Raw genomic sequence first — 57,671 nt, 5'->3', positions numbered from 1 at the left:
CGAGTCAAATGATTGCATCGACTGCTAATCAATATGTAAACGTGAACGCAAAAAGCTTCTAAACCGGAAGCTTTTTTTCTATGAAAACAGTGAACCACAGGTAGTCAAAACGCATAAATTAATAGAAGCAGTACATGCTTTACACCTGCTGAGAAAGCGAGATGAGTTTAATGGAAAACTGCAGTGAAGAAAGAATAGTAGACGCCGCTTGTTTTGGCGTGAAAAGAGACGGCGTGACGGATGATGCCCCTGCGATACAGCAAGCAATTGATTACGCAGCTAGCAACAATTTATCACGCGTACTACTAACAGGAAACTATACGTACGCCATCGCATCACCCATTGTGATTAAACCGTCTATTTCGTTTGAAATGGACAGCGGAACCAAACTTAAAGTAACGGGAAACTATCATGTATTTACGCTGCAAAAAGATGCGTCGATTTCAGGTGGAACAGTTGAAGTGACCGACCCATCATTTACCTCTTCGGTCATTTACCTTCACGGATCGCAGCAATTAGAAACAGGAAACAAAACGACGATAAGCAACATCAGCATGATCAATACGTCAGGCGCTTATAACGGAAAAGGCATTTATTTTTACTGCCAAAAGGCATGGGATTTTATTAGCTTTGTGAACGTATCATTTGTACACCTTCGCAACTTTGAAAGGGGTGTGCTGCTGCAAACCGAAAAAATCACCAACATCAATACGCCTGCATGGATTAACGCGAATAACTTTAGCTATTTATCAATTGACGGCTGTCAGTATGGAATTGACGTAGCTGGCATTAGCGACGTGCCGTATGAAACGTCAGGAAACAGCTTTAGTCATTTTCAAATGCAGTGCCGCAGCCAAACGAAACGAGCAATTAAATGTTCAGGCGCTTACAACACCTTTGAAGGTCATATTTGGGATACGTATTTGATGAATGGCGGCCAACCACCCGTAGAATTCACGAGTATCTCACATCGAAATCAGCTTGCCTCTAATCTTTTATCCACAGTTATTTTAAACAACGGACAGTATAATGATATTACTTCTCCTTTTGAACAAACCCGGAATATATTTGCTCCCGGCCTTCCAGGAAAACCAGATATAATCGGCAATCAAGACGATATTTTCGTACAAGCTGATAAAAAATATACCGTCAAACAAATCGCTGGAAAAGCTCCCTACGGAGGAAGCATCAGCAACTGCTTCAGCTTAGTTGATGAACAAAGCATGAATTACCTTGACGTGCCGGCTTCAGCTCCCGTTGTGATTGAAATGGACTTTACTGCAAATCCAATTAAAATGCTGAATATGGCCGGCGTTTCATTTGGATGGGGTGAGTCACCTAAAAATATTAAATTTGAATATCTAACAGCACTAGACGGGGCATGGACAACAGCCAAAGACGTAAAAAACAACTTAGGAAACACCGTAACGGCAGAAGTGCGAGCCAATACGCTGTATAAAATGAGGCTTACGCTAAGCGAATATACAAAAGACCACAAGCGTTTTCGAATTAACCGCATATTCGGTACGTCTTCTATGATGCCAGGTTCCTCTTGGGTTGCAACGTCTGGAAGCAAAATGTATGGAAACCTCGAGTTTCAGCAAGGAAACAGCCTGATCCTTAAATCTCCTGACGGACAGAGCTGGAAGCTAAGCGTCGATAACACTGGGAAAGTCTCCGGGACAAAAATCTAAGTAGAGAAATTACTTTTAAACCAGCTTCTTTTTATGAGAAGCTATTTTTTATGTCGATAAAAAGTCACGAGCGTACTATGGATAGAACAAGCCTCAAAACCGTAAGTTATCTGGTTTATTTGTTGCCTAGTCTCAAATAAAGAAATATTTTAATTAAACTTAGCTAAAAAGGTTGGAAATTGTCGAAAGTCTGCCGATATAACGAAGGAAAACAGAAAAATAGACAAGGAGACAAGTAGACAGAATGAGAAAGATTTTACCCGTTTTATTCATGCTAAGTTTACTGGTTACGTTTAGCTATAGTGCTGCAATTAAGCCTGTACAGGCAGCCGAAACAGAGCCGACGGTATCCGTAAAATTAAAAAATTATTTAGGCAATCAATCCAGTATTAAAATTAAGCCATCGCAGTCCTATACGATTGCAGACAGCAAAGTAACGCTTCAAGCTAATACAGAGTACGAAGTAAAAGTAGCGGGGAGCAAAGTCAAACTCCTGCATAACCAAGAAGTCCTTGGTGAATTCGATAGCTTCACTGCTAAACCATCTACATACGAAGCCTTCCTTTCTATTAATAACCGAAACTACTTAGGAAACGTACAGTTTACCAACGAAAGCAGCAAATATGTCAGACCCATCAATACAATTCCAATGGAAGATTATTTAAAAGGCGTTGTTCCAAAAGAAGTGTATACGTCTTGGCATGCTGACGCATTAAAATCTCAGGCTGTTGCTGCGAGAACATACGCATTAAGCTATGCAAGTAAAATCATTGATGATACAACAAGTTTTCAAGTATACGGAGGATATGAATGGTACAACAGTACCAACAGCGCAGTTGATGAAACGTTTGGAAAAGTATTAAAGTACAACGGTGCGTTAATTAACTCTGTGTTTTCTTCAAGCAACGGCGGAATCATTGAATCTGATTATAATGCGTGGGGAAAGGCTTCTCATCCTTACTTTCAAGTGAAAACTGATCCGTATGATCCTCAAACAAAATGGTCATTAACAGTTCAAAAACAGCAAATTGACCTATCTACAAAAGATTTGAAAAACCCAGACGCGTGGTGGAGTCAAACAAAAGAAGCGGATGAAAAAATCGCAGGCAAAATTAAAGCACAAATGCAAACAGCGACTCAATTTAAAGGAAAAGACATTAAAATTGTAGGCATTTCTAAAATTAGCCTTTATCAGCCAACGTCAGGTCAGCGTATGAGCAAAGGAGATATCAGCGTAACCTACCTAATGAAAGGCGAAGTAGATCAAGACAACAAGCTTGCGGTTGAGACATGGAGTCGAACCGGAGATAAAGCAGATAACATTCGATTTATGCTTGATGGCGTCCGTTTTAAAAGTTTGATGGTCACTAATCAAAAGGCAGATACTCAAACGATTACTATTGAAGGAAAAGGAAACGGGCATGGAGTCGGTTTAAGTCAATTCGGAGCAAATGCGATGGCTGCTCAAGGAAAATCATATACGGATATACTAAACTTTTACTATCCAGGCGTAAGCTTAGTCTCTCATTACGCGGACAAATATCCTAGAGTTACTATTCCAGATCCAGCTCAAGTAGATCCAATCAAGGCTGGCGATAGCAAACTATCAGGAACAGCAGAACCTAATTCGACCATTTACGTAAAAGTGTGGCCGGATACGGTTGCCACAGGAAAAACAGACGCTACAGGAAATTTTTCGTTTGACGTGCCAAAACAACAAGCGGGAACGATGCTTCACGTACTGGTGAAAGGCCAAGGCGGCTACAGTACGTACACAAAAATTTATGTACAGTCTGATGCAGCCCCTGAAGCAGCAAAAGTAAATGAGCTAAATGAAGGCGATACAAACCTAACGGGAACAGCGGAGCCAAATTCGACTATTTACGTAAAAGTATGGCCGGATACGATTGCCACAGGAAAAACAGATAATGCAGGAAACTTTTCGATTACAATTCCAGAGCAGCCGGCGGGCAGACAGCTTCACGTCTTAGTGAAAGGTCAAGGTGGATACAGCAAATATACAAAACTATTTGTGAAAACAGATCAGGCGCCGGCAGCAGCAAAAGTTAACGTTGTTTCAAGTCAAGATACCAAACTTACAGGAAGTGCAGAGCCAAACTCGACCATCTATGTAAAAGTGTGGCCAGATATCATTGCGACGGGAAAAACCGATAATACAGGAAACTTTTCTATCACCGTGCCAAAGCAAAAATCTGGGACACTTCTGCACGTGTTAGTGAAAGGTCAAGGGGGCTACAGCACGTATACGAAAGTGACGGTAAAATAAAAGAATACGAGATTTACAGCATAAAAAAAAGCATGCCAGCGGCATGCTTTTTCTTACTTTGGTACTCTTACATTCGTTCTTCTCGCCCGATATAACAAATATAAAGCAATGGCTGCACCTAGTGAATCAACAGCTACATCTATAATCCGTCCATCTCGGCCGATAATAAACGCCTGATGCACTTCATCTATAAATGCAAACGCAGCTACACACAGCCATGCTTTTATATAACGATAGCTCTGCTTTTTTAAATTCCAGTAAAAAAGTAAGCCTAGCATGCCGAAAAAAGAAAGGTGGGCAATTTTTCGTACAATGAACTCAACGTTAAAGCCGTAGCTGTAAGCAGTGAAAAATTCACTGCCAGGGTGCAGTACAGACCAAAGCGTAGCGTTATGATCCCAAGCGGATGGATTTGTCCAGCTGGAGGGATCCGTTACTTCTAAATGGGGAGTGTGGGAGAACTTTGAAATGGATAATAGCAAAAGAACTAATAACACACGTTTTAAAATCATAAAAAAACTCTTTTCTCTACAAAATTTTCACTTAATGATAAAAAAAGATGGTGAAAAATGCAAGGAATTAGTTAGAGTATATAACTTCAATAAGTCTTATTGACTATATTTTAATTAGATAAAATTTACTACTTTCTGGGATTTTTTTTCGATAAAAAAGCAATAAAGAAGGCAATGGTTGCGTTTTCAATATAACAAACAAAAATTCTTATTTTTATCAGAAATTTAAAAATAAATAATTCTCTAGGCTCAATAAATACAAGGGTTTCACTGATAAAATAGGTTTTGCAGAGTTAATTGGAATAAAATTCTTTTAAATGAAAATAGATCTAATTATTATAAAAAAATAGTATACAGTTATAACGTTTATCATGATAAGAAAAGACTATTTCAGATACAAAAAACGTCATAATAAGAAGAAATTGAGTCATTTGATAATTTTCGACAAAATAAGACGTTGAAGGGTTAATATGCCTATGGTAGTATTTCATAAGTATAAACTAGTTCATATAGCTTATTTGGAGGAGAAGGAGGGTATAAAAATGATTGATCTTCACTGTCATATTTTGCACGGTGTTGACGACGGTGCTAAAACCATAGAAGACAGCTTACAAATGGCAAAGCAAGCAGTAAGTGAAGGGATTCATACGATTGTTGCAACTCCTCACCACCAAAATGGCCAATACATAAATGAAAAAAATGAAATTATACAGCGAGTGGAACGATTAAATACTCATCTGCATCAAGAAAATATCCCTCTTACAATATTACCGGGTCAAGAGTCTCGTATATATGGAGAAATTATTGAAGACTATCAAGATGGTAAAATACTCACCTTAAATCAAACAGATAAATACCTGTTTTTAGAACTGCCGTCCAGCCAAGTGCCGAAATTCACAGAAAAATTAGTCTACAATATCCAGTCGGAAGGGATAACACCTATTATTGTTCATCCTGAGCGAAACAGCCGGCTTATAGAAAATCCAGATATTTTGTACAACCTGGTGAACAAAGGAGTTCTCACTCAAGTTACAGCATCCAGCTTAACAGGAAGATTCGGTAAAAAAATCCAGAAATTTTCTATGGATTTAATCAAAGCAAACTTAACTCATATGATTGCTTCTGACGCACACAATCTATCAGGAAGAAACTTCTACATGCAAGAAGCAAGCGAGTTGATTTCATCTGAATACGGAATTGACACATTATATATGTTTCATGAAAATGCAGAAGCTGTTATAAAAGGCTATGTTTGTTTTCAAGATACGCCTCAGCAAGTGAAGAAGAAAAAGTTTTTAGGAATTTTTTAAAAGACAGAATTCCTGACAACTTTCTTCTTTTTTTAGTGAGGATGGATTAATATTCAATAAAAGTTACAAATATTAAAAAATGGTGATATCTCCTAACCACTATCAAAGGAGATACTCGGCTGTACTGTGGGTGCTCAAACACCTTAGACACGATTGTTGTCAAGAGTATGGTGTGAGGACGGGTTAGATGCCCAAAATTTAATTGTGTAAATACTTATGAAAGAACTGTATATGTACAGCGTTTCCATAAGTATTTACATCTTGTACATACCTAAATCAGTAAAAAAAGAGAGAATGAGGGATGATGAATTGATGAAAAAAGTAAAAAAAGCAATTATTCCAGCAGCAGGACTTGGAACACGCTTCCTGCCAGCTACAAAAGCAATGCCAAAAGAAATGCTTCCAATTGTTGATAAACCGACGATTCAATACATTGTTGAAGAAGCAATTGCTTCAGGAATCGAAGACATTATTATTGTAACAGGTAAAGGCAAAAGAGCGATTGAAGATCATTTCGACTTTGCACCTGAGCTGGAGAATAATCTAGTTTCAAAAGAGAAGTTTGATATTTTAGAAAAAGTACAGCAATCATCGAACGTAGAAATTCATTACATTCGTCAAAAAGAACCAAAAGGGTTAGGGCATGCAGTATGGTGTGCACGTAAGTTTATTGGAGACGAACCTTTTGCTGTCTTACTTGGTGATGACATTGTACAAGCGGAAACGCCATGTCTTCGTCAGCTGATGAATGAATATGAACAAACATTATCTTCAGTAATCGGCGTTCAAACGGTACCTGATAACCAAACACATCGATATGGAATTATTGATCCGGTTTCAAACGACGGCCGTCGCCATCAAGTGAACACGTTTGTTGAAAAACCAGCAGCCGGCACGGCTCCTTCAAATCTAGCAATCATGGGACGTTACGTATTTACACCTGAAATCTTTAAGTTTTTAGAAGAACAAGAAGTAGGAGCCGGCGGTGAAATTCAATTAACGGATGCCATTCAAAAATTGAATGAAATTCAACGCGTATTTGCTTATGACTTCGAAGGAAGACGCCATGATGTGGGTGAAAAATTAGGCTTTATTGAGACTACCATAGAGTTTGCTTTACAACATAAGGATTTAAGGGAAGATTTGTTAAATATTATGAACGAAATAGTAAAAAAAGAATTAAATACGTTCGTTGAATTAAAATGAAGTATGAGGGGAGTAACGTATGACACAAATTGCCAAAAAAAAAGCAACCCTCAAGACGCATGCATCCCAGAATTTTGATGAACTTATCGGTAATGAAAGCTTAGTTTACTTAGTACCTAAGAGAACATTAGATATTATAGGTTCTTTAATAGGTATAATTTTATTATCTATTGTATTTATATTGGTAGCATTGGCTATAAAAATAGAGGATCCAAAAGGACCGGTATTTTTTTCTCAAGAGAGAATAGGGAAAAAAGGTAAAATTTTTAAAATGTACAAATTTAGGTCTATGGTTACTGATGCTGAAACGAAGTTAGCAGAACTTCTTCAGTTAAATGAGACCACAGGAGCTATGTTTAAAATGAAAAATGACCCCAGAGTTACAAGGATAGGAAGATTAATTCGTAAAACTAGTGTTGATGAATTACCGCAGTTATTTAATGTATTAAAGGGAGAGATGAGTCTAGTTGGACCACGTCCTCCTCTTCCGAGAGAAGTAGCAGAGTATACGAATTATGACAAAAAACGGTTAATTGTAACGCCTGGGTGTACAGGTATTTGGCAAGTAAGTGGAAGAAGCAATATAGGATTCAAAGAAATGGTTGAATTGGATTTGTACTATATCAAAAATCAATCCATTTTTATGGATGTTAAAATAATCTTTAAAACAATCGTACTTTTATTTGGGTCTAAAAATGCATTTTAAGGAGTATTTTTTGCATTAAATTATAAATTTTACAATGGAGGTATTTATGAAGATTTCAGTGATTGGAACAGGGTATGTAGGTTTAGTTACTGGTGTTTGCTTATCAGAAATTGGACATTTTGTTACTTGTATTGATATAGATCATAAGAAAGTAAACATGATGAAACAAGGGATTTCACCGATATATGAGCCAGGTCTAGAAGATTTAATGAAAAAAAATATTAAAGATGGCCGTCTTAAATTTTCAAGTAATCACAAAAGTAGTTTTATGAATAGTGACGTTATTTACATCGCAGTGGGGACTCCTCAAAAAGCAAATGGAGAAGCTGATCTAACTTATATAGAAGAGGCTGCTAAAAGCATAGCATATTATATTAATAGTGACACAGTAGTTATTACAAAAAGTACTGTGCCAGTTGGGACTAATGATTATATTAGAAATATAATTATTAAAAATTTATCTAATGATGTGAAAGTAAGTGTAGTTTCTAATCCAGAATTCTTGAGGGAAGGTTCAGCAGTAAAAGATACATTCAATGGTGATCGGATTGTCATTGGTGCCGATAATAAAGAAGCAGCTGACTTTGTAGAGGGAATCTATAAAAATCTTGATATACCAGTGTTTAAAACAGATATTAGAAGCGCAGAAATGATTAAGTATGCTTCAAATGCTTTTCTTGCTACAAAAATTAGCTTCATTAACGAAATTGCTAATATTTGTGAGAAAGTAGGAGCTGATATTGAAGATATCGCGATAGGGATGGGTCAAGATAAACGTATTGGAACAGATTTTTTGAAAGCAGGTATTGGTTATGGAGGGTCATGCTTTCCTAAAGATACAAATGCTTTAGTACAAATTGCAGGAAACAATGAACATAACTTTGAACTTTTAAAATCGGTTATTAAAGTAAATAATAATCAGCAAAAAACTTTGGTTGATAGATTAGTAAATCGTTTCGATGAACTTGAAGGTAAACGTATTGCTATACTAGGCATTGCTTTTAAACCTAATACAGATGATATTAGAGAGGCTGCCTCTATAGTGATAATCAATGAACTTGCCAAGCTAGGAGCAGACATAATTGCTTATGATCCTATTGCAATTGGAAATGCTAAAAAGATATTACCAAAAGAAATAAGCTATGCTTCTTGTGTAAATGATGCTTTATCTGATGCTGATGCTGCTTTAATCTTAACTGAATGGGAAGAAATCAAAGAGATCAATCTTTCAAAACTTTCAAATACTATGAAAGAGCCAATTTTATTTGATGGACGAAATTGCTTTTCTTTAGAAGAGGTTAGAGTAAGTAACGTTGAGTATCATTCTATTGGACGTCCATCCTTAGAAAGAAAACTAGCTGCCCTTTAAAAAAATTTTTCTAATAAAAATAAGTGAGGCTTTCAAGCATGGAAAGAGAAAAGATTGATATTTTCGGCGTGAATTTTGATAATTTAGATATGGATAATGCGGTACAAGCTATTAATAGTTTAATTACTAGAAATAAAAAGGAAAACTCTACGAGTTTCGTTGTAACTCCCAACGTAGACCATTTAGTTAATATCAATAAAAATAAAGACTTCAAAAAAGTATATGAAAAGGCTAGTCTAAAATTAGTAGACGGCATGCCTATAGTGATTTTGTCAAAACTATTTAAAAAGCCCTTTAAATCAAAAGTTTCTGGTGCGGATTTAACACCGAAACTATTTGAATTAGCACGCATTGAAAATCATAGACTCTTTATTTTTGGTTCACAACCAGGAGTTGCGGACAGAGTTGCAAAAATGTATAAAGAGAAATTTGGAGAAACCTTTTGCATCGATACTTATTCTCCTCCTTTTGGCTTTGAAAAGGATCCTATCGAGCTTAAACGTTGTATAGATAAAATAAATGATTTTGCACCGGATTTGTTACTGGTATCACTTGGATCACCTAAAGGAGAATTCTTTATTCATAACAATTCTCATTTATTAAAAGTTCCTGTGAGCATTCAAGTAGGTGCTGCTATTGATTTTATGGCAGGGACAGTTAAAAGAGCTCCATTATGGATGCAAAAGCTTTCTTTAGAGTGGTTTTATAGATTTATTAAAGAACCAAAAAGAATGTTTAAACGTTATTTTGTAAATGATATGTATTTTATGAAATTAATTGTTGAAGAGATAAGAAAAAAATGATTGAGCTTTTATAATAAAAGATAAGTTATTAAGTAGTTGTAAAAAGCTTTTTCAGGATGAACTCATTTACTAAAAATTATGAAAGTGGCGAAGTAAGGTGAATTCAGAAAAACAAAAAAATATTAAAGTGTTGATGGTAGGTTCGAGCCTGAAAGTTAAAGGCGGAATGACTACGGTAGTAGAATCTTTCTTGCAACACAAGTTTGAAGAAGGTATTACACTAAAATATATTCCAACCCATATAGAAACTAAAAATAATTTGTATAAAAAATTATTTTTTTTGAGAGGGTTAGTTCAGATAATAAATGAATTAACTTTTGGAAAAGTAGAAATAATTCATATGCATATGTCGGAAAGAGGAAGTTTTAGTAGGAAATACATTATCTTCAAATTATCTAAGTTATTTAATAAAAAGGTAATTACTCATACACATGGTGCGGAGTTCGAAGAATTCTACAATCAAAGTGATGAACAATTAAAGGGGAAAATAAATAAATTACTAAAAGAATCTGATACAGTAATTACACTAGGAGAAAGCTGGAATAATATAATTAAAAGAATAGAAAATGAATCAAATACTTTCATATTAAGAAACTCTGTTCCCATTCCAGTCAAACAAAACGAACTTAATGATAAAACAATAAAAATATTATTTTTAGCTGTTTTGATAAAAAGAAAAGGTATTTTAGATCTAATAGAAGCCTCAAAAAAAATAATCAAAGAACTTGAAGCTAAAAATAAACAAGTGGAATTTATTATTGCGGGTGACGGTGAACTTGAAAGTTCCTCAAAGGCATTAGTAGGAAAATTAGGAGTAAGTAAACACTTTAGATTTGTAGGATGGGTTAACAATGAACAAAAGCAGGAACTTTTAAAGGAATCAGATGTATTTGTATTACCATCTTATAACGAGGGCTTACCTCTATCTATATTAGAAGCTATTAGTTATGGAATGCCTGTGATTTCCACAAATGTAGGTAGTATCAATGAAGCCGTTAAAAATGAAGAAAATGGATATCTTATAAATCCTGGTGACAAAGAAAAGTTAGCAGATTCTACAATTAAACTTGTAACTGATTCTAATTTTAAACATATGGGTCAAGCTTCTAGAAAAGTCGCGGTAGATCTGTTTGATATTAATAGTTATTTTAAAACGGTAGAAAATCTCTATTTATCCCTAGATCAAAGAAAGACGTTAGGTAGCTCACATGGGACTAAGTAATTTATTAATGAAATTAAAATTAATAAGATTAAAAAAAAGAGGCTTGAAAATCGGGGAAAATTGTAAAATATATGATGCACATATTGATTATGGCCACTGCTTCTTAATAGAAATAGGTAATGAAGTTACTATTACCAATAGTTCTATTCTTGCTCACGATGCTTCAACAAAACAAAGTTTGGGAAAAACAAAAGTTGGAAGAGTAGTGATAGGGGATAGAGTATTTATAGGATGGGGAAGTACAGTTTTACCAAATGTTAAAATCGGAAAAGATGTTATAGTAGCTGCTGGAAGTATTGTGAATAAAGACATACCTGATGGAGTGATAGTAGCTGGAGTTCCAGCTGAAATAATTGGTAAAACTAGCGATTATATTGAGAAGAATAGATTATTAATGAATGAAGTACCTGTTTTTTCAAAACCTTGGGATAAGAAGACAGAAAATGAAATGACAGAAATGTACGAAAAGTTAGAGAATAATATAGGTTTTGACGAGTAGAAACTATAATATAGATAAAGTTAAATTGATGTAATTTTCTTTCTTTTTAATTATATCAATCTAGTTAAAATAATTAGAACCTTAAATTAGTTGGCGGTGAGATTTTGAAAGAGAATATTGCATTTGTTATACCTGCTTTAACAGGTGGGGGCGCTGAAAGAGTCGTAGCAAATTTAACTAAAGGTATCTCAGACGACTATAAAAAGTATATAGTTATATATCATGATACAGAAAATATGTATGAACACAATGGAAATATAATTAATTTAAATATTGGTTCATCTAGTAATCTAATAGGTAAATTTTTTAATACAATACGTAGAATCATTGCTCTAAAAAAATTTAAAAATAAATACAAAATAGATAAATGTATAAGTTTCTTGGATAATCCTAATACAATTAATGTTTTATCAAGAAGTAATGAAAAGTTATTTGTTTCTATTCGAAACCATCAATCTAAAGAATTTAATGGAATCACAAAAAAATTGCACGCATTAATGGTTAAAAAGATTTATGCAAAAGCTAATAAGGTAGTTGCAATTTCTCAAGGGGTAAAATTAGATTTAATAAACAACTTTCATATAGACCCTAAGAAAATTGAAATTATATATAATCCTGTAGATATAGAAAGAATTTCTAATCTTAAAGAAAAATCAGTGGAAGAAAGATACCAAAATATTTATAAAAACCCTACCGTTATTACAGTAGGTAGGCTTACATATCAAAAAGGACAGTGGCACTTAATCAGATCATTTAAAAAGGTTGTCGAAAAAATTCCTAATGCTCAGCTAGTTATATTAGGAACAGGAAGTTTAGAAAAAGAACTAAAAACTTTAATAAATGATTTGGGTTTGTCTAGGAACATTCATTTAATAGGCTTTCAGGAAAATCCTTTCAAATTTATTTATAATGCAGACTTATTTGTATTACCTTCCTTATTCGAAGGTCTAGGAAATGTTATTTTAGAAGCAATGGCTTGTGGAACACCTATTATTTCGACAGATTGTAAGTCCGGACCAAGAGAGCTATTAGCCCCATCAACGATTTTAAGCACTGAAATAAATAAATTTAAAATTGAAGAATATGGAATTTTAACCCCTGTATTTAAGGGGGGGACCCTAGGTGCAAAAGATCAAGTAGTACCTGAAGAAAATGAGCTAAGTAAAGCCATGGTATTATTACTAGAAGATGATAAACTAAGAGGTGAGTTTAAGAATAAATCACTTAAAAGAGTAAATGATTTTAGTTTTGAAAATATTTCCCAAAAGTGGTTGGATTTATAAACACATTGATAATTTGTGTCTGATCTAGACGAAAGATAAACTCAATTTTAAAAATAGTAATCTTACCGGTGTAAGATTAAATTATACTGTGAGGATTAACAAATGAAGCAAAAAACTTTAGCCTCTGATACTATTATAGAAGATAAGTATTTAAGACTGCAAAATGGTTTTATATATATATTAATTATTTATACTTTTTTGTACTCCAATGTTGTAAGATCAATGCTTACGAATCTGGTTCATGTTAATTTATTGTATTCCTTCTTGCCCACGCTTTTAATAGTCGGATATTATTTGTATTTCTTTAAAAAAGCAAGTAAATTCGTTATCTATATTTTTATATTTATATTTTTACTTAATATGACCAGTGTATTTTATTATCATATTGAAGTATCAAGGTTTTATAGGTTTTTGTATTCAATTTTGATACCGCTTCTTCTAGTGGGGATACATCTAGAAAAGCCAAAGTATACTATAAAAAAGTTTTTATTTTTATATAATATAGTAATAATAATTAATGTGATTTACGGAGTTATGGATTTTGTTTCTGGTAAAAAATTACAAATGATACTAGCTAACTTATTATATAATACTAACTATTACACTAGTATTAATTGGGATATTCAAAGTCAAGTCTATCGGCTTTTTTCTATTCTAGGGCATCCTCTTACTAATATGTTTTTATTAGTTATTTTTATAGGCGTAAACCTTGCTTATAATTATTATTACAAGGAGAAAGCTAGTGTACCTATGTATATTATCTATGGTACCACGATTTTAGGAACACTGGTTTGCAATAGTAAATTTGGTATAATTATTGTCTGTGCTACTCTGGTTTCTATTATAATGGTAGGAAGTAATAAAGGTAGAAATTTATCTCTCTTACTCATAACTTCAATCAGTATACTAAGTATTGGACCAATTAAACAAAATGTCGTCCAACGATTTCTAATGGCTTCTGAAAGTGGAGATCTTAGTAATGGTAGATTATCGGCTTTAGATTATTTATCAGATAGTAAAGTACCACTGCCTCATCTTTTTACTGGAGGGGGAATGGGAGCATCTGATTCTTTGTTACAGTCGGTAAGCGATTTGAATAATATTGAAATGCCTTTTGTAATGTACATGTACGACTATGGAATCTTAGTCACCATATTAATTTATATAATATTCTACCTTTTTCCAATTTTTATCTTTATAAAAAACAAACACTTTTATCTTTGTTATATCTATACGTTAATTTTTGTTTTTGCAAACTCTTATAATGGAATGGCTGTAAGTATCGGTATTACTCAAATTTTAACTTTTGTAGCGATGCTATTAATTAATATGTCTATTAAATTAAAGAAACAAATAGATTAAATCTTCAGTTTATATGTATCTAATCTTTAATTGATTAATTCTAGTTCAGTTTCTTACTATACAAAAATCATAAGTATCAAAAAGCTAATTAAATTAAAATTTAATTAGCTTTTTTTGGAGGGAGAATATATGAGAGATAAGCTTAAGCTTTTTTATTATAAGCTGTATAAATATTTTGGGAATAAACATACTTATTGTAATGATATTGCAATCAGAGAGGCAAAGCTAAGAGGAGTAAAAGTCGGTACAGATTGTAGATTTTTTTGTACTAACTTTTCTTCTGAGGAATATTTAATTGAAATTGGAGATCATGTAACAATTACTAATGGAGTACAATTCATCACCCATGACGGTGGAGCTTGGGTTTTGAGGGGATTGGATGAAAAATATAAATATACCAATATTATTGGAAAAATTAAGGTAGGAAATAACGTATTTATAGGAATGAATGTAATCATATTACCAGGAATAACGATAGGAGATAATTGTATTGTTGCCGCAGGAAGCATAGTAACAAAAAGTATTCCTTCTAATTCTATAGTAGGTGGAAATCCAGCAAAGTTAATTTGTAAATTAGATGATTATATTACAAAAAATAAACATACCCTCATAGATACAAAACAATATACTGAGAGTGAAAAAAAAGAGTTTATATTAAATAACTTAGATGAGCTAGTTCTTAAAGCGAAATAACTTTCTAAAGGTATTTACTCAAGATTTAAACAAGTGAAAAAGGACTGGATTCTATTATGAGAAAAAGTAGTTCAATCTTTTATTTAGTAAGCAGCATAGTATCAGGAATTTCAGGTTTTATACTTATTAGTATGCTTACTAAGAACTTCCTACCTGAAGAGTACGGATATTATTCTCTTATAATTACTACAGTAAGTCTAGCGACGACCGTATTAATTGGGTGGATATCTCAATCTTTAATTAGATTTTATGAAGAATTTGCAAATAAACAAAAGGGAAATTATGTGATTAACACAATAATTTTCACAACATTAATTGTAAACATAATAATGCTATTGATTATTATGTTGGTAGTATTTTTTACAAAGGAAACCAGTATTGGAGATTATATCGGGAATTTTCTGATAATATCATTCTTATTTTTTGTTTCTGAAAGTTTTTATCTTATATTGGGAACTATTCTTAGAGCTAAAAATAATTCTAAATTATACTCAATAAGTGTTATTCTCTATACTATTTTTAAGCTCATTATAACTATAGTTTATATTATGCAACATGGAAAAAATATTAGCAGTATTATTTATTACTATAGTATGTCAGGAGTAATTGTAAGTATTCTAATATTTTTAACACAAATAAAAGATATTAGAATAAATATCAAATATTTTTCAGCTACTATACTTGTTGATTTTTTTAAATATGGTGTGCCCTTAATTGGCCTCTCTGCGATGCAATGGATAATGGCGTCCTCAGATCGTTATATTATTGGTGTATTTCGGAATTCTAAGGAAGTAGGTATATATTCTTTATCGTACTCCTTAGCAAACAATATTTTTAGTATATTAACAACGTTTCTCTTATTGAGTGCTTATCCTAAGATAATATCATCGATGAATAAACATGGTAAAGTAGGAGCTGCAAAGTCTATAAGTGATCAACAAAGATATTATTTTCTTATAATAATACCTCTATTTGCAGGTATTACGGCGTTGTCTAAAGATTTAATTTTATATATTAGTTCTCCTGAATACTTAGAAGGTCAAATGACTTTAATAATTTCTGCACTAGGAATGGTTATATATGGTATAACTTTTTATTATAATAAAACATGGGAACTATCTAAAGATACAAAAAAAATATTTTTACATGCTCTGTATTCTGGAGTAATTAATATATTATTAAATATAATATTGGTTCCAAAATATGGATATGAAGCAGCGGCATATACTACATTATTTGCTTATATTATGTATTTATTTATTACTGTGTATCGCTCAAACAAAGAGATGAAAATACCTTTAAAAATCAGGTCTATTTTTAAAATTATTTTATGTTCTCTTGTTATGTATATATCTGTATACGCGTATTGTGAAAATGTAAATGTTAACATTTTTCATTTAATCATATCTGCAATAATAGGAAGCGTAATTTATGCAGCTTTATTAGCGATTCTGGGTGAAATTTCAAATGAAATCAAAATCATAAAATCTTCTATAAATAAATTAATATACAAATCGAATAGATATTCTAAATAACATTGTGTTTTTAAATAGTAAATCAGGTTATTGTTTCTGTATTTCACCATATTAGTGTTTGCAAACTTTTTATTATTAGAGAACTTTTTTTAGGGTTAATAGAGGAGGATAACATTTGAAGTTTAAGTTAAATGTAATTATATTCTCTCTGACTTTAGCTTTAATCGTGGGGCTTGCAATTAATAGTTTAAGAAGTACTGAATATAATAAAGTTTTTGAAGCAGAGAAAGCTAAAATATCTGGGGTTAAGGTTGATAATAAAATTAAGAACTATTCTGGCGAAGGCTATGTTACTAAATTTAATAAATCAGATGATAATATTGTATTTGACGTAAATGTACCCCGGGAAGGCATATATAATATCAGTATTAGATATTATATCCCCAAAACCTCAGGAGAGAAATATACATTAATTAATGTAAATGGAAATTATTTAAGGAAATTCGCTTTACCCGCACTAAGTACTTTTCAGGAAATTTCAGTGGGGAATTTCTCTCTTAAAAAGGGGGGAAATAATATTATGCTTATTTCGGAATGGGGTTTTTACAATATAGATTATATTAGAGTTCAGGACTTCCCAGTGAAAGGTAAATCAACTATAAGTAATGAACTTGTAAATAAAAAGGCTAGCAATGAAACAAAAAAACTTATGCAGTTTTTAGTTAACATTCAAAAGAGTCATATTCTTTCTGGGCAGCAAGGTTTAAAGGAAGTCGAATGGATGGATGAGCAATTAGGAAAAAAGCCAGCTGTTGTAGGTTTTGACTTTAGGGATTATTCTCTTTCTCGGGTAAGACGAGGAGTAAAGTCAAATGAGACAGAAGAAGCAATAAGATGGCATCAAGAAGGAGGCATAGTAAGCTTTACCTGGCATTGGAATGCTCCTAAAGATTTAATAGATAAGCCAGGAAAGGAATGGAGCGAGGGCTTTCGAACAAAAGCAACCACCTTTGACATTCAATATGCTTTATCACATCCAACCTCGGAAGATTATAAGTTATTATTAAAGGATATAGATGCAATTGCTTTGCAACTAACAAAATTACAACAAGCAAATGTTCCTGTACTATTCCGTCCATTACATGAAGCAGAAGGTGGATGGTTTTGGTGGGGAGCAAAAGGTCCAGAACCAGCTAAAGAGCTTTACCGCCTTATATACGATAGAATTACTAACTATCATAAAATAAATAATGTAATTTGGGTTTGGAATTCCAGTTCTAAAGAATGGTATCCAGGAAACAAATACGTAGATATCGTTAGTTACGATTCGTATCCAGATGCGGGTGATTATAGACCTCAAATTGAAAAATATGCTGAATTAATGTCACTAGTACATGATAAAAAGCTAGTAGCATTATCTGAAAATGGACCTATTCCTGATCCGGATTTGTTAAAAGAATATCAGGTTAATTGGAGTTGGTTTTTAACTTGGCAGGATAAGTTTTTAAAAGATGGCAAGACTAACAGCTTGGAACATTTATCTGACGTTTATAATAATGATTACGTAATAACATTAGATAAGCTTCAAAAATACAAAGTGTATAATTCAAAGTAAGTGAAGTAACGATTAAGGGCTGAGGAGTTAAGTTTAAATAACGAAGGTATATAAAATGAAAAATAGGGGGTAACAATTTGAAATTAATTTTATTGTCTGGTGGTTCAGGTAAGCGTCTGTGGCCTTTATCAAATGATTCTCGATCGAAGCAATTTTTAAAAGTATTAGAAGGCAAAAGTGAAGATAGAAGTTTAGAATCTATGGTTCAACGAGTTTGGAAACAAATCACTAATGTAGGCTTAGCAAATTCAACAGTTATTGCAACAGGAAAATCACAGGAAGATATGATTAAAAGCCAGCTTGATAATCAAGCTGGCTTAATTATTGAGCCTTGTCGGAGAGACACGTTTCCAGCCATTGCATTAGCAGCTACTTATGTATATAGCGTTCAAAAAGCAGAATTAGATGAAGTGGTAGCTATTTTACCAGTGGATCCATATGTGGACGATAAATTTTTTGATAGGGTCAAAGATTTAGAGAAAGTTGTACAGGAAAGTAATGCTCAGCTTGCTCTAATCGGTGTTACTCCTACTTATCCATCATCTAAATATGGGTATATTGTTCCTAACTCTGAAAAAAGTAATAAAGAACATTTTACAGTAAATCGCTTTACTGAAAAGCCGGATGAAGAGCAAGCTATGTGTCTAATTGGAGAAGGAGCTTTGTGGAATTGTGGAGTGTTTGCTTTTAAGCTGGGATATGTAATTTCAATTCTTGAGGAAAAAGGATTCCCCACTGAATATGAAAAATTATTAAGCCAATATGCAACACTTCCTAAGATTAGTTTTGATTATGAGGTAGTAGAAAAAACAGAAAATATTGTTGCGCTTCCTTATAATGGTTATTGGAAAGATCTAGGGACTTGGAACACGTTAACGGAGGAAATGGCAACAACTCAAATTGGTAAGGGTGTTATTAGTAAAGACAGTGAGAACATTCATTTAATTAATGAATTAGATATTCCAGTTACAGTAGTAGGTGCAACAGATTTAATTGTAGCAGCTAGTCCAGATGGAATTTTAGTATCTGACAAAGAAGCTAGTCCTCGAATTAAAGAATTAGTAGGCGAATTTGATAACCGCCCTATGTATGAAGAAAGACGTTGGGGATGGTATAGAGTACTTGACTATACAAAACTAGAGGATGAAAAAGAAGTATTAACAAAAAGAGTTTGCATTACTTCAGGAGAAAATTTAAGTTACCAGCTCCATGATTATAGAAATGAGACATGGACTATTATTAAAGGAAAAGGCGAATTGATTTTAAATGATCGAATGCAGATAGTCAAACCAGGCGATGTTATACAAATCCAAGCTGGAGATAAGCACGCAGTTAAAGCTATTACTGACTTAGAAATTATTGAAGTGCAGATGGGTTCTCAACTAATTGAAGAAGATATTGTAAGGTTGTTTATGACTTGGGAAGAAATTCAAGACTATGTACTTAAAGTTAAAAAAATCTAGGTAACGTGTAAAGTAGAGGAGATGCAAGAAAGTTGAAAAAGCCTATTTTTCTAGAAACATTATTTCAAGAGAGGATTTGGGGGGGAGACAGATTAAGTAAGGTCTATGGCTATCGAACTCCCTCTAATCAAACCGGGGAATGTTGGGCAATTTCAGCTCATCCGAATGGTCCGAGTGTTGTACGGGAAGGGGATTATACGGGCAAAACGATAAGCGAGCTTTGGGATGAGTATCCAGAGATATTTGGACATTTCGATAGCGAAAAATTCCCTCTATTAACTAAAATTTTAGATGCGAACGAAGATTTATCGATTCAGGTTCATCCAAATGATGAATATGCAAATGAATTTGAAAACGGTGAGTTTGGAAAAACAGAGTGCTGGTATATTTTAGATTGCGAAGAAGGTGCCACAATGATTTTGGGGCACCGTGCACAAAGTAAAGAAGAATTTATGAATATGGTCGATGAAGGTCACTGGAATGATTTATTACAGCGTGTAAAAATCAAGCCAGGTGACTTTTTTTATGTTCCTAGCGGTACGATTCACGCCCTGTGTAAAGGTACGCTTGTACTTGAAACGCAGCAAAGCTCAGACACAACCTATCGCGTTTATGACTACGGTCGTCGTGATCACAATGGAAACCTGCGTGAGCTGCACTTGGAAAAGGCAATTGAAGTAATGACTGTTCCCCACATCATATCAAAAGTGGAGCCTGCGTTTATAAAAATGAGCGGTGGATCCATCATTACGTTTGTAGACGAAGATTATTTTACGGTCTATAAATGGGATGTGCAGACGGAAATGGAACTGATGCAAGATGCACATTTTCTATTAGCCAGCGTCATTGAAGGAGAAGGAACGCTTTGCACGGAAGACGGAGAATACGCTTTGCAAAAAGGTGATCACTTTATCCTGCCGAATCACGTAGATTCCTTCACCATAAAAGGAACGCTTCAGCTTATTGTATCTCATCCGAACCATAAAGGAGGTCAACATCGTGAATTGGAAAACACAGCTAGACAAATGGCTAACATTTAATGCGCTTGATGCGGAGTTAAAAGAAGAGCTTCTTATAATGAAAGAAGATAACAAACAAGCAGAAGACGCATTTTATAAAAATCTGGAATTTGGCACGGGAGGAATGCGCGGTGAGCTTGGTCCTGGAACGAACCGTTTGAATGTATATATGGTAAGAAAAGCAACGGAAGGCCTTGCATGTTATATAGAAAAAAGCGGAGAAGAAGCAAAGAAAAAAGGGGTAGTTGTTGCCTATGATTCTCGTCATAAGTCGCCTGAATTTGCTTTAGAAGTCGCAAAAGTGCTCGGGCAGCATAATATCAAAACGTATGTATTTAATGAGCTTCGTCCAACGCCTGAGCTATCTTATGCGGTGCGTTATTTAAATGCATTTGCGGGAATTGTTATTACTGCGAGTCATAACCCTCCTGAGTATAACGGCTATAAAGTGTACGGCGAAGATGGAGGTCAGCTTCCGCCGGCAGCTGCAAATAAGATTATTTCGCATATGAATCGTGTTGAAAATGAGTTATCTATTTCTGTAAAAGAAGAGCAAGGGCTTTTAGCAGAAGGCTTATTAGCGTATATAGGACCGGAAGTGGATGCTGCTTATACAGAGGCTTTAAAAACGATTCAATTAAATCGTAAGCTTGTTGAAGAAGCACGAAGTGAGCTGAAAATTGTTTTTACTCCTTTGCATGGTGCAGGAAATAAGCCGGTTCGTGAAGGACTAAAGGCATTTGGATTTACTAACGTAACGGTGGTAAAAGAGCAAGAGCATCCAGATCCTGATTTTTCGACTGTACAGTCACCGAACCCGGAAGAGCACGCGGCTTTTGAACTCGCAATCCGATATGGAAAAGAAGTAGATGCCGATCTTTTAATGGCAACTGATCCCGATGCGGACCGTCTTGGCGTTGCTGTGAAGGATAGCAGCGGGGAGTATGTCGTTTTAACGGGTAATCAGCTAGGGGCGCTGATGCTTCATTACTTGTTGATTCAAAAGAAAGAACAAGGTCTGCTGCCTGAAAACGGAGCGGTTGTGAAAACAATTGTAACTTCAGAAATTGGTCGTGCGATTGCTTCAAGCTTCGGTGTAAAAACATTTGATACGTTAACAGGCTTCAAATTTATTGGAGAGAAAATTAATGAGTTTGAAAGAAGCGGCGACTATCAATTTCAATTTGGTTATGAAGAAAGCTACGGATATTTAATAGGAGATTTTGTACGTGATAAAGATGCGGTTCAATCTGCTGTGTTTGCAGCCGAAGTCGCGGCTTATTGCAAAGCTCAAGGAAAGTCTCTTTATGACGGCTTGCTTGATATTTTCAGCAAGTACGGATATTACAAAGAATCGCTGCGTTCTATTACGTTAAAAGGAAAAGATGGAGCGGAGCAAATTCAAAAGCTTGTTGATGCGTTTCGAGTGAATCCAGTTAGCGAACTGGGAGAAATAGCCGTTACATGTATCGAAGACTATCAATCAGGTGAGCGCGTGCATGTAAAAGAAGGTAAGACTGAGTCTATGCCGTTTCCTGTCTCCAATGTACTAAAGTATCATTTTGAAGACGGCACGTGGTTCACGATTCGTCCGTCTGGAACAGAGCCGAAAGCAAAGTTCTATTTTGGCGTGAAGAAAGGATCATTGAGTCAAAGTGAGAAGCATTTAAGAGAAATTGAACAATTAGTCATGGAAAGAGTAAAAAAATCGATTGCAGTGTCGATATAAAGACTGAAAGTAAAAGTAAGAAATGTAAGGATTTCATTTAATTTACAGAAGAATATAGTAAATTTAGGTTTTGTCAATTATAATGAATAGTAGATTGAATTTTTTTTGAAGTTACTAAGTTCGGAGGTCAACTATGGAAGAGAATATTAGTTTGCGAGAGTTGTTTGCAGTGCTTCGTAAGCGTCTTTGGCTTATTGTACTCATTACCATTATCGCAGCAACTGTAAGTGCCGTAATTAGCTTTTTTGTTTTAACGCCTGTGTATGAATCAAAAACGCAGATTTTAGTCAATCAAGCAAAAAATGATCAGCAATTATATAGTAATCAAACCGTTCAAACGAACGTGCAGCTTATTAACACGTACAATGATATTATTACAGGTCCGGCCATTTTGGACAAAGTGATTAAAGAATTGAAGCTTGATGAATCTGTTGCAGATTTAAGCAGTAAAATTCAAGTAACAAATGCCAAGGACTCTCAAGTGGCAGAGATTGTCGTACAAGATACAAGTGCGAAGCGTGCAGCTGACATTGCAAATACAACGGCTTCTGTTTTTCAAAAACAAGTGCCTAAGCTTATGAACGTGGACAATGTAAAAGTGCTGTCAAAAGCAGCGCTTGGCGAAAGCCCAAGCCCTGTGAAACCTCAGCCTTTATTAAACGTCGCAATTGCTATCGTTGTTGGTTTGATGGTAGGTGTGGGTCTATCGTTCTTACTGGAATACTTGGACAATACGTTAAAAACAGAGCAGGATATCGAAAATATTTTAGAACTGCCGGTTATGGGAGTTATTACAACGATTAAAGATGTACCAAAAGCAACCAACGTACAGCGTCCGGATTTAACTGCTCGCGTACCGCAAAGAGGTGAGACGTTTGGCTCGTAAAACGAAAGAGCAAAAAAATGATAAAATGCTGACGTTAAAGAGACGTCTGCTCGCCCATAACAGTCCGAAAGATCCGGTAGCTGAGCAGTACCGCACGATTCGTACGAACATTCAGTTTTCAGGAACGGACGAAGAGATTAAATCTCTTTTACTGACTTCGAGCGGACCTTCTGAAGGAAAGTCCACAACAGCTGCTAACTTAGCTGCTGTTTATGCCCAGCAAGGCTTGAACGTGTTGCTTATTGACGGAGATTTACGAAAGCCGACGGCACATTATACGTTCCGTTTGGAAAATCATACGGGTTTTACCAATGTGTTAACGAAACAATCACAGCTTGGACAAGCGGTTCAAAGTACGGAAGTGCCGAATCTTTACGTCTTAACGAGCGGTCCAATCCCTCCAAATCCTTCTGAACTTCTTGCTTCTAAGCAAATGGGAGAGGTGCTTGCTGAGATGAAGGAGCGATTTGATATGGTTATTTTTGATACACCGCCTATTTTAGCCGTAGCGGATGCTCAAATCTTGGCCAATCAAGTAGATGCTTCTCTTCTAATTGTAAGCAGTTCGAAAACGGAAAAAGAGGCAGCGTTAAAAGCAAAAGAATTGCTAACGCAGGCAAAATCAAAATTGCTTGGAGCGGTTCTTAATAATCGTAAAATGGAAGAAGGAAATTATTACTACTATTATGGAAGTAATTAACCTATTTTCTTAAATAACAGGCAAGCTTTCTCATAAGGCGTCGAAACCAAAGCGGTTTCGGCGCCTTATTTTTGTTTGTTGTTTTTCATGCTCTTTTTATGTTCTGAAAAGCTTCTTTTTCGGCTTGGAAGGTGTTCTGTTCCTAATTTCCCCTTAGCAATTTATATAAGGAAAGAAAGTGTTACATTTACCGAGGTGGAAATTTCGACAAAAAAAGACATAGAAATACTTACTGTAATGTGCTAATATGAATATTGCTTTTGTTAGGTCTTAAGGCATACGAAAGAAAGCTGAAAATTTCATTGCTATTTTAATTTGACACCTTTTTCCTATATGCATCCAGACTTATTACTTGATAAGATGGATGAAATTATGCTTAAAACAGCTATGTCAGAAGGTCTGACATAGTGAAATGTATTATTTTACGTGTTAACATGCATAATGGGATACTGAGGAAAAAGATATATTACTATATGTGTAGAAAAAAAGAACGTTTTGTAAAAGAAAAGATAGCTAGTTTGGACGGATATACAAGTGCAAACCAGCCCATCCTTCTTTTTTGTTTTTAGTGCAAAATTTATCTAATGAAGTCAAAATACGGGTAGCGGACGCGGTTTTTAGCGAAAACGCTCGTACAGATACAACTACATAATAAAGGAGAACATAACATGCAAAAAGTAAGAAAAGCGATTATTCCAGCAGCAGGGTTAGGAACACGTTTTTTACCTGCCACAAAAGCAATGCCAAAGGAAATGCTTCCGATTGTAGATAAGCCTACTATTCAATATATTATTGAAGAGGCAATTGAGTCAGGCATTGAAGATATTATTATCGTAACGGGTAAAGGCAAGCGTGCGATTGAAGACCATTTTGACAACGCTCCTGAGCTAGAGCAAAACTTAGCTGAAAAAGGTAAATTTGAGCTGTTGGAGAAAGTTCGCCAGTCTTCAAATGTTGAAATTCATTATATTCGCCAAAAAGAACCAAAAGGATTAGGGCATGCGGTGTGGTGTGCGCGTAATTTTATTGGCAACGAGCCGTTCGCTGTTCTTTTAGGAGACGATATTGTACAGGCAGAAACACCTTGTCTGCGTCAATTAATGAATGAGTATGAGCAAACGTTATCTTCAGTTATTGGTGTTCAGACTGTTCCTGAAAATGAAACGCATCGCTATGGTATCGTAGATCCTTCTTCAAACAAAGGCCGCCGTTACCAAGTAGAATCATTTGTTGAAAAGCCAGCAGCAGGTACAGCACCTTCAAACTTAGCAATTATGGGCCGTTATGTATTCACTCCTGAGATTTTTAAATTTTTAGAAGAGCAAGAAATCGGAGCGGGCGGGGAGATTCAATTAACCGATGCGATTCAAAAGCTAAATGAAATTCAGCGCGTGTTTGCGTATGATTTTGAAGGCAAGCGTTATGACGTAGGAGAAAAATTAGGCTTTATCCAAACATCGCTCGAGTTTGCTCTTCAGCACGAAGATTTGCGTAAAGATCTTCTTGTATTTATGGAGCAGCTGTTGAAAGAGCAGCAAATCAAAGCTTAAACAGAGAAACCTGCCGGTAGCTTGTTTGAGTAGGTTACCGGTTAAGTAGTATTGGGGTGAAGCTTAATGACAAAAAAAGTACTTGTGATTTCTCAGCATTTTTATCCGGAAATCGGAAGCGCCGGAAACCGGATGAAAAATGTATACAAGCTCTTAAAGGAAAATGATTATGATGTAGATGTTTTGACAACTGAACCAACGTATCCCAACAAGAAAATTTATAGCGATGAGCAGTTTTGGGACGATGATTCATTAGATGAAGAAAATGATGTTACACGAGTGAAAGTAGCCAATCGCAAATACTCTAGAAGCATTATTAATCGCTTATGGTACTACTTAGAAATTGCGTTTCGCATGATTTTATTTATTTTACTTGACCGTAAAAAATATGATGTTGTTTTTGTCACGTCGCCGCCTATTTTTATTGCGGTTGTAGGGTTAGTAGCAAAGTATCGGTACCGGACAAAAATGATTCTGGATATAAGAGATTTGTGGCCGGAATCATTAAAGGGAGTTGGGGTTTTTAATTATCGGTTTATTATTTATATCTTCAGCAGGTTAGAAAAACTTCTGTATGTAAAAGCCGATAAAATTATCGTAAACAGTCAGCGCTTCAAAGATTTTATCATCGGTAATTACCATATTCCTCTAAAAAAAATCTCTTTTATGCCAAATGCCGCTCGCCAAGAAGAAATTTCTCCGATTGAATCAGGTGACGGGCCGTTCAAAGTTATGTACGCAGGAAATATTGGCTTGGCCCAAGATGTCACCATCTTAATGGAACTAGCGAAAGAACTAAATGAGTATGATATTCAGCTCACGGTGATGGGCTACGGATTTAAAAAGCGGGAATTTGTGAAGTTTGCAAAAGAACATAATCTTTCTAACGTGAATTTTATGAAGCCTTCTACCCGTAAAGAATGTTTAAAGACAATTTCAACTCATCATATTGGAATTGTTACTCTTAATGGCAAGGAAGTATTTGAAACGGTATTGCCTGGAAAAATTATCGACTATATGACGTGCAGTCTTCCTATTGTTGGAGCCGTATCAGGTTATGCAAAAACGATCATTGAAACGACAGAAGCAGGAATTGTGGCAAAGTCTCATGAGGCAGAAGAAATGCTAAAACATATTTTATACCTGTATCAGCGTCCTTCTCTGCGAAGTGAAATGGCACTAAACAGTCGAAAGTATGTTCAAAAACATTTCCTGTGGGAACGAAATATCAATGTGTTAATCAATCTGATTGAAAACAGAGTACCTGCATATGAAGAGATGGGTCCTGTAGAAACGAGAGAAAAAGCCGAAGTTTTATAATTACATAGAATCTTCACTATGAATATCTTAAAAGTAACGACGGAGGATAAAGATGTCTAAGAACGTATGTATGTTTGTGTGGAATCATTTTACCAATGATGCCCGTGTCTTAAGAGAATGTTCTTCATTAGTAGAAGCCGGCTATAATGTGGATCTCATTGCGATTCATGACCGGAAAAATCCACAGCTTAAAAAGAAAGAAGAGCGTAAGGAAGGTTTTACTGTTATTCGTGTCAACAACCAGTTTCCATTATTACAAATGCTTCTTGGAGCTGCCCGACGTTTGAAAAAAAGTATTCCTTTGCAGCTGCTTGCTTTAGTTATACTTGGCTTAGGATTATGGAAACTGACAGTTATCACGTTACTAGTAGCTGTTCTCCTTGGACTGTTTGTGACGCCAAAAGCTCGAACGTTTATGGTTAGAGGTTATATTGCAAGTCAAATGGTAAAGTATGGGTTAAAAAAGAAATATGATATTTATCATTCGAATGATTTAAACACGCTTCCTCAAGGGATTACGTGTGCAAAAATTTTGCGCCGGAAAAAGCTAGTCTATGATTCTCACGAAGTGCAAACAAGCCGCACTGGGTACAACAGTCCTATTTACGGAATAATGGAAAAACTTTATATTAAGTTTACGGATGTGATGATTGCTGAAAATCATACGCGTGCTAAATATACAGAAGACTTGTACAAGCTGTATCCGCAGGTTGTTCATAATTATCCGTTTGTTGTGAAGCCAGAGCTGAGTCAATCTGTTAATCTTCATGAGAAGCTGGATATTCCTTCTACTGAACCAATCCTTTTATACCAAGGTGGTGTTCAAGTTGGTAGGGGTCTTGATAAGCTGATAGAAGCAGCACCGCTGTTCAAACGAGGCGTGCTTGTATTCATTGGTGACGGTCGTATTAAACCCCAGCTTGAGAAAATGGTGAAAGAGCAAGGACTTGAAGATCGTGTTAAGTTCTTAGCCAAAGTACCGGTGGAAGATCTGATGCATTATACAAAAAATGCGTATCTTGGTTTCCAAGTATTAAATAACATTTGTTTTAACCATTATTCAGCGTCTTCCAATAAATTATTTGAGTATATGATGAGTGCGGTTCCCGTTATTGCCTGCAGCTTCCCTGAAATTCAAAAAGTAGTAGAATCAGAGGAAGTCGGAGTATGCGTTGACTCCCATGATCCAGCGTCGATTGCAGAGGGCGTTAACTACTTGCTTGATCATCCTGAAGAACGTGAACGAATGAGCCGTAATTGCTACCAGGCTCGTGAAAAATACAACTGGAATAATGAAAAAGAAATTTTTATCGACATCTACAAAAAGCTGGCATAACGTGTCAGCTGGAATTTTAAACTTCTAAATGTGTGCAGCATCATCACTAATTTTTACAAGAATAGGAATGAGCAACTTGAGTAAATATAAAGTCACCGTCGTGATTGTAAACTATAATAAAGAACCCTATATTTCTCAATGTATTGAGTCTGTTATCAATCAGTCTCTGCAGCCAATTGAAATCATCATTGTAGACGATGGGTCAACCGATAACAGCGGCATCATTTCGAGTCGATATGCTGTAGCACATCCTCATGTTCGCTATCTCATTCAAGAAAATAAAGGAGTAAGCTCAGCCAGAAACAAAGGCTTATCTTACGCACAAGGTGAGTATGTTGCCTTTTTAGATGCAGATGATTATGTACCCGCTGATGCCTATGAAAGGCTGTATAAAGCCGCAGTGAAATCAGGTGCAGATACTGCTGTAGGGAACTTTGAATGTTTTAACGAGTACCGCACTTGGAACTTGGCTTATATGAAAAAAGTCTTTGCAAAAGGCCTTCCTGCCGTACGGCATATTTCTACCCACAAAGAACTGCACCTCACGCCTTCAGCAAGCAATAAATTATTTAAAAAAGATCTTCTTATTCAGCATAGCATTTCTTTTGATGAAGACTTACATGTTGGTGAAGATTTGTTATTTACTCAAAAAAGCCTCTACTGCTCGCGTAAAACGGTAGTAGAAAATAGTGACGTTTTATATTACCGAGTTAATGACAATGAAATGACACTATCAAAAAATAGTACTCTTTCATTTTTTAAACAGCTAGTAATGGTACAGCAAAAATTAAAGAGTTTATACGGTACTCTCAATGAACGGTCTCTGCTTCACGAAATCGAAAAGAGACAGGCAGAATTTTTCTTTAACTCTCTTTTTACAAAGGGTCCTAAGCTGCCGAAGAATCATTTGAATGAGCTGTTAGATATAAGCAGCAGCTTTTTAGATACGCTTGTTCATCGTGAAGTAACGTCCAGCCTAGACAGCAAAAGTCAGCTGCTCACACAAATGATTGTACAAAGAGATTATGAAGAGTTTATGAACTTAATGTTTTCTTTTTGTAAAGATGAATCTATAAACGAGGTTTTTTTGGAAGAAGGTCTGTTTTACAGCTCTTTGGCCAAAACATTTCCTAGATATAAGCAGTACTTAGAAGTGAAGCACGTAGAAGTTGAACAGCGAATTGAAGTGATCGAATTAAAAGACGGACAGCTAACACTTGGCGGCTATGCGTTTATTAAAGGCTTATCTGCTCAAGGAATGCAAAAGGACTTGCTATTTAAATACCGAGGTAAAGAGAAAGCAGTTTCTTTGCAGCAGGATTTACGAACAGACGTGAGTTATATATTTTCACATAATCAAATTGATTACCAAGACGCTGGCTTTAAAACGATTTCTCTCAACGTACTGGATTTTCTTAAGCAAGGTGAGTGGCAAGTATATATTCGTTTGACTGTGAATGATGTAACAGTGGAAGAACCAATAAAAGTGATGTTAGCGCAGCTGCGAAATCGTACGAAAGCCCATGTGGTGAATAATATTCAAATTAAAACAGCATTTAACACACGCTCGCAAATGACAATCAGCTTAAAAAAAGTTAGCATGCTGGAAAAATTAAAGTCTTTTGCTGTTCAAGTAAAAAGAGATATCCGATATGACGCAAGCTTTTTGAAGGCTAAGGATTACCATACGTTTTTAGCGATTCTATTATATAGAATGTTTCGTTTATTTTATGTTAAAAAACAAATTTGGCTGATTGGTGAGCGAAAAGATACGGCTCAAGATAATTCTTATCATTTATATCACTATATTCGAAAACATCATCCAAACGTTAATATTTATTATGTAATTGATAAGCAATCTCCAGATTATCAATTTATCAAGCATTTAGGAAATATTATTCATTTTAATAGTCTGAAGCATACGTTTTATTTACTCATATCTCATAAAACCATTAACAGCTACGTTGAAACTTCTAACATGCATACGGAATCGTATAAGAAAATTATGAAGTATTATCCAGAGTGGCAGCAAAATGAAAAGATTTTTATTCAGCATGGTGTAATTGGTGTTAGCCGGGTTAATCATGTTCTTCATAAAAATAGAATGAACTATAGTCAGTTTGTCGTTTCTTCACCGTTCGAAAAAAAACACGTCATGAAAGAATTTGGCTATAGCGAAAACGAGGTAATTGAGACGGGGCTTGCACGCTGGGATGCGCTTGAAGATACAAGCACAGGCAAAGAAATTCTCATCATGCCAACATGGAGAAGCTGGATTAAAACAGAGCAGCAGCTGTTTACATCCGATTATTGGAAACGCTATTTGTCTCTGCTTGAAAACGAAGAATTTCACCGTTTTCTTGAACAAAAAAATTTAACAGTTACGTTCTTTCCGCATTATCAAATGCAAAAATTGATTGGAGAATTTCCTGCTTTCCATCCTAGAATCACGGTCGTGAAGCAAGGAGAAGAAACTGTTCAAAACCTATTAAGAAGTCACAGTATGCTGCTTACTGATTATTCGACTGTATCGTTTGATTTTGCTTATATGAATAAACCAGTTTTATTCTATCAGTTCGATTATGATGACTTTTATTCAAAGCATTATAATGAAGGTCCTATTAATCATAAAAAAGATTTATTTGGAGAGAGAGTAGAAACGGAAAAAGAAGTGATTCAGCTATTAAAGCAATTTCCTCACTTCTCTATTCATAAAGCTAATAAAATTCAAAATTATGTTGTAAAAGAACATTCTCATAGCAATTTACTATTCAACCAATTGAGTGGAGGGAATTATGAATGAATAAACCATTAATTACAGTTATTCTACCTATCTACAATGTAGAAAGTTATATCGAAGAGTGCTTAAACTCCTTGTTGAATCAAACAATCGGCCATGAAAAATTGGAAGTCCTTATGGTTAATGATTGTTCTACGGACAACACAGCTGAGATCATGAATCAATATTCTCAGAAATACCCTCATTTTAAATCCATTCACTTGGCGGAAAATACGGGCGCACCCGGAAAGCCAAGGAATATTGGCATTGAAAAAGCAACTGGTGAATATTTAATCTTTTTAGATCCCGATGATTATATTCCAAATGATGCGTACGAGGCTCTTTACAAGGTCGCTAATGAAAATAAATCAGACTTTGTAATGGGGAAAATGGTGAGTTTTGACGATGAAGACGGCAGAGAGTATGAGCATATTACATTTAAAAATTATTTGTTACATAAGCAGTACTTGAATGCAGATATAAAAAGCGTTCCTTTCTTTCTGCAAGTGAAAACAGCCGTTTATTTAAAGCTTGTGAAAACATCATTTATTAAAAAGCATAACATTTCATTTGTAGAAGGCATGAAAAACGGCGAAGACAAATACTATGACATGCAGCTTTTCACTAAAGCAGCTAAATTTAGCTATATCCCGAAGGTTATTTATATGTACCGAGCAAGAAATGATGCAAAAAACTTATCATTAACGCAGCGAGATATCGTGAGTACAGTTGAAAATGATGTGAAAGCAGCAAAGCTTGTAAAACCGATGCTTGGCAGCCAAGAATACACGTATTTTCAAATTAACGCGCTGAGATCCCTATTATGGAAGCTGTGTGATCCAGACTTTAACCGTCTGCAAATGGATACACAACTTTATTTGATTAACTTGGTTAAAGACGTTATTAAAGGTTATGATAAAAAGTTAATTGAAAAATATTTAAAGCTTGAAGGACCTTTTATCAGCTTAATTGATAAAGGATATATAGATGAAGCGCTAGAGTATAATAAAATGCTTGTTTCGAGACGATGGTGGTACAAGCAAGGTATTGAGCTGCAGGCAGAATACAAAAAACACGCCAAAATCAGAAAAAGCTATTCATGGAAGATCACAAAAATCTTACGCAGCCGTAACTTTAAATTGAAACAACTAATTAAGAGGAGATATATAAATGAAAGTCAGCATAGTAGCACTCTTGCAGGAAAGTAATCTTACCAATTTTATTGATACTCTTAATAGATTAAGAGAACAAACGATTGGGTTTGAAAACATTGAATTGATGATTCTTGATCAAGCCGTTGAAAAAACGTCTCAGGAAGTAATTGAGCTTTCTAAATTGTCTCAGGAGGCCAATATACATGTACAAAAAGAAAGCGAGGTAAACTTTGCTTCTTTAAAAGGAAAGTATATCAGCTTCTTTGATTTTAATTATAGTATTTCACCTCATTTGTATAGTGGGCTATACAATACAGCAGAAAAAAAAGGACTGGATTTTGTATCAGCTAATGCAGATTCAACGGTGAAAACAAATATGGATGCATCAGCTGATGTTATAAAAAAAGGAGTTAATGCGTTAACGTCTTTAAAATTAATAAAAAAAGATACGCTGCTTCAGCATCCGCAGCTAGTATCTAAATCTGTCACAAGTACAGCCATTGAAGCTTTTCATTTTCTCGTCTATACAAAAGAGCTTTCTTTTAACTACATTGGTAAATTAAAATACAAAAATGGGTTTACTTTTGATGAAGATTATATCAGCTCATCGATTGGACAGATTGGCGAAGTTAACCGGGCGTTGCAAATGCAGGCACCTAAGGAATTAAACGAAGCCATTAAATTTCAACTTTTAACTCATATGCTTTATTTGATTGATAAAAATACGTTTACAAATAACTTAACAGAAGAAAAGCAAACGATTGCTTATAATGAGCTAAGAAGTCTGTTAGCTTTATTTAGCTCTCAAGAGATCAAAAGCTGCGGTATAGACGGATATATCCCGATTTTTAAGATGCTCGATAAGAACTTGGACGAAGAAGCTACTGAGTATATTAAATTACTAAGAAGTAAGCGTCATTGGTATGAGCAAACAAATAAATATAAGCAGTATTTTAAAAAGAACCCATACAGCTTAGAAGAGTCGCTTTCATGGAAAGTAACAAAGCCTTTTAGAAAAGCCAGCAGCATGCTTCGCAGTTTAAAACAATCTCTATACAAAGGGGTTTTACTAGCTGCCGCTAGTCTGGTTAAGGCATCGTTATTTAACCGTAAAGTATGGCTTGTAGGAGAACGTGAAGATCAAGCAGAAGACAATGGTTATTTTTTCTTTAAGTACTGCCGAGAACATTACCCAAATCAAAAAGTCTATTATATTATTAACGAGGATTCTCCTCATCTTGACAAAGTAAAGAAACATGGAAATGTCATTCATCATTCTTCTTTTAAGCATCAGCTATATATGCTGGTGGCTAGCACTTACATTAGCGCATGGACGTTTGAGGAGTGTTCATATCCAAGGCCGAAAGAAACATTTAAAAAGTTATTTAAAAAGCAGCTGGCTAAAAAATACAATATCTGCTTACAGCATGGTGTTATTATTCATAATATCTCTCCTTATTTACATAAAGAGAGATACAATCAAAACCTTATTATTTCGAGCTCTGAATACGAAAAGAAGATTATTCAAAACACGCTGGGCTACAGCGAGAATGAAGTTGCTGTAACAGGTTTAGCTCGTTTTGATAATCTTCATGAACTGGATGTAAAAAAACAAATTTTAATTATGCCAACATGGAGAAGACATTTATTCAAAATTAATAAAAACAGTTTCTTGAAATCGGATTATTATAAAGCTTACAAAAATCTCATTAGCAATCAAGAATTTTTAGAAATGATTGAGCGTCATAACATTCCTGTGAAGTTTTATATTCACAGCCAAATGCAAAAATTTATGGATCAGTTTATCATTGATCATCCGAACATCGAATTTTTAGTTAAAAGTACAGCTACTGTTTCAGAGCTCTTGAAAGAAAGTTCGCTGTTAATTACCGATTATTCTTCGGTATCAAGCGATTTCTTGTATATGGATAAACCGGTTATTATGTATCAGTTCGATCCGCACAATAACCACCATACACAAGTAAAAGAAATCCAATATAACCATTTGGGAATGATTGTTTCAAATGAAAATCAATTAATGTCAGCTATTGGATCAGTGGTAAACAACGATTTTAAAGCAAACAAGCAATATCTTGAAAATTCACAGCGGATTTTTAAATACAAAGACCAAAATAATTGTCAGCGTATTTATAACGTTATTAAGCAAAAAACGTCTTAATGATTTATAAAAGCAAAAGCTCTGGTCAGGATGAAGAAAATGCAATAGTTATGTTGCATTTTCTTCATATAAGAAGCTCTTTTTATACGAAGAGAAGTCATACTTAATTATAGGTGGGTCATGAATTTACTAGTGGAAAACATTAAATATAGAGATAGTGCTATCGTAGAAATAGCCTTAAACATTCCGAAAGAACTCAAGTCAAAACCAGCTGAACTCTTGCTAACGAGACGTGCTAAACATAAAAACAAAAGCATAACCTATTCGCAGCAAATTTCGCTGGATGATTCAGTCATTATTAACTTGAATGATTTAAAGCACTTAAAAGGAAATTTAGTATCGGTAGAAGAGATTATAGATGTTGCTATTAAAGCAGAAGAGCAATTATACGAGTTGTGTCTAGCTGATTTTAATGTAACTAAAATCAAATATATGACTGAAAAAGTATGGGGAACTCATTGGATCAAACCGTATAGCACAAATAAAAAAACAGTTGCCATTTACACTAAAACAGACTTTGCGGCAAAAGTCATTGAATGCTCTTTAGAAAAATCAGATTTGATTCTTACTGTTGAAATGAATGCAACGATTCTTCCCCAGGATTGCTATGCGACTATAAACGGGAAAAAATATGCCATTGAGAGCAGGCTGAATTTAAATACAATTGTATTTCGTATACCACTTCAAAATAGTGTACACTTGTATAAGACTATATCTAAAGAAGACGTCTCTATGCAGTACATCATGAACGATACGGTAGTGTCAGCACATCTACATGTGGGAAATCCTGCTCAGCTAAATAATGAATTATATACTATTCAGCTGAACAGCAGCGAACCTTATGCAGCCATGTGGATCGAAAGAAAAAAAAATGGCGCAGTAAAAGTAGCAGTATTGGGTTCATGTGTTACACGTGATAATTTTAACAGCAAGTTTAATCCTGACTACAAAAAAAGTTACGAGTGTGTTTCTTTGCAAAATCAATCTTCTATTATCAGTTTAATGGCTTCTCCTTTAGCGTTTCCGAAGGACAAAATTGATAACTTAAATGATTGGGACACATGGAATGTTAAAACAGATTTTCAGAAGCAATTTTTAGAGGATTTAAAAAAGCAGCAGCCTGATTATTTAATCATTGATTTGTTTGGAGACATCTTTTTTGGATGCCTTCGTGTAACGGAGAGTTTTTTAACTAATAATTACTGGAAGTTAGCTAAAACTACTTATTTCAAGGAATTAAAAAATCATAATGCGATTACCCTGCAAAATAACCAGGACGAATATATGGAGCTTTGGAAAAAAGCGATTAATGAACTATTTGCTTTTCTTCAAACAGAATTGCCTAATTGCAAAGTAGTTCTTCATAAAGCGCGCTTTACAGATTCTTACTATGACAATGAAGGCCAGGTCAAAACCATAGCTTCTTCTGTCAATGTTCAGGCATTAAATCAATATTGGGACCTCCTAGATGTTTATATTCAAGAAAACTATCAAGTAGATGCAATCGATTTAACAAAAGAGAAGTATATCTCTTACGAAAGCCATCCTTGGGGAGTCTTTCACGTTCATTTTGAAATGAACTATTATCAGCAGTTTTTAAAGCAATTACATCGTATTGTCGTAAAGAACTACCTTGAAGCAGAAAATATCTTTGCGACAATATATCAAGATTTAGAGCAGGCTTAATCATTGAGAAGCAAAGTCTATTTCTCAATAAATTGTACAAAAGGAATTATGATATGAAATCAATTAAAATCGTAATACAAGAACAAATTCATAATCTCTACATGATTGGTAGACTATCAGCCTATGAGTTGAAAAAATCTTATGCGGACAACCTATTAGGTGGACTTTGGATTATTTTGAATCCTTTATTTCAAATTGGGGTTTATTGGGTTGTGTTCGGTCTAGGAGTACGCGGAGGTCAAGATGTTGACGGAATCCCTTTCTTTGTTTGGTTAATTTGTGGCTTAATCCCTTGGTTTTTTATTAGTGCTGCCATTCTTCAAGGCTCTAACTCAGTCTATGCGAGGTTAAATTCAGTTTCGAAAATGAATTTTCCTCTGAGTGTTATACCTACATATGTAGTGGTTGCACAACTTTACACGCACTTAATACTTGTAGCCATGCTAATGGCTATTGTTATTACATCTCAAGGTATCCACCATATAAACATTATTAGTCTATTGTATTTTATGCTGTCGTCATTTTGCTTTTTGCTTTCTTTATCGTTCGTAACATCTACTTTATCTACAATGGTAAGAGATATTCACTTGCTTATTCAGACAGCTACACGTATGTTGTTTTATGTAACTCCTATTTTATGGTTGCCGAGTGATAACACGCCTCAATTGCTAAAAGAGATTTTTGCGATGAATCCTTTTTATTATATCGTAGACGGTTATCGTGAATCTCTGCTAAAAGGCAGCTGGAATTTTATTCACTCTCCATATACGATTATATTTTGGAGTGTAATTCTGTTGTTGCTTATATTAGGTTCGGCGATTCATGTAAAATTCAGAAAGCAGTTTGTTGACTATTTATAAAAGGTGAATCAGGTATATGAGTTATAAAGTCAAGTTTCAGCAAGTAACAAAAAAATACAAAATGTATAATAAGCAAATAGAGAAAGTAAAAGATTTGTTCTGGAATCGCGGTAAAGGAGAGTATCACTATGCGCTAAATAATATCTCCTTTACCGTAGATGAAGGGGAAATCGTAGGTGTTATAGGATTAAACGGATCGGGAAAAAGTACCTTATCTAATTTAATTGCAGGCGTTACAATGCCAAATGAGGGTACGGTTGATATTAAAGGCAGTGCATCGCTAATTGCTATCGGAGCAGGGTTAAACAACAAGTTAACAGGCCTAGAAAACATTGAACTTAAAGGGTTAATGATGGGGTTGACCAAAAAGCAAATTCAAGAGATTACGCCAAAAGTTATCGAATTTGCTGATATTGGAAAATTTATTAATCAGCCTGTAAAAACCTATTCAAGCGGTATGAAATCCCGCTTAGGCTTTGCAATATCTGTTAATATTGATCCGGATATTCTTGTTATTGACGAAGCGCTGTCTGTTGGAGATCAAACATTTACAAATAAATGCTTAGAAAAAATGAATGAATTTAAGGAAAACGGCAAAACCATTTTCTTTATCAGTCATTCATTGTCTCAAGTGAAAAGTTTTTGTACAAAGGCTCTTTGGATCCATTATGGACATGTCAAAGAGTATGGGGACATTAACGAAGTAGCGGACCAATACGGTCATTTTTTAAAAGAATATAATAAGATGTCTAAAGAAGAGCGTGAACAGTTCCGTGAAAAACAGCTTAATGAATTTTCACATGGATTATTGAATAACGGCACCTCGGTTTCAAAAGATACAGGTGAACATTCAAAAGAACAATCTGCTGAATCACAGAGTCTATCGCGTTCAAAAAGAATAGGAACTAAGCGGAAGAGTTCTTCTAGAAAGAAAAGTTTTACTAAAAAAGTATTGTTGCCAGCAGCAGCCGTTATTTTATTAGGAAGTGCGGGATATGCTGTCTATGCGGCACAAAGTGCCAGCCATGCAGCGAAACAAACAGAGAGTAAAAAACAGTCTTCTGCTAGCAGTACTGCTCAAAAGAAACAACAAGCTGAGAAAGTAGTCATTAATACAAAAACTGCTTTTGTCAGGGAAGAGCCAGATTTAGAGAGCAGCCAGAAAGCAGTTCTATCGTTTGGAGAAATATATAAAGTTCTTGAAGAGAAAAAAGATCCTGCTGAAGATATAAAATGGGTAAAATTGAATGCGGAACAAGGGAAGGAAGGCTGGGTTAGTTCAGCTCTTTTAACACCGTATACTGAACAGCAGTCAACGCTAACAAATAAAAATATTGATTCGCTGAACTCGCTTGTACGGTCAAAATATAATATCAGTATAAGTAAGCTGCTAAGTCCGTTAAGTGAAACTCAGAAGAACTTAATGGAAAATCAAGCTTTGCCTTTAACAAATCAGTATGAATCAAACGATGGAACTTTACTAAATTATGGATCTGTTCAATATGTGGCACTAAATAATATGATCACCGAAGTATCGTTAAGAAATGTAGATGAAGATACAGAAGATATCTTATCATTACTAAAGAAGAAACCGTTGTTTATTAATGACAAAGAAGGTCTGTATTTCTATCAATCCAGGAATTATTATATTAAGGTATATATAAATGTAAAAACGAACAAAATCAAGATTATATCTTTTGTAGAACGAGAGAAAGCAGAAGGTAAACAAATGAAATAAAAGTAAAGCCGTCTTTCTTAAGAAAGACGGCTTTACTTTTATTTTACATTTAAATGATCTTTTAACTTAGTAGATAGCTCTTGACGCGTTGCATCTGAAACTGCGTAGTAGTAAATGCCATTAATTTTCTCACCTTGACCGTCTACTTGCAGCTGCTCTACGTTATGACGAGCATCCTTATAGTTTGATTGAATTTGTTTCATATCGTCGAATGTAAGATTTGTTCTAACATTTGTTCCAATTGCATCTAAGATATTACCGTAGTTTGCCAGTGATTGAACGCTTGCTCCTTCTTCAATAACACCTTCAATAATTTGACGCTGGCGCAGTTGACGTCCAAAATCTCCGCGAGGATCTTCTTTACGCATACGAGAGTAAGCAAGAGCTTCCTTCCCGTCCAGCGTAAGCTTTCCTTTTTTGAAGCTGTACCCGTCATAATTAAAGTCTAAGTCATTGTTCACTGTCACGCCTCCAACTGCGTCCACAATGTCTTTAAAGCTTTCCATATTCACTTGTACATAATAATCAACCGGTACATCTAAGAATTTTTCAACCGTATTTACAGCCATATCGACACCGCCGAATGCATAGGCGTGATTGATTTTATCAGTCGTTCCTTTTCCAACAATCTCTGTGCGTGTATCACGAGGGATGCTGACCATTTTCATCGATTGATCTTTTGGGTTCACCGTCATTAGAATTAATGAGTCAGAACGCCCGCGGTCTCCTGCACGCTGATCCACTCCTAAGAGTAATATTGAAATAGGGTCTTTGTCACTGAATGAAACCTTCTCAGATCTTTTCTCCGATACATCACGTTTTAAAGGCTCATGAGTCTGCGTGAACGTTTTTTCAACAGAATGCCAAACACTGTAGGCATAAGCACCTACACCAAGGATTAATAATACAATAATACCCATAATGATTTTGAATGCGCGTTTTTTCTTCGGCTTTCTCCTTTTACGTTTGCGAGTTTGAGATTCTTCCATATTCATTGTCTCTTCCTTTGCTTAATATATTGATAAAATAAATGAAGTACCTATGTAAGTCATTATTCTTATCTTGAAAAAAATTCTGCATCAAAATTACTGAAAAAATGACAAATTTAATCATTTTTCTGCACTTACTTACAAATTATATTATAATAAGAGCAAAAAAGAAAGATATAGTAAGGGAGACAAATTATGAAAATTTGGATTAATATTCTAGCAGTCATCGTTTTTATTGCCGCAATTTCATTAGGAAAAGTGTATTGGAACAACAAAGTGTCAGAACAATCTGTTTCCAGACCAACAAAAGTAGAGGCTTCTAGTGATGCAAGTAATTCAGAAACTACTTGGAAAGAACACGCTCAAAATCTTCCGGAATCTATTAAAACTAAAATTCAAAAAGCTAAGCAAACCAAAACGCCGTTGAAGCTAGTTATTGTTGGATCAGCACCGCAAGAAGAAGTAAAAGCTACTTGGGCCGAGCTGTTGAGGAAAAAAATTGAAGATACATATGGTTCTCCCTTAATCCAGGTTGAAGTCCGTGAATATAAGGATATGACAACCTTACAATTCATCAAAAGCGATACATATAAAGAAATTGCCAAAGCAAGTCCAGATGTTTTGCTGTTTGAACCGTTTCTTTTAAATGATAACGGCGTAGTAGGTATTGAGAATACGTTAGATAATGTAGATATTATCTTGACGTATTTGAAACGTCAAAATGAACAGCTGGTTACGATTCTTCAGCCGTCAGCTCCCGTTTATAAAGCAAATAATTACCCATCTGATGCTAAGGCGTTAGAAGACTTTGCAAAAGAAAGTGGCTATGAATATATCAATCATTGGAAAGGATGGCCGGACTATCACTCAGAAAAGATTTCAGCTTATTTAACACAAGCGCCTGGTCAGCCTAATGACAAGGGAGAACAGCTGTGGGCACAGTATTTAGCCCACTATTTTACAAATTCTAAATCTAGCCAGTAAACAACAAGCCTAACCATTCGGTTAGGCTTGTTGTTTTAAAAAGAAAAATACTTATAAAATGCATTTCAAGACAAAATGGGAGCTTGTAAGACATAAAATTTATACATAAGAAGCAATTTTCCTTTATATAGAAAAGTCGGTAGGGGTCTATGATATAATATAATTCATGGAATACTATCCATGATCTGAGGCATAGAAAGAGGAGAAAAAGAATGATAGATATATATACCAATATCTTGCCAAATGTGAACAGCGGTCCCAAAAGTGTAGAAGAGTTTTTAGAAATGGCAAATGTATTAGTGAAACAAGGCGTAACAGAAGTCGTAGCAGCGCCTCTTTATGACGGAAAAGATTCCAGCTGTAGAGAAGGTGTCGATCTTGCGAATGAATGGTTAAGAAAATCTTCTATTTCGTTAAGAGTTTTACCAGGCCATAAAATAGTTGCCTCTACCCAGATGATTGTATCAAACGAAGAGTATTATATGATGACAATAAATGAAAATGAAAAATATATGTTTCTAGAGATTCCGCAAGATGTGGAAATTGAAGTGTTAGAAAGTATTGCATACGAGCTTCAGTTAAAAGGAATCGTGCCTGTTTTAAATGAGCCTGAACGTCATTCATTATTTGTAGAGAATCCCGCGCATCTGTACAAGCTCGTAAAAAATGGAGCAGTCGTTCAGCTGTCTGCACAAAGTGTGCTGGGCGGCCATGGCGGTAAAGCTAAAAAAGCAGCTTATCAGTTCATTGATCACGGATTAGCACACGTTATTGCATCTGGCGCGAATCGTGAAAATTACCAGCAGTACGGCCTGCAAAAAGCTTATTCAGCCGTTTCCAAAAAATACGGCAACAGCAAGCTTTATCATTTCATGGAAAATGCAGAGGCTATTGCGAGCGGGAAGGCTGTTTATAAACAAGAGCCTGAACGCATCAAAAAAACAAAATTCCTAGGAATCTTTTAAACTTTCCCTTTGTACCCTGATTAACTTCTGTTTAATCAGGGTATTCGCATACAAAGACCTACTTAAATTCCTTCTTTTATCATCATTATTTGGAGTTATTTTACAAATTTTGTTTGCGTTTTCACAAAGAGTAATAGTAAAATATTGTTAGTTAAGTAGATGACAGAAAAGTACGCGGTTTTCCGGGGTTCGTGGTGGTAAATGTCGAGAAGAATACATAGTTTCACACTAGAAATCGTCGTAGAATAGAGCTATACAAAACGCAGGGAGGGAAATAAAGTGATTGATATTCATACGTACATATTGCCTAATATCGATAGCGGACCTGAGGAAGTAGACGGCTTTTTAAAGATGGCACGCTCCTTAGCGGATCAAGGCGTTCAGTCCGTGGTGGCAACGCCGCTTTATGATAGCGATCAAGAGTTTATGAAACACCATTTATTTCTCTATGTGAACGCAGCTAATGAATGGCTCACGAATTCATGTATTCCTCTGCAAGTATTACCAGGTCAGCTTGTCCCTTTATCGCCTCAACTTCTGCGAAACTATGAGCGAAATCAGCTTCTTACGCTTAATCACACCGATAAATATTTGTTTCTTTCACTGCCTGAATATGATGTCTCACCTTATTTTGAAAAGATACTGTCTGATCTTCTAACAAAAGGTATTGTGCCTATTCTTCGTTCACCAGAATGTCATCCGATTTTCCGAGATCACCCTGAGCGTTTGTATGAGCTTGTTAAAAAAGGCGTACTCGTTCAGCTAAGCGCCGCTAGTATTCTTGGTTTAAACGGAAAAAAAGAAAGAAAAGCGGCGTGTACATTTATTAAATACCGCTTAGCCCACGTGATTGCCTCTGGCGTTCATGCCCGCAATTACCACGACTATTCACTTTCAAAAGCGTATGATTATATTTCCGACATGTACGGTGCTTCAGAACTTTATTTTTTTATTGAAAATGCAGAAGCGATTATCGACGGTCGTCCGGTGCATCAATTAGACCCTGAGCCGATGAAAAAATTTAGTTTATTTAAATTATTTAGCTGAAAACAAGGGACTTTTCCATAAAAACGGGAAAGTTCCTTGTTTTGTCTTTCTTTCATTGTGGTATGGAATAGAAACAACGTTAAAGAAAGGAAGGCTGAATATGATAAAAACTACAGCTGGCAAAGCAGCTATGTCGGTATTAAAAGAATGGAAGATCGATCACATTTTCGGTATGCCAGGAGATTCCATCAATCATTTCATGGATAACTTGCGCAGTGAAAAAGATGAAATTGAATTTATTCAAGTCCGTCACGAGGAAGTAGGCGCACTTGCGGCATCTTCTTATGCTAAAATTACAGGCAAAATCGGTGTGTGTCTGTCGATTGGGGGGCCGGGTGCGATTCATTTGTTAAACGGTTTGTATGATGCCAAGGCAGACGGTGCACCGGTGCTAGTGCTAGCCGGACAGGTGCCTCGCGCGAAGCTTGGCAATGAATCATTTCAAGAAGTGAACTTAGAACGTGTTTTTGACGATGTGTCGGTGTTTAATCACCGCGTAGATTCACCTGAATCGTTTCCGCATCTGCTGCAGCAAGCGATTCGAACGGCTTACGCGAAAAAAGGCGTCGCCGTATTAGTCATTCCCGATGATATTCCGTCTTCAACGATTAAAATTGATGAAAAAACGCCAATTGCCAATGTATCAAAATCGATTTCTCACAGCGACCCAGAAGATGTAGCTAAAGCGCTTCTAGCGATTAAATATGCAAAAAAACCGGTTATTTTAGCTGGAACGGGTGCAAAGCACGCAAAACTTGAGTTAGCGCAGTTCGCAGAAAAAATTGCGGCGCCTATTATCTTTACGCTTCCCGGTAAAGGAATACTGCCAGATCATCATCCTTACAACCTAGGTCAGCTCGGGCAGATTGGGACAAAGCCGGCGTATGAAGCGATGGAAGAAACCGATTTGCTGATTATGATTGGAACTTCGTTTCCATATCGTGAGTTTTTACCAGATGGAGTCGAAGCAATACAGCTGGATTCTGATGCCACACAAATCGGCAGACGTTACCCTGTATCTATCGGATTAGTCGGAGACTCGAAAACGACGCTGTCGCAGCTTGCGCATAATTTAGATTATCAAGAAAACCGCCGTTTTTTAGAAGAGTGTCAAGTTAATATGGAAAACTGGTGGAAGCACGTAGAAAAAGAAGAAAATGAAGTGAGTACGCCAATCAAGCCGCAGCAAGTCATTCCTAAGCTGCAAAAAATCGTTGACGATGATGCGATTGTATCTGTTGATGTAGGGAACGTAACGGTATGGATGGCGAGACATTTCCGCATGACAAATCAAAAATTTGTGATTTCAAGCTGGCTGGCAACGATGGGCTGCGGACTTCCGGCTGCGATTGCAGGGAAGCTTGCTCATCCTGAAAAACAATCGGTAGCCGTGTGCGGTGACGGAGGCTTTACGATGGTCATGCAAGATTTTGTGACGGCTGTGAAGTACAAGCTGCCAATTGTTGTCGTCGTCCTTAATAACAGTGAAATCGGGATGATTAAATATGAACAAGCAATTCAAGGTCACTTGGATTACCAAACGCAGCTTGGTGAAATGAACTTTGCGAAGTTCGCTGAATCATGCGGAGGAATTGGCTACCGCGTTGAAAAACACGAGGAGCTCGAAACAGCGTTTGAAAAAGCAGCGCTTGCGAATGTTCCTGTTGTGATTGATGTTGTTATTGCGGATGAACCGCCGCTTCCAGGCAAAATTTCATTCGGACAAGCAGCCAATTATTCGAAGCACATCATGAAAAAATTCTTTAAAGAACATGAGCTCGAAATGCCGCCACTTCGTAAAGGACTAAGCAGAATGCTTTAATCAGTGACTCTCCGTATAGGAGAGTCTTTTTAGGAGGGATATCATGGGAGTGTTTGAACTTATCTTACTTGTTTTTGGCGTAATTGTGATGCTTGTTATTTTAGTGCCGGTTATTATTGCTATTATTCTTTGGATGAAAGATGAAAAACAAGAAGAGCATTCAGTTTTGAGAAATTATCCGCTGCTCGGAAAAATGCGCTATATTTTTGAGAAAATGGGGCCTGAACTGCGTCAGTATTTATTTTTAAATAATAACGAAGGCAAGCCGTTTTCTAGAAATCAGTATGAACAAACCGTTAAGTCGGGTAAATATCTAAACCGAATGATGGGTTTTGGCTCAGAGCGTGATTTTAGCGAACCGGGCTATTATATTCGAAACGCGGTATTTCCAAAGCAGCGCGACGAAATGAAAGCGGATAATACGCAAAAAATTAAAACGAAAGTATATAAAATGGACGCGGATAACTTATTCAGCCGAAGAGAGCACCGCGAAGAAAAGGAAGCGGATCCGTTTTATTTGCGGGATGAAGATGCGGTCGTCATAGGTCCTTCATGCAAAAAGCCGTTTGTTGTAAAAGGATTAATCGGCCAATCCGGCATGAGCTTTGGAGCGCTTGGTGACCACGCGATTACGGCTTTATCACTAGGATTAGGACGGGCAGGCGGCACGTGGATGAACACGGGAGAAGGCGGACTGTCACCGTATCATTTAAAAGGAAACGTCGATATTATTTTTCAAATTGGTCCCGGGCTTTTTGGCGTTCGTACAAAAGAAGGCGAATTTTCATGGGAAGAATTTAAAAAGAAAAGTGAAATGGAGCAAATCAAAGCGTTTGAAATTAAGCTGGCGCAAGGAGCTAAAACGCGAGGCGGTCACGTAGACGGTTCAAAAGTAACCGAAGAAATCGCCGAAATCCGCAACTTAAAGCCAGGAGAATCTGTAGACAGCCCAAACCGTTTTAAAGAGTTCGCGTCGTATCCTGAAATGTTCCAGTTTATTGAAAAGCTTCGAGATGTGGGCGGCAAGCCAGTAGGCATTAAAATGGTTGTCGGAAACACAAATGATCTTGAAGAAATGGCGGCGTATATGAAAGAGACGGGAATCGGTCCTGACTTTATTACGATCGACGGAGCAGAAGGCGGAACGGGCGCATCGTTTCAAGAATTAGCAGACGGAGCCGGCGTACCTCTGTTTTCAGGACTTCCTTTTGTGGATGAACTGCTTAAAAAGTATGGCGTTCGTGATGAAGTAAAACTTTTTGCATCGGGCAAGCTGTTAACGGCTGATAAAATTGCGACGGCGTTATCGCTGGGTGCTGACTGCGTTAATATTGCCAGAGGCTTTATGTTTTCTGTTGGCTGTATTCAAGCGCAGGTTTGTCACAATAACCGTTGTCCAGTGGGCGTAGCCACAACGGATCCAAAGCTGCAAAAAGCGCTTATTATTGAAGAAAAGTCATACCGCGTGTGCAACTACGTGCTGTCATTACGTGAAGGATTGTTTAATTTAGCCGCAGCAGCCGGTATTGATTCGCCGACGAAGTTTTCAAAGAAACACGTGGTGTTCAAAAACAGCAGCGGACAGTTAGCTGATATTTCTACAAAGGAAAAGATGTACGTATAAAAAGCTGCCGATTGGCAGCTTTTTTATTGTCTTCGCTGAAGCAAGTGCAGGCAAAACTCTAAATCTTTTTGAAGATGCTCTTGCATTAGCGCTTCCGCTTTTTCAGCATTACGTTCTTTAATAGCTTTATAAATGTCTTCATGTTCGTCAATTAAAAACGGGCGGTTGTAAAATACGACGGTATGAATGGATAAGGCTTCATATTCTAAGCGCCTAATGAAATTACGCATTGGTGTTTGGCTGAATACAAGCTTGCTCGCTAATTTTTCTTCAACGATTTTTGTACGGCCTTCAAGCTCACCGTGTGAACTACCCACCACTTACCACCCTTACGGGGTGCTTGGAGTGGGGGCTTCTTGGGTAATCGTCACTCTTGGTAGCTGACGAAATAAACCAAGCTAACCCTCTTGTTCCAAAAGTTAATATTTTTACTAGGCAGTCGTTAATAAGCGAATGCCTTCTTTTTTGATGTTGAGTGCTGAATTATAATCTCTATCGAGGTTTAGTCCACACGAACAGGTGTATGTTCGAATGTGCATCGGCATTGGTTGGATACTCCCACAACTCGAACAAGTCTTAGTAGAAGGAAACCACTTGTTGATTTTAACAAGCTGTTTCCCTTTTTCTTTTAGTTTGTACTGCAAAAAGGACGTGAACATTCCCCATCCATTATCAGCAACACTTTTACCAAACTTTAGAGCTTGTGACATTCCTTTCATATCTAAATCCTCAATTATAACAGCGTCAAAGGAGGATACCAACTCTTTAGATTTATGGTGGAGAAAGTTCTTACGCTGATTTGCCACTTTTTCTTGTATTTCAGCCACTCGAATACGTTGTTTATGCCAATTCGAAGAGCCTTTCTTTTTACGAGAAAGTTTACGTTGTTCTTTTGCTAATTTATCAAGCGATTGTCGATAAAACTTAGGGTAGTTGGCTTTCCTACCCTCGCTATCGACAAATAACCCATCCATCGCAAAATCTAATCCAACAACTTTTTTAAGCTCTTTTCTTTCAATCTCCTTTTCGTACTCAGTCAACACAGAAATGTAGTATTTTCCTGATGCAGTTATAGATATGGTACAAGATTTGATTTTGTACTCTGAAGGAATTACTCGATGTTGCTTAATTTTGACCATTTTTAATTTAGGTAATTTGATATGGCCATCCAGCAATTGAATATTTCCGTTGACAGCATTCGTTGTATAGCTTTGTTTGTGCCGTTTGCTTTTGAATTTCGGAAACCTAGCATTCCCCTTAAAGAACGCTTTATAAGCCTTATCTAAGTTCAGTTGTGCATTTGCCAATGCCAATGAGTCTACTTCTTTTAACCATTTAAACTCCTTTTTATATTTAGCAGGGGTTGGGTGCTTTACTTTTTTTAATGCTTCTTTATCTTCTTTAAGATCTTGGTAAGTTTCGTTTCGTTCTGCTAACATTTTGTTGTAGACGAAACGAACAGAACCAAAGGTTTTCCGTATAAGCAAAGCTTGTTCATCATTTGGATACAAACGAAACTTATAAGCTTTATTTTGTTTAGCCATATCAAATCACCTCACTTTCATCAGTTGATCTTCAATATATTCTTTTGCCACATCAATATGTGAACCGTCAGTGGTCAATAAATAAAAGCTTCGTGACCAAAACTAAATGGTAGTACATCGACAAAACTGAATGTTTATTAATATCTAAATTAATTGTTATATCAAATCTTATTATTTATAAGCTTGATTTTAATATAAAGAAACAGAAAACAAAAGCTTTTAGGCTAACAGTCAACCGAAATTCATCTATGTCCTTAACACGCTTGAAGAAGGAGACTCCGTTCGGAAGTACGTTAAAAACGTGGACAGTGATGGAAACGATTCTATCGTTTGCAATGGTTCTTATTTTAGACATTTTTATTTAAAAGAAAAGCGCTGGTTTCAGCGCCTTTTTCTTTGGATATAAAATAAATTCAAAATATTTCAAATAATGAGAAAAAAAGACTAGATTTTCCCCTTTTTGATAGTATAGAATAGTTATAAAGTAGCAAAAGGGGGTAGATGTATGACAAATGATGAAAACTATCAAATTGGTTTGACGACAAAAGCATTGATTCCAGTGAACGACCCTATACACTGCACAAAGGTGCTGGATACAACAGGAGAATACATGTTAAGCAAGACGTGTAAGCAATTATTAGAAGAAGCGTGCATTCGGGAATTAAGTACGTTTAAGGGGTCCATTGCCGCCGTTCGAAAAATGTTTCCGTACAAACAGCTTACGCCGCTTGTTATTAATCGTTCACAAGCCATCATTGCGTTTCCGACATCTTCGCCAAATGACTATGGCTGCGCCTGGATTTTTGCCTCTCATGTTCATACTTCACACACGCTTGCTTCAGTTCATTCACCCTCTATGCTGATTCACTTCAAAGACGGAACGTTCATTCCAGTGAAGCTTTCTTATTATAGTTTAGAAAAAAAGCTGGCCAGAGCGGCTGTTATTCGCAATTACTGTTTAGAAAGTCCGGTTGTCTTGGCATAATGCGTTCGATTTATTGAACAAACTTGTCTTACATATGAACAATCGTTTGGACTACCCATATGAACGGAAGGAGGAAGCTCATCATAAGCTTCCTCCTTTTCTTACTCCCTAAGAAGTGAGGCCTTTAGCTTTTTGCGGGCTGCTTTTCCCCAGTTTTTAACGGCTCCCGTGGATACTCCGTATTTGTAAGCAATGTCTTTATACGAGTAGCCTTTTAGAAGATGTTCGATTACATAGATTTTTTCTCTTCCCGTTAAGTGTTCAATATGCTGCTTGATAATTTCACTTTCTAGCGGAACGGGAAGAGCGGGATCTTCGTTTAGTGAAAGTAGGTTCTGTTCAGCCGGTGTTTCGCGTTCTTCGTATAAAATGGTGCCTTTTAAATGAGAAAGGATCGTACCACGAACGGTTGTGTAAGCATAAGCAGAAAAAGATCCTTTGTTTTCATCAAATTTTTGATACGCTCTCCATAGACCAATCAATGCAATTTGATAATATTCGTCGTAGTCTTTGTAAATATGAAATTTTTTAATCATCGACACAATTAATGGATGAAAAGATGAAGCGATTTGATCAAACGAGCTTTTTTGCATGCAGCATTCCTTTTTCAAAAACGCGTTTTTGCTGTATTCCGCCGGTATCTCTACTGTACAAGGGGAAGATCACATGTGCGAATGAACGTACATTATGTTTTCTTTTTAAGAAACGTGACGTAATTTCCCCGGAAACTTCACGTTTCGCTAGGAAATATGCGAAGTATACGTGTATTTGTAGAGATTTTACGTACGAAAGGTCCCCCATTCCAAATTCTACTAATCTATAATTATTTTTATATCGATGCAGCAACTCTACCATCAAGGAAGAGCGGTGATGATAGAGTTGCTAGACCTATCCGGATGAGTCCTTTGAGGGGATATTCGCAGGAGCTACTAATTTTGAGTTCTTCTTTATGAAAGCAATTTGCTGAGATTGTAAGAAGAACTTGTAAAGGGGAGATTGAATGAAGGCGATGGTTGGGGTAAATGTGGCGGCGGCTGTTTTGTGCGGGGCGGTGATGTATGCGGGGACGCAGCACTGGCAGGAGCAAACGGAAGCACAGGCAAGTGAAGTAAAAACTGCTGTTGTACATAAAGAAAAACAGTTTTCCGATGTATCTGCTTATACAAAAAATCTTCCGGACTTTATCACAAAGCAAATCCAGTCATCTATTGCAAATAAAAAGCCTCTGACTCTTGTGGTTGCCACATCTGCAAAGGAAGCAGGGTGGCCTCAGCAGTTAAAAAAAGAGCTAGCAGCTACATATGGAAGTGATGTATTTACGGTTAAAATACTTTCATACGGCAGTCAAACAACGGATGAGCTTTTATCCTCACATATTGCCGATCAAATTAATCAGCTTCAGCCAAACATTATTTTGTTTGAAGCACCTCTTAAAAATGACTATCAGCACCTCACGCTAGATGAGACGCTTGAAAATACAGACAAGCTGATTCATCAGCTCAAAGACTTGAAAAAAACCCTTATGATTCAGCCGTCACAGCCATATATTTCACAAACCGAGTCCTATGAAGAAGGGGTAGAAGCGATCAGGGGAGTCTCTGAAGCAAACTGGGTATATTATATGAATCACTCGCTTATTTGGCCCTTTCATTTAGGAGAGTATATAAATAAAGACAGCGGTAATTTAACGAAAAAAGGAAATGAGGTGTGGGGAGAGTACGTTGTGAATTGGTTTACGGGAAAATAAAAAAACAAGCCCTATTTGAAAAGGAATAGGGCTTGTTTTTTATAATTTTATTAGATTATAACTTTTCCTTGTTTTATAGTAGTAGCTTTTTGTATCTCTACACTTATAAAGTTTAAAGCCAAAGATTTCTAAAGGAGTCCAAAGTTTTTTAATGTTTACGAGTGGCATTTTAATTCTCCGTTCTGTTCTTTATAAAGGTTCTATACTTTCATTATAAAGAATATGGGAGTAATAGTAAATACTATAAAGAACAGTTTGTCTAAAAAATTCTTTATAAAGAATTTTTTGGGATTGTTATTTTTGACATATAAACATTTAGAATTGCTTGGTCTGCGATACAGGCGATAATCAATTTATATATTGATGAAAAGATAGATGATAAGATACTAACCCAAGTCTTTAGAACAAGACGATCAAACTATCGCTCATTTTTAATAGGAGTGATTTTTATCATAGCTCCGGTTATTTATTCTTGCTACATTAATGTTGTGAAAAAGATCACAAAATAAAATGCAAAGGATGATCCAAATTAAAACGTAATTAGACCACTTATTTTTTTTGCTTGCTGTTAAAGCAATGGAATCGCATACATACCATAACTGTGTTAGATAATCTAACACATGGGTTGAACAATTCAGAAAATTCATATATCTTAAATGTATCTTTAAAGATGCATAGAAAATATATCTTTGAAACAAGCAGGTATAGACGCCAGGGGAGGAATGGAAGATGCAAAAAAAGAAACTCGTATTGATTGGAAATGGAATGGCTGGAGTTCGAGCGATTGAAGAAGTATTGAAGGTTTCAAGCGAAGCGTTTGAAATTACGATTTTCGGAAGCGAGCCGCATCCGAACTATAATCGTATTTTACTATCAAAAGTGCTGCAAGGAGATACGAATGTTGAAGACATTACGTTAAACGATTGGAACTGGTATCAAGAAAACAATATTACATTATATACGGGCGAAACGGTTACTAGCATCGATTCAGTAAAAAAAGAAGTAGCGACAAACAGCGGCAGAGTAGAATCGTATGATGAGTTGATTTTAGCAACGGGGTCTCTTCCTTTTATTCTTCCGATTCCAGGCTCTGATAAAAAAGGAGTTACGGCTTTTCGAGATATAAAAGACACGGATGAAATGCTGCAGGCTTCTCAGCAATATAAAAAAGCAGCGGTTATTGGAGGCGGACTGCTTGGATTAGAAGCAGCGCGCGGACTGTTAAATCTAGGGATGGACGTATCTGTGATTCATTTAGCTCCGTATTTAATGGAACGTCAGCTCGATCCAACAGCGGGCAAATTGCTTCAAAACGAATTAGAAAAACAAGGCATGAAGTTTTTGCTTGAAAAACAAACGGCGGAAATCGTCGGCGATGAGCGAGTTGAAGGGTTATCTTTTAAAGACGGGACGTTTTTAGACGCTGATTTAGTCGTGATGGCCGTTGGAATTAAGCCAAACGTTCAGCTTGCAAAAGAAGCGGGACTTAACGTAAATCGAGGAATTGTTGTAAATAACTATATGCAAACGGATATTTCAAACATCTACGCGGTTGGAGAATGTGCAGAGCATAGAGGAATGGTATACGGACTGGTGGCACCTCTGTATGAACAAGGAAAAGCATTAGCAAAAGCGATTTGCGGGGCAGAAAAAGTGCCTTATGAAGGATCAGTTTTATCCACACAGCTAAAAGTATCAGGTGTTGAAGTGTTTTCGGCAGGCGACTTCACGGAAGATGAAGAGAAAAAAGCAATCAAAGTGTTCGATGAACAAGACGGCATTTATAAAAAGCTTGTTTTGCGAGGCAATCAAATCGTAGGAGCCGTTCTTTTTGGAGACAGCAGCGACGGAAATCGACTGTTTTCAATGATACAAAAGCAAGAAGACGTATCGGATGTCGCAAAAGTGTCAATTTTACAGCCATCTGGCGGTAACGCGGGTGAAAGCTTAGTAGCAAGCATGAGCGCCGATGATATTATTTGCGGCTGTAACGGCGTAACAAAAGGTACGATTGTGGAAGCTATCCAAAAACAAGGATGCTCATCGGTTGATGAAATCAAAGCTTGTACAAGTGCCTCTCGCTCTTGCGGAGGATGTAAACCGCTTGTAGCGGAAGTGCTTCAGCATACTCTTGGCGCTGACTTTGACGCGGCAGCTCAAAAAGAAGCGATTTGCGGCTGTACGACTTTGTCACGAGATGAAGTTGTCGAAGAAATTAAAGCAAAAGGTCTTTCGCATACGCGTGAAGTTATGAATGTACTTGGGTGGAATAATGAAGAAGGCTGTTCGAAATGCCGTCCGGCGCTGAATTATTATTTAGGTATGGTGAATCCAACCGGATACGTTGATGAACGCGAATCACGATTTGTGAATGAACGCATGCACGCGAATATTCAAAAAGACGGCACGTATTCTGTTGTTCCTCGCATGTACGGAGGCGTCACAAATGCAGAAGATTTACGAAAAATTGCAGATGTTGTTGATAAATATGAAATTCCCCTCGTAAAAGTGACGGGTGGTCAGCGTCTTGACTTGTTTGGTGTTAAAAAAGAAGATTTGCCTAGCGTATGGGAAGAGTTAGATATGCCTTCTGGCTACGCGTACGGTAAGTCGCTGCGAACGGTGAAAACATGCGTCGGCGAACAGTTTTGCCGTTTTGGAACGCAGGATTCAATGGGCGTTGGAATTGCGCTTGAGAAAAAATTTGAAGGACTATGGACGCCTCATAAAGTGAAAATGGCTGTATCTGCTTGTCCAAGAAGCTGTGCTGAGTCAGGTATTAAAGATATTGGCTTTATTGGAATTGACGGCGGCTGGGAAATTTACGTGGGCGGAAATGGAGGTACGCATCTTCGCGGCGGAGATTTATTGTATAAAGTAAAAACAGACGAAGAATTGATGGACATTACAGGAGCTTATTTGCAGTATTACCGAGAAACGGCTAATTATTTAGAACGTACCTCTGCATGGATTGAGCGCATGGGACTTTCACACATTCAATCAGTGCTTGATGACGCCCAGACGAGAAGAGAGCTGAATATGCGTATGGACGAAGCGTTATCTACGTACCGTGATCCTTGGAAAGAAATCGTCGAAAGCAAAAAGACGAAAAAAGAGCTGTTCGAAACAGTTGTCACATCATAATGCTGGGGGGAAATAAAGATGGTGAATAAAAACATTACAAAAGTATGCGTAGGGTCGATTCATGATTTTCCGGTAAGCCTAGGAAAAACAGTGAAAGTAAACGGAAAAGAAATTGCGGTGTTTAAGCTATCAAGCGGAAAAATACGGGCAATTGAAAATCGCTGTCCGCATAAAGGCGGGGTGCTAAGTGAAGGAATCGTGAGCGGCGACTCGGTGTTCTGTCCGATGCACGACTGGAAAATTTGCCTGCATGACGGTAACGTGCAAGAGCCAGACAGCGGATGTGTAGACACGTACGAAGCGTCTGTTGAAGGAGATTTGCTGTATCTCTTAATTGAAGAATAAGTAACGAGGCGCGTTGATTTTCAACGCGCCACAAAAATTCAAGGGGACATACTCAAAGGAGCGAAGCAGAAGATGAGACAAGGAAAAGTGTACATTGTAGGAGCCGGACCAGGAGATCCAGATTTGCTAACGATAAAAGCAGCAAAATGTTTAGAAAAAGCAGACGTTATTTTATATGACCGACTAGTGAACCCTGTTCTTCTTCAGTATGCAAAAGAAGGAGCCGAACTCGTCTACTGTGGGAAAAAGCCTGGTGATCACTGCGTTTCTCAAGATGATATTCATGATTTGCTTGTATGCTACGCAAGAAAAGGAAACACCGTCGTGCGGTTAAAAGGCGGAGATCCGTTTATTTTCGGAAGAGGCGGGGAAGAAGCAGAAGTGCTCGTTCAAAACGGAATTCCGTTTGAAGTCGTTCCGGGTATTACAGCGGGCATCGCGGCACCTGCTTATGCTGGAATTCCTGTGACGCATCGTGAGCTGAGCCGTTCGTTTGCCGTTGTGACGGGACACTGTTTAAGCGGCAAGCCGGAAAGTATTCGCTGGGAGCATTTAGCAAAAGGAGTTGATACGCTTGCGATTTATATGGGCGTTAAAAACTTGCCGTATATTTGCCGTCAGCTTTTAGACGCGGGAAAAAGCGCGGATACGCCGGTCGCTCTTATTGAACAAGGCACGTCGGTTTATCAGCGCACGGTTACAGGTACGCTTGGCACAATCGTAGATACGGCTGCGGAGCAGCAAGTCAGCAACCCCGCAATGATTGTAATTGGTGAAGTGGTGAAGCAAGCTTCTGCTCTTTCTTGGTTTTTGGAAAAAACAGAAGAAAAAGTATGCGTCTAAGATGAATAAAAGGAGGAAACACTTTTGTTTAAGAATTCACTGCAGTCAATGAATGAGTTAGCCCGTAAAAAGACGAAGCTTGTGAATGATCATTTGCCGAGTTATTTGCTGTTAGCTGTGCTAGCAGGTGCTTACGTAGGACTTGGCGTTATATTAGCTCTATCGGTAGGAGCACCTTTGGCCTCTGCTTCTTTACCGGTCGTTTCTCTTGTGATGGGGTTATCTTTTGCTGTTGCTCTCCTGCTTGTCGTATTTGCAGGAGCTGAATTGTTTACGGGGAATCATATGGTTTATACAGTCAGTACGCTATCGGGAGTCACGACATGGAAAGATACGTTTAAAAACTGGACGTGGTGTTTTATCGGAAATGCGATAGGTGCGTTTGGGCTTTGTTTGTTAATTACCGGAACCGGTTTGTTTAAAGGAATTGAACCGAACCATTTACTTATGACGCTGGCAGCTAAAAAAATGAATTTGCCGGTCAGTGAATTGTTTTTTCGCGGCATTCTTTGCAACTGGCTTGTTTGCCTGGCAATTTGGACGGCTGCGCGCACTAAAAGCGATGCGGCAAAGATCATGCTCATTTTTTGGATGCTGTTTGCATTTGTTGCATCAGGATACGAGCACAGCGTGGCAAATATGACGTTTCTTGGTCTAGCTTTATTGCTTCCGCATCCTGATGCGATTTCGGCTGCTGGACTATTTCATAATTTAATTCCCGTTACACTCGGAAACATCGTAGGGGGAGGTCTGTTTGTGGGAAGCATTTACTGGTTCGTGAACGCTAGGCAGCTGAAAGAAAACGCAAAACAGCCGGCTGCTCTCTCAGCTGACTTGAATTCTGCTAAACTGTCTAAATAACAAAAAAACCGCTCTTTGTACCATGTAGTCTGCTTTTTAAAGCTATCATCACGGTATTTTAGAGCGGTTTCTTCTATATAATATAAACTGCTTAAAGCGTATTCACATCTATACGTATCGAACAAGCAGTATCGTTCTTCATTTTATAGAAACAGGATGTCTGTGAGAATTGAATCGGACAGATTCTGTTGAAATGAATGTGTGAGGGTGCAGGTATCATCGAAGAGGCAGAGGGCATCTTAGAATTTTAATGTTGTTTGGCATTTTATGCTCTTTTTGAGCGTCCTTAAAGCAGTTGTACATTGCTTTGCTGCCTGAATGATTAGCGGAGTGAATCGTAATTCGATCGGCATATAAATGATGCTTTACCATAAAATGCACGAGCATTAATCCATTCCGTGTCTTACTCAGTAAATCGTGATCGAGTGATAAATGTTCAACATCGAATGATCTTAGCAGATCAATACATTCATCAATCGTTTCGGCTAAAACATGACCGTCAGGGCATTTGCGATAGTCGTCTAGAAAAACATTGATTTTCATGACTGATTCTCCCTTCCTTGCCTTGTATTTAGTGTAACATACATAATGTCATATACCTACCTAAGTCTATTCGACACATTTTAAGCCATTCCTTCTTAAATAGGGGTAAAAACGCGAATTTTTATCATTATTTGCATATCCGAGGCGAATAAACAGGAAATAAGAGAAGAAATGTCGAACGAAAAATGAGTAGATAAACAGTTAAAACTGGACATTGCTTTTTTTATCCCTCTATCTTTATGTAAGAAGGTCATTTTAATTCCAGATTTGACAAGGGGTGGAAGGGATTTGGCCAATAAAGGATTGTCAGAAAAAAACTATCATTTACGATTTTTTTAAAATAAATTGGAAATTTCTCTTTACGAAAAAGATGGTTGGGACGTATAATTTGATTTAAGGATTTTTTGGAACATAGTATGACAATATGACAAAAAAGAAAAGTAAGGTGAATAGAATGGGTAAGTTATTTAGTATCGGTGAAGTATTAATTGATATGATTCCAGCTCAAAAAGGTCTTCAATTAAAAGAAGTGGAATCGTTTACGCGTGTGCCAGGCGGAGCGCCGGCAAACGTTGCGGCAGTTGTTGCTACATACGGTAATGAGTCAGCGCTTATTACAAAAGTTGGAGAAGATGCGTTTGGAGACTTTCTAGTAGATACGCTTCGTGAAGTAGGAGTAGGTACTGATATGGTCTATCGTACAGAAGAAGCAAACACAGCTTTAGCTTTTGTTTCTCTGCGTGAAGACGGAGAAAGAGATTTCAGCTTCTATCGTAATCCTTCAGCAGATTTATTACTAACTGAAGACGAAATTAACCCTGATTGGTTTGCAAGCAACGATCTTCTTCATTTCTGTTCGGTTGATCTAGTTGAAAGTCCTATGAAATACGCTCATATGAAAGCGATTAAAAGCATGAAAGAAAAAGGCGGAGTTATCAGCTTTGATCCAAATGTACGTCTTCCACTGTGGAAAGACCATGAGCTATGCCGTCAAACGATTTTAGAATTTATTCCACAAGCGCACATTGTCAAAATTTCAGACGACGAGCTAGCGTTTATCACAGGCATTGAAGATGAACAGCAAGCGATTCAGTCTCTATTTACAGGTGACGTTCAAGTAGTTGTGTTCACAAAAGGTGCAGAAGGCGCAACGCTTTATACAAAACAAGCTGTCTATGAATCAAACGGTTACAAAGTAGCAGTTGTTGATACAACAGGTGCAGGAGATGCGTTTATTGGCGGGTTCCTTTATCAGCTATTAAGCCGCGATGTGTCACAAGAAAACTTAACGGCTATTCTTGACTCTGACCACGATGCTATTTTGCGCTTTGCAAATGCAAGCGGTGCCTTAACGACAACTGGAAAAGGTGCGATCAGCTCAATTCCAGCCAAAGAAGTAGTAGAGCAATTTTGCAAGCCTGTAGCTAACTAAAATGAAAAGGCTTTATCTCTTCTTATTTTCAATCAGCAGAGGCGCTAGTTTCTGCTGATTGCAGATTACATAAGAGGGAAAAGCAAGCTGCAGAGCAAGAAGAAAAAAATTTTTTCTGTTTTTAAAAAATAATCAAAAAAATTTCTAGCTAAATAATAAATGTTCGTGTTAGTATAATACGAGCAGCAAGAAATAGCAGTTTTACCACCATTTATGAAAACGTTATATATTTATCGATGTAGAAAGTTTGATAGGACTAAAGAGCAGTCCTATCAAATTTTCTAGACCTAAGCGGTTGCTGCCCCCCTGCGGGATAGGCATCATCCGCATAAGTGGACCTTTGGGGGAATATTCGAGGGAG

47 protein-coding genes and 1 pseudogene (1 of these 48 cut by a window edge) are annotated in these 57,671 nt (G+C 36.5%); 41 read left to right on the top strand and 7 right to left on the bottom strand.

Translation table 11 applies throughout. The annotated features are described in order from the left end of the window. From AC1DEF_RS17890 to AC1DEF_RS17880, 3 genes are all read left to right on the top strand, one after another. Positions 1-62 carry the final stretch of a glycosyltransferase family 4 protein gene (locus AC1DEF_RS17890; RefSeq protein WP_477727501.1) on the top strand. It extends 1,006 nt beyond the left edge of the window, so only the last 62 of its 1,068 coding nucleotides appear in the window; its start codon lies beyond the left edge, outside the window; its stop codon occupies positions 60-62. A 99-nt stretch (positions 63-161) separates the two neighbouring features. Continuing rightward, positions 162-1,694: a pectate lyase family protein gene (locus AC1DEF_RS17885; RefSeq protein ID WP_477727500.1), complete on the top strand. Its 1,533-nt coding sequence runs from the start codon at positions 162-164 to the stop codon at positions 1,692-1,694. 244 nt (positions 1,695-1,938) lie between these two features. Continuing rightward, positions 1,939-3,981, top strand: coding sequence for a SpoIID/LytB domain-containing protein (locus AC1DEF_RS17880; protein WP_477727499.1), 2,043 nt, complete (start codon positions 1,939-1,941; stop codon positions 3,979-3,981). Positions 3,982-4,034: 53 nt separating this feature from the next. Here the strand turns inward: AC1DEF_RS17880 and AC1DEF_RS17875 are convergent, their stop codons facing one another. Beyond that, a complete protein-coding gene (locus tag AC1DEF_RS17875; RefSeq protein ID WP_080967549.1) occupies positions 4,035-4,493 on the bottom strand; it encodes a VanZ family protein in 459 nt (152 codons plus the stop codon). A 542-nt stretch (positions 4,494-5,035) separates the two neighbouring features. On the opposite strand from AC1DEF_RS17875, the gene AC1DEF_RS17870 reads away from it, so the two are divergent. The 26 genes from AC1DEF_RS17870 to tagH all read left to right on the top strand — a co-directional run bounded on the left by AC1DEF_RS17870 (position 5,036) and on the right by tagH (position 38,435). After that, a complete protein-coding gene (locus AC1DEF_RS17870) occupies positions 5,036-5,803 on the top strand; it encodes a tyrosine-protein phosphatase (RefSeq protein WP_477727498.1) in 768 nt (255 codons plus the stop codon). Positions 5,804-6,115: 312 nt separating this feature from the next. After that, positions 6,116-7,009 carry a UTP--glucose-1-phosphate uridylyltransferase GalU gene (gene galU / locus AC1DEF_RS17865; protein ID WP_477727497.1) on the top strand — a complete coding sequence of 298 codons (894 nt, stop codon included), beginning with the start codon at positions 6,116-6,118 and terminating at the stop codon, positions 7,007-7,009. A gap of 19 nt (positions 7,010-7,028) precedes the next feature. Continuing rightward, the gene (locus tag AC1DEF_RS17860; protein WP_477727496.1) at positions 7,029-7,715 is read left to right on the top strand and encodes a sugar transferase; all 687 of its coding nucleotides are present in this window, start codon (positions 7,029-7,031) and stop codon (positions 7,713-7,715) included. A 46-nt stretch (positions 7,716-7,761) separates the two neighbouring features. Next, a complete protein-coding gene (locus AC1DEF_RS17855) occupies positions 7,762-9,084 on the top strand; it encodes a UDP-glucose dehydrogenase family protein (protein ID WP_477727495.1) in 1,323 nt (440 codons plus the stop codon). 38 nt (positions 9,085-9,122) lie between these two features. Then, entirely contained in the window at positions 9,123-9,887 is a 765-nt protein-coding gene (locus AC1DEF_RS17850) for a WecB/TagA/CpsF family glycosyltransferase (protein WP_477727494.1), read from the top strand. 97 nt (positions 9,888-9,984) lie between these two features. Beyond that, positions 9,985-11,109 carry a glycosyltransferase family 4 protein gene (locus AC1DEF_RS17845; RefSeq protein ID WP_477727493.1) on the top strand — a complete coding sequence of 375 codons (1,125 nt, stop codon included), beginning with the start codon at positions 9,985-9,987 and terminating at the stop codon, positions 11,107-11,109. After that, entirely contained in the window at positions 11,096-11,608 is a 513-nt protein-coding gene (locus AC1DEF_RS17840; RefSeq protein ID WP_477727492.1) for an acyltransferase, read from the top strand. Before AC1DEF_RS17845 ends, AC1DEF_RS17840 begins: the two co-directional genes overlap by 14 nt. A gap of 104 nt (positions 11,609-11,712) precedes the next feature. Next, on the top strand, positions 11,713-12,891 hold the full coding sequence (locus AC1DEF_RS17835; RefSeq protein ID WP_477727491.1) for a glycosyltransferase: 1,179 nt from the start codon (positions 11,713-11,715) through the stop codon (positions 12,889-12,891). Between the two features lie 102 nt (positions 12,892-12,993). Continuing rightward, the gene (locus AC1DEF_RS17830; RefSeq protein ID WP_477727490.1) at positions 12,994-14,253 is read left to right on the top strand and encodes a hypothetical protein; all 1,260 of its coding nucleotides are present in this window, start codon (positions 12,994-12,996) and stop codon (positions 14,251-14,253) included. A 129-nt stretch (positions 14,254-14,382) separates the two neighbouring features. After that, positions 14,383-14,946, top strand: coding sequence for an acyltransferase (locus AC1DEF_RS17825; RefSeq protein WP_477727489.1), 564 nt, complete (start codon positions 14,383-14,385; stop codon positions 14,944-14,946). A 56-nt stretch (positions 14,947-15,002) separates the two neighbouring features. Next, positions 15,003-16,481, top strand: coding sequence for a lipopolysaccharide biosynthesis protein (locus AC1DEF_RS17820; protein WP_477727488.1), 1,479 nt, complete (start codon positions 15,003-15,005; stop codon positions 16,479-16,481). 115 nt (positions 16,482-16,596) lie between these two features. Then, positions 16,597-18,036, top strand: a complete 1,440-nt coding sequence (locus AC1DEF_RS17815; RefSeq protein WP_477727487.1) for a glycosyl hydrolase — start codon at positions 16,597-16,599, stop codon at positions 18,034-18,036. A gap of 77 nt (positions 18,037-18,113) precedes the next feature. After that, positions 18,114-19,499, top strand: a complete 1,386-nt coding sequence (locus AC1DEF_RS17810) for a sugar phosphate nucleotidyltransferase (protein ID WP_477727486.1) — start codon at positions 18,114-18,116, stop codon at positions 19,497-19,499. Between the two features lie 32 nt (positions 19,500-19,531). Next, positions 19,532-20,539, top strand: coding sequence for a mannose-6-phosphate isomerase, class I (gene manA, locus AC1DEF_RS17805; protein ID WP_477727485.1), 1,008 nt, complete (start codon positions 19,532-19,534; stop codon positions 20,537-20,539). After that, positions 20,499-22,247 carry a phospho-sugar mutase gene (locus tag AC1DEF_RS17800; protein WP_477727484.1) on the top strand — a complete coding sequence of 583 codons (1,749 nt, stop codon included), beginning with the start codon at positions 20,499-20,501 and terminating at the stop codon, positions 22,245-22,247. The genes manA and AC1DEF_RS17800 overlap by 41 nt, the downstream gene beginning before the upstream one ends. 133 nt (positions 22,248-22,380) lie before the next feature. Continuing rightward, complete coding sequence (locus tag AC1DEF_RS17795; protein ID WP_477727483.1) at positions 22,381-23,133, top strand: YveK family protein; 753 nt, start codon at positions 22,381-22,383, stop codon at positions 23,131-23,133. Next, positions 23,123-23,833, top strand: coding sequence for a CpsD/CapB family tyrosine-protein kinase (locus AC1DEF_RS17790; RefSeq protein ID WP_477727482.1), 711 nt, complete (start codon positions 23,123-23,125; stop codon positions 23,831-23,833). Before AC1DEF_RS17795 ends, AC1DEF_RS17790 begins: the two co-directional genes overlap by 11 nt. A gap of 668 nt (positions 23,834-24,501) precedes the next feature. Beyond that, on the top strand, positions 24,502-25,383 hold the full coding sequence (gene galU / locus AC1DEF_RS17785) for a UTP--glucose-1-phosphate uridylyltransferase GalU (protein WP_013055839.1): 882 nt from the start codon (positions 24,502-24,504) through the stop codon (positions 25,381-25,383). A 66-nt stretch (positions 25,384-25,449) separates the two neighbouring features. Further along, the gene (locus tag AC1DEF_RS17780) at positions 25,450-26,703 is read left to right on the top strand and encodes a glycosyltransferase family 4 protein (protein WP_477727481.1); all 1,254 of its coding nucleotides are present in this window, start codon (positions 25,450-25,452) and stop codon (positions 26,701-26,703) included. 52 nt (positions 26,704-26,755) lie between these two features. Then, on the top strand, positions 26,756-28,039 hold the full coding sequence (locus tag AC1DEF_RS17775) for a glycosyltransferase (protein ID WP_477727480.1): 1,284 nt from the start codon (positions 26,756-26,758) through the stop codon (positions 28,037-28,039). A 76-nt stretch (positions 28,040-28,115) separates the two neighbouring features. Further along, complete coding sequence (locus AC1DEF_RS17770) at positions 28,116-30,842, top strand: bifunctional glycosyltransferase/CDP-glycerol:glycerophosphate glycerophosphotransferase (RefSeq protein ID WP_477727479.1); 2,727 nt, start codon at positions 28,116-28,118, stop codon at positions 30,840-30,842. After that, positions 30,839-32,026, top strand: a complete 1,188-nt coding sequence (locus tag AC1DEF_RS17765; protein ID WP_477727478.1) for a glycosyltransferase family 2 protein — start codon at positions 30,839-30,841, stop codon at positions 32,024-32,026. Before AC1DEF_RS17770 ends, AC1DEF_RS17765 begins: the two co-directional genes overlap by 4 nt. Next, complete coding sequence (locus AC1DEF_RS17760; protein WP_477727477.1) at positions 31,989-34,151, top strand: CDP-glycerol glycerophosphotransferase family protein; 2,163 nt, start codon at positions 31,989-31,991, stop codon at positions 34,149-34,151. The genes AC1DEF_RS17765 and AC1DEF_RS17760 overlap by 38 nt, the downstream gene beginning before the upstream one ends. A 120-nt stretch (positions 34,152-34,271) precedes the next feature. After that, complete coding sequence (locus tag AC1DEF_RS17755) at positions 34,272-35,837, top strand: DUF6270 domain-containing protein (RefSeq protein ID WP_477727476.1); 1,566 nt, start codon at positions 34,272-34,274, stop codon at positions 35,835-35,837. A gap of 53 nt (positions 35,838-35,890) precedes the next feature. After that, positions 35,891-36,697: an ABC transporter permease gene (locus AC1DEF_RS17750; RefSeq protein WP_477727475.1), complete on the top strand. Its 807-nt coding sequence runs from the start codon at positions 35,891-35,893 to the stop codon at positions 36,695-36,697. Positions 36,698-36,713: 16 nt separating this feature from the next. Then, positions 36,714-38,435, top strand: a complete 1,722-nt coding sequence (gene tagH, locus AC1DEF_RS17745; protein WP_477727474.1) for a teichoic acids export ABC transporter ATP-binding subunit TagH — start codon at positions 36,714-36,716, stop codon at positions 38,433-38,435. A 38-nt stretch (positions 38,436-38,473) separates the two neighbouring features. Here the strand turns inward: tagH and tagU are convergent, their stop codons facing one another. Further along, a complete protein-coding gene (gene tagU / locus AC1DEF_RS17740) occupies positions 38,474-39,424 on the bottom strand; it encodes a polyisoprenyl-teichoic acid--peptidoglycan teichoic acid transferase TagU (protein ID WP_057239628.1) in 951 nt (316 codons plus the stop codon). 195 nt (positions 39,425-39,619) lie between these two features. On the opposite strand from tagU, the gene AC1DEF_RS17735 reads away from it, so the two are divergent. The 5 genes from AC1DEF_RS17735 (at position 39,620) to AC1DEF_RS17715 (ending at position 45,866) form a co-directional block, all read left to right on the top strand. Next, positions 39,620-40,408, top strand: coding sequence for an SGNH/GDSL hydrolase family protein (locus AC1DEF_RS17735; protein ID WP_477727473.1), 789 nt, complete (start codon positions 39,620-39,622; stop codon positions 40,406-40,408). 212 nt (positions 40,409-40,620) lie between these two features. Next, entirely contained in the window at positions 40,621-41,373 is a 753-nt protein-coding gene (locus AC1DEF_RS17730) for a CpsB/CapC family capsule biosynthesis tyrosine phosphatase (protein ID WP_477727472.1), read from the top strand. 279 nt (positions 41,374-41,652) lie between these two features. Next, the gene (locus AC1DEF_RS17725; protein WP_477727471.1) at positions 41,653-42,420 is read left to right on the top strand and encodes a tyrosine-protein phosphatase; all 768 of its coding nucleotides are present in this window, start codon (positions 41,653-41,655) and stop codon (positions 42,418-42,420) included. A 100-nt stretch (positions 42,421-42,520) separates the two neighbouring features. Then, on the top strand, positions 42,521-44,242 hold the full coding sequence (locus AC1DEF_RS17720; RefSeq protein ID WP_277448287.1) for a pyruvate oxidase: 1,722 nt from the start codon (positions 42,521-42,523) through the stop codon (positions 44,240-44,242). Between the two features lie 43 nt (positions 44,243-44,285). Next, positions 44,286-45,866 (top strand): FMN-binding glutamate synthase family protein, encoded by a 1,581-nt coding sequence (locus AC1DEF_RS17715; protein ID WP_318331075.1) that lies wholly within the window; start codon positions 44,286-44,288, stop codon positions 45,864-45,866. A 23-nt stretch (positions 45,867-45,889) separates the two neighbouring features. Here AC1DEF_RS17715 and AC1DEF_RS17710 read toward each other — a convergent pair whose 3' ends face one another. The 3 genes and pseudogenes from AC1DEF_RS17710 to AC1DEF_RS17700 form a co-directional block, all read right to left on the bottom strand. Further along, a complete protein-coding gene (locus AC1DEF_RS17710) occupies positions 45,890-46,183 on the bottom strand; it encodes an FCD domain-containing protein (RefSeq protein ID WP_318331076.1) in 294 nt (97 codons plus the stop codon). 114 nt (positions 46,184-46,297) lie between these two features. Beyond that, complete coding sequence (locus AC1DEF_RS17705; RefSeq protein ID WP_097824082.1) at positions 46,298-47,410, bottom strand: RNA-guided endonuclease TnpB family protein; 1,113 nt, start codon at positions 47,408-47,410, stop codon at positions 46,298-46,300. 6 nt (positions 47,411-47,416) lie between these two features. Then, positions 47,417-47,512, bottom strand: a pseudogene (locus AC1DEF_RS17700) (transposase); the annotation flags it as partial. 403 nt (positions 47,513-47,915) lie between these two features. On the opposite strand from AC1DEF_RS17700, the gene AC1DEF_RS17695 reads away from it, so the two are divergent. After that, on the top strand, positions 47,916-48,395 hold the full coding sequence (locus AC1DEF_RS17695; protein WP_318331077.1) for a competence protein ComK: 480 nt from the start codon (positions 47,916-47,918) through the stop codon (positions 48,393-48,395). A 101-nt stretch (positions 48,396-48,496) separates the two neighbouring features. Here AC1DEF_RS17695 and AC1DEF_RS17690 read toward each other — a convergent pair whose 3' ends face one another. Beyond that, on the bottom strand, positions 48,497-48,988 hold the full coding sequence (locus AC1DEF_RS17690) for a sigma-70 family RNA polymerase sigma factor (protein WP_318331078.1): 492 nt from the start codon (positions 48,986-48,988) through the stop codon (positions 48,497-48,499). A gap of 407 nt (positions 48,989-49,395) precedes the next feature. Between AC1DEF_RS17690 and AC1DEF_RS17685 the strand changes: the two genes are divergently transcribed. From AC1DEF_RS17685 to AC1DEF_RS17665, 5 genes are all read left to right on the top strand, one after another. Further along, complete coding sequence (locus tag AC1DEF_RS17685; protein ID WP_318331079.1) at positions 49,396-50,142, top strand: SGNH/GDSL hydrolase family protein; 747 nt, start codon at positions 49,396-49,398, stop codon at positions 50,140-50,142. A gap of 729 nt (positions 50,143-50,871) precedes the next feature. After that, positions 50,872-53,286: a nitrite reductase large subunit NirB gene (gene nirB / locus AC1DEF_RS17680; protein ID WP_477727470.1), complete on the top strand. Its 2,415-nt coding sequence runs from the start codon at positions 50,872-50,874 to the stop codon at positions 53,284-53,286. A gap of 18 nt (positions 53,287-53,304) precedes the next feature. Next, positions 53,305-53,631, top strand: a complete 327-nt coding sequence (gene nirD / locus AC1DEF_RS17675; RefSeq protein ID WP_013055862.1) for a nitrite reductase small subunit NirD — start codon at positions 53,305-53,307, stop codon at positions 53,629-53,631. A gap of 72 nt (positions 53,632-53,703) precedes the next feature. Then, the gene (gene cobA / locus AC1DEF_RS17670) at positions 53,704-54,474 is read left to right on the top strand and encodes a uroporphyrinogen-III C-methyltransferase (protein WP_097824077.1); all 771 of its coding nucleotides are present in this window, start codon (positions 53,704-53,706) and stop codon (positions 54,472-54,474) included. Between the two features lie 24 nt (positions 54,475-54,498). Continuing rightward, positions 54,499-55,335 carry a formate/nitrite transporter family protein gene (locus AC1DEF_RS17665; RefSeq protein WP_097824076.1) on the top strand — a complete coding sequence of 279 codons (837 nt, stop codon included), beginning with the start codon at positions 54,499-54,501 and terminating at the stop codon, positions 55,333-55,335. 216 nt (positions 55,336-55,551) lie between these two features. Here the strand turns inward: AC1DEF_RS17665 and AC1DEF_RS17660 are convergent, their stop codons facing one another. Next, complete coding sequence (locus AC1DEF_RS17660; RefSeq protein ID WP_025749520.1) at positions 55,552-55,878, bottom strand: cyclic-phosphate processing receiver domain-containing protein; 327 nt, start codon at positions 55,876-55,878, stop codon at positions 55,552-55,554. 454 nt (positions 55,879-56,332) lie between these two features. Here AC1DEF_RS17660 and AC1DEF_RS17655 point away from each other — a divergent pair, with 454 nt between their 5' ends. Continuing rightward, positions 56,333-57,310 carry a carbohydrate kinase family protein gene (locus AC1DEF_RS17655; protein ID WP_340443180.1) on the top strand — a complete coding sequence of 326 codons (978 nt, stop codon included), beginning with the start codon at positions 56,333-56,335 and terminating at the stop codon, positions 57,308-57,310. The last annotated feature ends 361 nt before the right edge of the window (positions 57,311-57,671 follow it).

It is taken from the genome of Priestia sp. 10L35, assembly GCF_056395685.1.
Note: the sequence above shows the minus strand (reverse complement) of the source record. Positions and strands in the feature narration are given on the sequence as shown.

Bases quoted from the DNA above. Each gene is read 5' to 3' on its own strand.
- AC1DEF_RS17885 (WP_477727500.1), top strand. From the start codon at position 162: ATGAGTTTAATGGAAAACTGCAGTGAAGAAAGAATAGTAGACGCCGCT.
- AC1DEF_RS17880 (WP_477727499.1), top strand. From the start codon at position 1,939: ATGAGAAAGATTTTACCCGTTTTATTCATGCTAAGTTTACTGGTTACG.
- AC1DEF_RS17875 (WP_080967549.1), bottom strand. From the start codon at position 4,493: ATGATTTTAAAACGTGTGTTATTAGTTCTTTTGCTATTATCCATTTCA.
- AC1DEF_RS17870 (WP_477727498.1), top strand. From the start codon at position 5,036: ATGATTGATCTTCACTGTCATATTTTGCACGGTGTTGACGACGGTGCT.
- galU (WP_477727497.1), top strand. From the start codon at position 6,116: ATGAAAAAAGTAAAAAAAGCAATTATTCCAGCAGCAGGACTTGGAACA.
- AC1DEF_RS17860 (WP_477727496.1), top strand. From the start codon at position 7,029: ATGACACAAATTGCCAAAAAAAAAGCAACCCTCAAGACGCATGCATCC.
- AC1DEF_RS17855 (WP_477727495.1), top strand. From the start codon at position 7,762: ATGAAGATTTCAGTGATTGGAACAGGGTATGTAGGTTTAGTTACTGGT.
- AC1DEF_RS17850 (WP_477727494.1), top strand. From the start codon at position 9,123: ATGGAAAGAGAAAAGATTGATATTTTCGGCGTGAATTTTGATAATTTA.
- AC1DEF_RS17840 (WP_477727492.1), top strand. From the start codon at position 11,096: ATGGGACTAAGTAATTTATTAATGAAATTAAAATTAATAAGATTAAAA.
- AC1DEF_RS17830 (WP_477727490.1), top strand. From the start codon at position 12,994: ATGAAGCAAAAAACTTTAGCCTCTGATACTATTATAGAAGATAAGTAT.
- AC1DEF_RS17825 (WP_477727489.1), top strand. From the start codon at position 14,383: ATGAGAGATAAGCTTAAGCTTTTTTATTATAAGCTGTATAAATATTTT.
- AC1DEF_RS17820 (WP_477727488.1), top strand. From the start codon at position 15,003: ATGAGAAAAAGTAGTTCAATCTTTTATTTAGTAAGCAGCATAGTATCA.
- AC1DEF_RS17795 (WP_477727483.1), top strand. From the start codon at position 22,381: ATGGAAGAGAATATTAGTTTGCGAGAGTTGTTTGCAGTGCTTCGTAAG.
- galU (WP_013055839.1), top strand. From the start codon at position 24,502: ATGCAAAAAGTAAGAAAAGCGATTATTCCAGCAGCAGGGTTAGGAACA.
- AC1DEF_RS17780 (WP_477727481.1), top strand. From the start codon at position 25,450: ATGACAAAAAAAGTACTTGTGATTTCTCAGCATTTTTATCCGGAAATC.
- AC1DEF_RS17775 (WP_477727480.1), top strand. From the start codon at position 26,756: ATGTCTAAGAACGTATGTATGTTTGTGTGGAATCATTTTACCAATGAT.
- AC1DEF_RS17765 (WP_477727478.1), top strand. From the start codon at position 30,839: ATGAATAAACCATTAATTACAGTTATTCTACCTATCTACAATGTAGAA.
- AC1DEF_RS17760 (WP_477727477.1), top strand. From the start codon at position 31,989: ATGAAAGTCAGCATAGTAGCACTCTTGCAGGAAAGTAATCTTACCAAT.
- AC1DEF_RS17755 (WP_477727476.1), top strand. From the start codon at position 34,272: ATGAATTTACTAGTGGAAAACATTAAATATAGAGATAGTGCTATCGTA.
- AC1DEF_RS17750 (WP_477727475.1), top strand. From the start codon at position 35,891: ATGAAATCAATTAAAATCGTAATACAAGAACAAATTCATAATCTCTAC.
- tagH (WP_477727474.1), top strand. From the start codon at position 36,714: ATGAGTTATAAAGTCAAGTTTCAGCAAGTAACAAAAAAATACAAAATG.
- tagU (WP_057239628.1), bottom strand. From the start codon at position 39,424: ATGGAAGAATCTCAAACTCGCAAACGTAAAAGGAGAAAGCCGAAGAAA.
- AC1DEF_RS17735 (WP_477727473.1), top strand. From the start codon at position 39,620: ATGAAAATTTGGATTAATATTCTAGCAGTCATCGTTTTTATTGCCGCA.
- AC1DEF_RS17730 (WP_477727472.1), top strand. From the start codon at position 40,621: ATGATAGATATATATACCAATATCTTGCCAAATGTGAACAGCGGTCCC.
- AC1DEF_RS17720 (WP_277448287.1), top strand. From the start codon at position 42,521: ATGATAAAAACTACAGCTGGCAAAGCAGCTATGTCGGTATTAAAAGAA.
- AC1DEF_RS17715 (WP_318331075.1), top strand. From the start codon at position 44,286: ATGGGAGTGTTTGAACTTATCTTACTTGTTTTTGGCGTAATTGTGATG.
- AC1DEF_RS17705 (WP_097824082.1), bottom strand. From the start codon at position 47,410: ATGGCTAAACAAAATAAAGCTTATAAGTTTCGTTTGTATCCAAATGAT.
- AC1DEF_RS17695 (WP_318331077.1), top strand. From the start codon at position 47,916: ATGACAAATGATGAAAACTATCAAATTGGTTTGACGACAAAAGCATTG.
- AC1DEF_RS17690 (WP_318331078.1), bottom strand. From the start codon at position 48,988: ATGCAAAAAAGCTCGTTTGATCAAATCGCTTCATCTTTTCATCCATTA.
- AC1DEF_RS17685 (WP_318331079.1), top strand. From the start codon at position 49,396: ATGAAGGCGATGGTTGGGGTAAATGTGGCGGCGGCTGTTTTGTGCGGG.
- nirB (WP_477727470.1), top strand. From the start codon at position 50,872: ATGCAAAAAAAGAAACTCGTATTGATTGGAAATGGAATGGCTGGAGTT.
- nirD (WP_013055862.1), top strand. From the start codon at position 53,305: ATGGTGAATAAAAACATTACAAAAGTATGCGTAGGGTCGATTCATGAT.
- cobA (WP_097824077.1), top strand. From the start codon at position 53,704: ATGAGACAAGGAAAAGTGTACATTGTAGGAGCCGGACCAGGAGATCCA.
- AC1DEF_RS17660 (WP_025749520.1), bottom strand. From the start codon at position 55,878: ATGAAAATCAATGTTTTTCTAGACGACTATCGCAAATGCCCTGACGGT.
- AC1DEF_RS17655 (WP_340443180.1), top strand. From the start codon at position 56,333: ATGGGTAAGTTATTTAGTATCGGTGAAGTATTAATTGATATGATTCCA.